The organism is Oribacterium sinus (assembly GCF_014202695.1).
In the GTDB taxonomy this organism is placed as follows: Bacteria; Bacillota; Clostridia; order Lachnospirales; family Lachnospiraceae; genus Oribacterium; species Oribacterium sinus.
The window spans coordinates 1-57,671 of sequence record NZ_JACHHH010000007.1 but is presented as its reverse complement, the minus strand read 5'-3'; the positions used below and the strand labels follow the sequence as shown (position 1 = coordinate 57,671).

At 42.7% G+C, this 57,671-nt stretch carries 47 protein-coding genes, 5 tRNA genes and 2 pseudogenes (1 of these 54 running past the window's edge); 46 read left to right on the top strand and 8 right to left on the bottom strand.

The genetic code is table 11. The features are described from left to right. The 3 genes and pseudogenes from HNQ46_RS07465 to HNQ46_RS07455 form a co-directional block, all read left to right on the top strand. Positions 1-921 carry the 3' portion of a type 1 periplasmic-binding domain-containing protein gene (locus HNQ46_RS07465; RefSeq protein WP_183684128.1) on the top strand. Its footprint begins 456 nt before the window's first position, so the window shows 921 of its 1,377 coding nt (coding positions 457-1,377); the start codon falls outside the window, past its left edge; the stop codon is at positions 919-921. Between the two features lie 50 nt (positions 922-971). Continuing rightward, positions 972-1,799, top strand: a complete 828-nt coding sequence (dapF, locus tag HNQ46_RS07460; protein ID WP_183684127.1) for a diaminopimelate epimerase — start codon at positions 972-974, stop codon at positions 1,797-1,799. Positions 1,800-1,957: 158 nt separating this feature from the next. Further along, positions 1,958-2,215 (top strand): annotated as a pseudogene (locus HNQ46_RS07455) (transposase); the annotation flags it as partial. A 76-nt stretch (positions 2,216-2,291) separates the two neighbouring features. Here HNQ46_RS07455 and HNQ46_RS07450 read toward each other — a convergent pair. After that, positions 2,292-3,293, bottom strand: coding sequence for a LacI family DNA-binding transcriptional regulator (locus tag HNQ46_RS07450; RefSeq protein WP_330604561.1), 1,002 nt, complete (start codon positions 3,291-3,293; stop codon positions 2,292-2,294). Between the two features lie 226 nt (positions 3,294-3,519). Between HNQ46_RS07450 and HNQ46_RS07445 the strand changes: the two genes are divergently transcribed. The 5 genes from HNQ46_RS07445 (at position 3,520) to HNQ46_RS07425 (ending at position 9,459) form a co-directional block, all read left to right on the top strand. After that, a complete protein-coding gene (locus tag HNQ46_RS07445; RefSeq protein WP_183684126.1) occupies positions 3,520-4,968 on the top strand; it encodes a glycoside hydrolase family 32 protein in 1,449 nt (482 codons plus the stop codon). Between the two features lie 12 nt (positions 4,969-4,980). Beyond that, positions 4,981-6,282 (top strand): ABC transporter substrate-binding protein, encoded by a 1,302-nt coding sequence (locus HNQ46_RS07440; protein WP_007156487.1) that lies wholly within the window; start codon positions 4,981-4,983, stop codon positions 6,280-6,282. Between the two features lie 65 nt (positions 6,283-6,347). Further along, entirely contained in the window at positions 6,348-7,217 is an 870-nt protein-coding gene (locus HNQ46_RS07435; RefSeq protein ID WP_007156486.1) for a carbohydrate ABC transporter permease, read from the top strand. Positions 7,218-7,225: 8 nt separating this feature from the next. After that, on the top strand, positions 7,226-8,053 hold the full coding sequence (locus tag HNQ46_RS07430) for a carbohydrate ABC transporter permease (protein WP_007156485.1): 828 nt from the start codon (positions 7,226-7,228) through the stop codon (positions 8,051-8,053). Next, positions 8,050-9,459 carry a glycoside hydrolase family 32 protein gene (locus HNQ46_RS07425; protein ID WP_183684125.1) on the top strand — a complete coding sequence of 470 codons (1,410 nt, stop codon included), beginning with the start codon at positions 8,050-8,052 and terminating at the stop codon, positions 9,457-9,459. The genes HNQ46_RS07430 and HNQ46_RS07425 overlap by 4 nt, the downstream gene beginning before the upstream one ends. Positions 9,460-9,731: 272 nt before the next feature. On the opposite strand, the gene deoC is transcribed toward HNQ46_RS07425, so the two are convergent. Then, positions 9,732-10,367, bottom strand: coding sequence for a deoxyribose-phosphate aldolase (deoC, locus tag HNQ46_RS07420; RefSeq protein WP_183684124.1), 636 nt, complete (start codon positions 10,365-10,367; stop codon positions 9,732-9,734). A 298-nt stretch (positions 10,368-10,665) separates the two neighbouring features. Further along, positions 10,666-15,054: a 2-hydroxyacyl-CoA dehydratase gene (locus HNQ46_RS07415; RefSeq protein WP_183684123.1), complete on the bottom strand. Its 4,389-nt coding sequence runs from the start codon at positions 15,052-15,054 to the stop codon at positions 10,666-10,668. Positions 15,055-15,367: 313 nt separating this feature from the next. Here HNQ46_RS07415 and HNQ46_RS07410 point away from each other — a divergent pair, with 313 nt between their 5' ends. The 33 genes from HNQ46_RS07410 (at position 15,368) to HNQ46_RS07250 (ending at position 45,611) form a co-directional block, all read left to right on the top strand. Beyond that, on the top strand, positions 15,368-16,024 hold the full coding sequence (locus HNQ46_RS07410; protein ID WP_183684122.1) for a rhomboid family protein: 657 nt from the start codon (positions 15,368-15,370) through the stop codon (positions 16,022-16,024). A gap of 86 nt (positions 16,025-16,110) precedes the next feature. Continuing rightward, positions 16,111-17,547, top strand: coding sequence for a pyruvate kinase (gene pyk / locus HNQ46_RS07405; protein WP_183684121.1), 1,437 nt, complete (start codon positions 16,111-16,113; stop codon positions 17,545-17,547). A gap of 128 nt (positions 17,548-17,675) precedes the next feature. Then, the gene (locus HNQ46_RS07400; RefSeq protein WP_183684120.1) at positions 17,676-18,953 is read left to right on the top strand and encodes a diaminopimelate decarboxylase; all 1,278 of its coding nucleotides are present in this window, start codon (positions 17,676-17,678) and stop codon (positions 18,951-18,953) included. A 5-nt stretch (positions 18,954-18,958) separates the two neighbouring features. Beyond that, positions 18,959-20,221 carry a histidine--tRNA ligase gene (gene hisS, locus HNQ46_RS07395; RefSeq protein ID WP_183684119.1) on the top strand — a complete coding sequence of 421 codons (1,263 nt, stop codon included), beginning with the start codon at positions 18,959-18,961 and terminating at the stop codon, positions 20,219-20,221. A gap of 107 nt (positions 20,222-20,328) precedes the next feature. Next, positions 20,329-22,122, top strand: coding sequence for an aspartate--tRNA ligase (gene aspS / locus HNQ46_RS07390; RefSeq protein ID WP_183684118.1), 1,794 nt, complete (start codon positions 20,329-20,331; stop codon positions 22,120-22,122). Positions 22,123-22,242: 120 nt separating this feature from the next. Beyond that, a complete protein-coding gene (locus tag HNQ46_RS07385; protein WP_183684117.1) occupies positions 22,243-22,827 on the top strand; it encodes an HAAS signaling domain-containing protein in 585 nt (194 codons plus the stop codon). 8 nt (positions 22,828-22,835) lie between these two features. Continuing rightward, positions 22,836-23,999, top strand: coding sequence for a THUMP domain-containing class I SAM-dependent RNA methyltransferase (locus tag HNQ46_RS07380; protein WP_183684116.1), 1,164 nt, complete (start codon positions 22,836-22,838; stop codon positions 23,997-23,999). Continuing rightward, a complete protein-coding gene (gene rdgB, locus HNQ46_RS07375) occupies positions 23,999-25,309 on the top strand; it encodes an RdgB/HAM1 family non-canonical purine NTP pyrophosphatase (protein ID WP_183684115.1) in 1,311 nt (436 codons plus the stop codon). Before HNQ46_RS07380 ends, rdgB begins: the two co-directional genes overlap by 1 nt. A 12-nt stretch (positions 25,310-25,321) precedes the next feature. Further along, on the top strand, positions 25,322-25,954 hold the full coding sequence (locus HNQ46_RS07370; RefSeq protein WP_007156471.1) for a bifunctional 4-hydroxy-2-oxoglutarate aldolase/2-dehydro-3-deoxy-phosphogluconate aldolase: 633 nt from the start codon (positions 25,322-25,324) through the stop codon (positions 25,952-25,954). A 155-nt stretch (positions 25,955-26,109) separates the two neighbouring features. Continuing rightward, positions 26,110-26,183: transfer RNA gene (locus HNQ46_RS07365), tRNA-Arg, on the top strand. 28 nt (positions 26,184-26,211) lie between these two features. Then, positions 26,212-26,285: transfer RNA gene (locus HNQ46_RS07360), tRNA-His, on the top strand. Between the two features lie 31 nt (positions 26,286-26,316). Beyond that, a tRNA-Gln gene (locus tag HNQ46_RS07355) sits at positions 26,317-26,388 on the top strand. 5 nt (positions 26,389-26,393) lie between these two features. Then, a tRNA-Lys gene (locus HNQ46_RS07350) sits at positions 26,394-26,466 on the top strand. Positions 26,467-26,484: 18 nt separating this feature from the next. Beyond that, a tRNA-Leu gene (locus tag HNQ46_RS07345) sits at positions 26,485-26,564 on the top strand. 142 nt (positions 26,565-26,706) lie between these two features. Then, positions 26,707-27,165, top strand: a complete 459-nt coding sequence (locus HNQ46_RS07340; protein WP_183684114.1) for a cytidine deaminase — start codon at positions 26,707-26,709, stop codon at positions 27,163-27,165. A 184-nt stretch (positions 27,166-27,349) separates the two neighbouring features. Beyond that, positions 27,350-28,051: a purine-nucleoside phosphorylase gene (deoD, locus tag HNQ46_RS07335; RefSeq protein WP_183684113.1), complete on the top strand. Its 702-nt coding sequence runs from the start codon at positions 27,350-27,352 to the stop codon at positions 28,049-28,051. Positions 28,052-28,135: 84 nt separating this feature from the next. Continuing rightward, the gene (gene udp / locus HNQ46_RS07330; protein WP_183684112.1) at positions 28,136-28,915 is read left to right on the top strand and encodes a uridine phosphorylase; all 780 of its coding nucleotides are present in this window, start codon (positions 28,136-28,138) and stop codon (positions 28,913-28,915) included. A 5-nt stretch (positions 28,916-28,920) separates the two neighbouring features. After that, positions 28,921-30,111 (top strand): phosphopentomutase, encoded by a 1,191-nt coding sequence (locus tag HNQ46_RS07325; protein ID WP_183684111.1) that lies wholly within the window; start codon positions 28,921-28,923, stop codon positions 30,109-30,111. A 6-nt stretch (positions 30,112-30,117) separates the two neighbouring features. Continuing rightward, positions 30,118-30,642, top strand: a complete 525-nt coding sequence (locus HNQ46_RS07320; protein WP_243155880.1) for a nucleoside deaminase — start codon at positions 30,118-30,120, stop codon at positions 30,640-30,642. Between the two features lie 123 nt (positions 30,643-30,765). Next, positions 30,766-31,476 carry a thiamine diphosphokinase gene (locus HNQ46_RS07315; protein WP_183684110.1) on the top strand — a complete coding sequence of 237 codons (711 nt, stop codon included), beginning with the start codon at positions 30,766-30,768 and terminating at the stop codon, positions 31,474-31,476. Positions 31,477-31,913: 437 nt separating this feature from the next. Next, on the top strand, positions 31,914-33,128 hold the full coding sequence (locus tag HNQ46_RS07310) for an AI-2E family transporter (RefSeq protein WP_183684109.1): 1,215 nt from the start codon (positions 31,914-31,916) through the stop codon (positions 33,126-33,128). Positions 33,129-33,511: 383 nt separating this feature from the next. Next, positions 33,512-34,060, top strand: coding sequence for an SEC-C metal-binding domain-containing protein (locus tag HNQ46_RS07305; protein WP_040648399.1), 549 nt, complete (start codon positions 33,512-33,514; stop codon positions 34,058-34,060). Then, positions 34,053-34,928 (top strand): Hsp33 family molecular chaperone HslO, encoded by an 876-nt coding sequence (hslO, locus tag HNQ46_RS07300; protein ID WP_183684108.1) that lies wholly within the window; start codon positions 34,053-34,055, stop codon positions 34,926-34,928. Before HNQ46_RS07305 ends, hslO begins: the two co-directional genes overlap by 8 nt. A 177-nt stretch (positions 34,929-35,105) precedes the next feature. Beyond that, positions 35,106-35,303, top strand: a complete 198-nt coding sequence (locus HNQ46_RS07295) for a cold-shock protein (protein WP_007156460.1) — start codon at positions 35,106-35,108, stop codon at positions 35,301-35,303. 224 nt (positions 35,304-35,527) lie between these two features. Further along, on the top strand, positions 35,528-36,106 hold the full coding sequence (locus tag HNQ46_RS07290; protein ID WP_183684107.1) for a Gx transporter family protein: 579 nt from the start codon (positions 35,528-35,530) through the stop codon (positions 36,104-36,106). 252 nt (positions 36,107-36,358) lie between these two features. Next, positions 36,359-37,189: a basic amino acid ABC transporter substrate-binding protein gene (locus tag HNQ46_RS07285; protein WP_183684106.1), complete on the top strand. Its 831-nt coding sequence runs from the start codon at positions 36,359-36,361 to the stop codon at positions 37,187-37,189. Positions 37,190-37,261: 72 nt separating this feature from the next. Further along, positions 37,262-37,951 (top strand): amino acid ABC transporter permease, encoded by a 690-nt coding sequence (locus HNQ46_RS07280; protein WP_183684105.1) that lies wholly within the window; start codon positions 37,262-37,264, stop codon positions 37,949-37,951. A 1-nt stretch (position 37,952) separates the two neighbouring features. Beyond that, positions 37,953-38,684: an amino acid ABC transporter ATP-binding protein gene (locus HNQ46_RS07275; protein WP_279287715.1), complete on the top strand. Its 732-nt coding sequence runs from the start codon at positions 37,953-37,955 to the stop codon at positions 38,682-38,684. Between the two features lie 210 nt (positions 38,685-38,894). Further along, positions 38,895-41,723, top strand: a complete 2,829-nt coding sequence (gene uvrA / locus HNQ46_RS07270; protein ID WP_183684104.1) for an excinuclease ABC subunit UvrA — start codon at positions 38,895-38,897, stop codon at positions 41,721-41,723. A 123-nt stretch (positions 41,724-41,846) separates the two neighbouring features. Next, on the top strand, positions 41,847-42,266 hold the full coding sequence (locus tag HNQ46_RS07265) for an HIT family protein (RefSeq protein ID WP_183684103.1): 420 nt from the start codon (positions 41,847-41,849) through the stop codon (positions 42,264-42,266). Next, a complete protein-coding gene (locus HNQ46_RS07260; RefSeq protein ID WP_183684102.1) occupies positions 42,259-43,326 on the top strand; it encodes an undecaprenyldiphospho-muramoylpentapeptide beta-N-acetylglucosaminyltransferase in 1,068 nt (355 codons plus the stop codon). Before HNQ46_RS07265 ends, HNQ46_RS07260 begins: the two co-directional genes overlap by 8 nt. A 105-nt stretch (positions 43,327-43,431) precedes the next feature. Then, positions 43,432-44,115: a 5'-methylthioadenosine/adenosylhomocysteine nucleosidase gene (locus HNQ46_RS07255; RefSeq protein WP_183684101.1), complete on the top strand. Its 684-nt coding sequence runs from the start codon at positions 43,432-43,434 to the stop codon at positions 44,113-44,115. A gap of 158 nt (positions 44,116-44,273) precedes the next feature. Then, positions 44,274-45,611 carry a glucose-6-phosphate isomerase gene (locus HNQ46_RS07250; protein WP_183684100.1) on the top strand — a complete coding sequence of 446 codons (1,338 nt, stop codon included), beginning with the start codon at positions 44,274-44,276 and terminating at the stop codon, positions 45,609-45,611. A gap of 212 nt (positions 45,612-45,823) precedes the next feature. Here HNQ46_RS07250 and HNQ46_RS07245 read toward each other — a convergent pair whose 3' ends face one another. After that, entirely contained in the window at positions 45,824-46,087 is a 264-nt protein-coding gene (locus tag HNQ46_RS07245; protein WP_183684099.1) for a hypothetical protein, read from the bottom strand. Positions 46,088-46,405: 318 nt separating this feature from the next. Further along, positions 46,406-46,663 (bottom strand): annotated as a pseudogene (locus HNQ46_RS12390) (IS1634 family transposase); the annotation flags it as partial. 312 nt (positions 46,664-46,975) lie between these two features. Here HNQ46_RS12390 and HNQ46_RS07240 point away from each other — a divergent pair. The 5 genes from HNQ46_RS07240 (at position 46,976) to HNQ46_RS07220 (ending at position 52,582) form a co-directional block, all read left to right on the top strand. Continuing rightward, positions 46,976-47,572, top strand: coding sequence for a TetR/AcrR family transcriptional regulator (locus HNQ46_RS07240; RefSeq protein WP_183684098.1), 597 nt, complete (start codon positions 46,976-46,978; stop codon positions 47,570-47,572). Continuing rightward, positions 47,569-47,706, top strand: a complete 138-nt coding sequence (locus tag HNQ46_RS07235) for a hypothetical protein (protein WP_183684097.1) — start codon at positions 47,569-47,571, stop codon at positions 47,704-47,706. Before HNQ46_RS07240 ends, HNQ46_RS07235 begins: the two co-directional genes overlap by 4 nt. 192 nt (positions 47,707-47,898) lie before the next feature. Beyond that, the gene (locus HNQ46_RS07230; RefSeq protein ID WP_408637136.1) at positions 47,899-48,645 is read left to right on the top strand and encodes an ABC transporter ATP-binding protein; all 747 of its coding nucleotides are present in this window, start codon (positions 47,899-47,901) and stop codon (positions 48,643-48,645) included. 125 nt (positions 48,646-48,770) lie between these two features. Further along, positions 48,771-50,951: an ABC transporter permease gene (locus tag HNQ46_RS07225; protein ID WP_243155879.1), complete on the top strand. Its 2,181-nt coding sequence runs from the start codon at positions 48,771-48,773 to the stop codon at positions 50,949-50,951. A 500-nt stretch (positions 50,952-51,451) separates the two neighbouring features. Continuing rightward, a complete protein-coding gene (locus HNQ46_RS07220) occupies positions 51,452-52,582 on the top strand; it encodes a hypothetical protein (protein ID WP_183684094.1) in 1,131 nt (376 codons plus the stop codon). Between the two features lie 216 nt (positions 52,583-52,798). Here HNQ46_RS07220 and HNQ46_RS07215 read toward each other — a convergent pair whose 3' ends face one another. Genes HNQ46_RS07215 through asnS form a run of 3 tightly spaced genes read right to left on the bottom strand, consistent with a single transcriptional unit; the run spans position 52,799 to position 57,330 of the window. After that, positions 52,799-54,796 carry an ATP-binding protein gene (locus HNQ46_RS07215; protein ID WP_183684093.1) on the bottom strand — a complete coding sequence of 666 codons (1,998 nt, stop codon included), beginning with the start codon at positions 54,794-54,796 and terminating at the stop codon, positions 52,799-52,801. Then, positions 54,793-55,887, bottom strand: a complete 1,095-nt coding sequence (locus tag HNQ46_RS07210; protein WP_183684092.1) for a metallophosphoesterase family protein — start codon at positions 55,885-55,887, stop codon at positions 54,793-54,795. The genes HNQ46_RS07215 and HNQ46_RS07210 overlap by 4 nt, the downstream gene beginning before the upstream one ends. A gap of 54 nt (positions 55,888-55,941) precedes the next feature. Next, positions 55,942-57,330 carry an asparagine--tRNA ligase gene (asnS, locus tag HNQ46_RS07205; protein ID WP_007156445.1) on the bottom strand — a complete coding sequence of 463 codons (1,389 nt, stop codon included), beginning with the start codon at positions 57,328-57,330 and terminating at the stop codon, positions 55,942-55,944. Positions 57,331-57,671 lie beyond the last annotated feature (341 nt).

Genomic DNA, 57,671 nt, shown 5'->3' with positions numbered 1-57,671 from the left:
CTGGAAAATGCCGGAGAGAATAACGCATCCGTAAATCTACATACCTTGATTTATGAAGAAGGAAAAGAAGAAGACTTAAAGCAAGCATTAAAAGAGGCTAAGGCGGAGCTGTTGCTGGGAGAAGGCAGTGAAAAGCTGGAGGCATTTTTGGAAAAATACTCTGTGGAGGAAAAAATACCCTACCTGAGTCAGAGCAGCAAGAAGCTGGAGCCTGGAAATAATCATTTTGTTCTGGAAAAAAGTCTGGAGGATCAGGCGGTGGACCTGGGATTTTTCGCTTATAATGAGGCTTTCCGGAAAATGGGCATTCTCCTACAGGAAGGAGATGAGAAGAGTAAGACCTTAGCGGAACAGCTCTCGGAAAGCTTTCCCGAGTACGGAGGAACGGTAGAAATTAGGGCCTATAAGGGAGAAGAGGATTTTCAGGCGAAATTGTCGGAGCTGGAGGAAGCCGGAATAGATCTTTTGTTCCTTCCAAGTCCCGGAGAGCAGGAGAAGGCGCTTCTGTCCGAGGAGAAATCCTATAATGTGCTTTTGGGAAAAGATTGGGATCAGGAGAACTTCCCCGGGGATTTAGAACTTCCCTATCCGGTATATCTCTACGGAAGAGAGAATAAGGCATTTACACTGGTGGAAAAGGAAGAGGAAAGTTCCGCTTCGTCAGGAGAAGAGGCACAGGAAAGCTCTGATTCGTCAGGAGAAGAGCCGCAGTCGGGAAGCAGATATGACAGGGATTTGCTGGGAATCCTTAGCAAGTTAAGAGCAGAAGTAAAGAAGAAAAGTCTTCTGCAAACACTGGAAAGCATGAGCTATCAGGGAGAATGTGGAGAGTACCACTTCCTTCCCGGACAATACTGTTTAAAAGGGCAGGGACAATTTTATGAATTTCAGGGGCAGGAAAAAAGAGACCTGAATCCATAAAATGAGATAAATTCTAAAAAATCTGCTTTTTTTCGAAGAAGGGAGCAATCATGAAATTTACCAAAATGGAAGGCTTAGGCAATGACTATGTTTATGTCAATGCCTTTAAGGAAAAGGTGGAGAATCCGGTAGAGCTGGCAAGACGTATTGCAGACAGACATTTCGGTGTTGGAGGTGACGGGCTGATTCTGATTGAGCCTAGCGACAAGGCGGATGCCTATATGCACATGTTTAATGCAGACGGTTCAGAGGGCTCCATGTGCGGAAACGGGATTCGCTGTGTGGCAAAATACATTTACGACCACGGCATTGTGGACAAGGAAAGAAGACAGCTTCGCATAGAGACCAAATCCGGTATCAAAGACATTGAAATCTTTGTAAAAGACGGAAAAATGGAAAAGGCTACCGTGGATATGGGAGAAGTCAAGCTGGACGGAGAACTGCCGGAGAATATAGAGGTACGGGGCATGTCCCTTCAATTCGTGGGCATTGATGTAGGAAATCCCCATGCGGTATATTTCCTGGAGGACAATCCTGAGCTGTCCGTTTCTTCCGTTTCGGAATTGGACTTGGAAAAAATCGGAAAAGATTTCGAAGAGCATCCCCGTTTTCCGGATAAGGTAAATGCAGAGTTTATTCAAGTGCTTTCCCCTTCGGAAATTCGCTTTAGAGTATACGAAAGAGGTTCCGGAGAGACCCTGGCCTGCGGAACAGGCGCTACTGCAGCTGTAGTGGCGGGAATTCTGATGGGAAGATTAGAAGATAAGGCTACGGTGCATCTCCTGGGAGGAGATTTGGAAATATCCTATGATAAAAAAACCGGTCACGCCTTTATGACGGGACCGGCCAGAGAAGTCTTTAACGGGGAATGGATATAGAAGTTCATGTGCTTTATGGCGTATAGGCTTAAATGAGGGCACGCTCCCGCTAAGCTCGCTTTGACTGAGCAGTGGTTTATGTTAACCACTGCTCACTTTGCTTTGCAAAGCAACTTCTATGAGAAGTTGGTCTACGTACAGAGTGTACTTTTTTGATGAGAATTGTAAATGCCAACAGACTTCAAATACATGCACTTGCTTATAACATATTTAATTGGTTTAGACGACTGGTATTATCTGCAAATATGAGAAAACAACGCATTGATACTGTCCTGCTAAAACTGCTAAAGATTGCTGCAAAAATAATTCGTTCAGCAAGATATATGACATTCAAGCTTCGTAGCAGTTGCCCAAATAAGGATGAGTTCTATAAGACCCTATTCAATATTAGTAAGCTATGTATACAGCTTGAATAACAACTAATAATGAACCTTGACAGAAAAAGAGTTTATAAAGGCAGGATATGAGGTTTCGCTCATCTATAGCTTATATTTACAGATGCTTTACACTCTGTCTGCGTAAAAGTTGATAGGGCATTTTAAAGGAACTTCCCTTAAAAGATTCCGAGGAAAAATATTCAAGTAAGAGCTGTGCGGCTTTTACTCCGGTGTCAAAAGTGGCGTGTCGGATAGTAGTGAGAGAAGGTCTTATAGCTGTAGCCAAAATACTGTCATCAACTCCTGTTACAGAGATATGCTCAGGTACTTGTATATTATTATCATACATAAAATCAATAGCACCGACTGCAAGATTATCACAGGCACATAGTACAGCTGTCGGAAGGATAGAGGATTTTTCATATATCTGATTCATACCGGCATATCCGTCAGCAATGGTAAAAGATTCTTGAAAGCTGATAAGATCTTGTGATGTATTTAATGAACATTCCCTAAGTCCCTTCATATAGCCGTCATATCTTTTCTTTCCGGCGGATAAATCATGCAGCGGTCCTCCGATAAAAGCGATATTTTTATGCCCCATATTGTAAAGAAAATGCACCATATCACAGATAGCCTGCTGATTATCCATATTTACAGAGCTTATTGGAATCTTTAAGCCAAAATCCGGGATATCCTGACAGACATAGATTACAGGCTTATTATTTCTATGTATCCAAAGCATATGTTCCTCAGGTATGTGGACATTTGCCATGATAATACCTTCTACTTGTTTGTTTTTTAAAACATCCAGAAAATGAATTTCTTTTTCAAGTTCTCCATTTGTTTCACATATAACCGTATTATATCCAAGAGGAGTTACAACACTGTTTACACCCTGCAAAATCCTGCCAAAAACATTATTTGATATATCAGGAAAGAGCACACCGATAAGTTTGTTTGATTTTTTATTATACTTTTTTGCGGAGATATTAGGAGTATATCCCAGTTCCCTTATTGCCTCCATAACCTTGTTTTTTGTAGCAAGTGATACGGAATTGCTTTGGTTTATAACTCTGGAGATGGTGGATATGGATACGCCTGCCGCTTTTGCCACTTCATTTATAGTAACCATATAAGCGCCTTTTATGAAAATAATAATGAAAATAAAAAATAATGCTTTGAAAATCTATGAAAACAATATCATATTTGCATGAAAAATGCAAGAAAATACATACTTGCATAATCATTTATAAAAACTTTGGAGCATTTGCGAATAGGATTTTTTATTAAATAGTATAGTATAAAAACATAATTCGATAGCGGATAGGAGATGAGCTTATATGAAAAATATTTTCTATAAACCCGGGGATGGCTGGGTAGGGGATACCATTCCTTTTGCGCATGACGGTAAGTTTTATATTTTCTACCTTCATGATGAGAGAAAGGGAAATACAGAGGATGAGTATGGATATCGTACAAGCTGGAATCTTTTAATCACAGAGGACGGAGTAAATATAAAGGACTGTAAAGTAGTGCTTCCGGTAGGAGGGTACGATGATGCTGATTATGCTTGCTATACAGGTTCGGTGATAGAGGGAAATGACTCTAAATTCCATATGTTTTATACAGCACAGAATAATTATAATCCTAAATATCACAGAAACGGAAGACCTCTACAATATGTTGCGCATGCAATAAGTGAGGACCTTATACATTGGGAAAAACTGTCGGAACTGACATTCGGAGCGGATGAGTTAATATATGAACCATTTGACTGGCGTGATCCATTTGTTTTTTACAATGAAGAAGAAGAATGCTTTGATATGCTTCTTGCCGCAAGATTACAAGGGGCAAGCGAGAAAAACGGAGGCTGTGTAGGACTTTGCAGATCATATGATTTGATTCATTGGAAGGCAATGCAGCCGTTTTACAATCCTCAATCATATATGACACATGAATGTCCGGATTTATTTAAAATGGGGGATAAATGGTATCTTATCTATTCCACCTTCTCTGAAAAATTTGTGACACATTACAGGATGGCGGATAAAATAAGCGGACCTTGGACAGCTCCTATAGAAGATACCTTTGATGCCAGAGCATTTTATGCGGCTAAAACAGCACAGGCAAAAGATGTAAGGATGGCATTTGCCTGGGTACCTACAAAGCGTGGTGACAGTGATTTCGGTCAATATGAATGGGGCGGAAATCTTATAGCACATGAAATAAAGCAGGACAAAGACGGCAAACTGAAGGTAAAACCTTCAAACGGTTTAATAAATATTTTTGAAAAAGAAATTACTGCAAATAATATTGAAGATGTTGAAATAAAAAATAATGAGGGAGAAAAGGTATATGTAATTGAAGGAATGAAAGAAACTTGTCTTATAGAGGCGACTATAGAGTTTTACGAAGGTAGCAGGGCATTTGGCATAGGCTTAAGGCAGGATAAGGACTTTGCAAACGGATATTATCTTAGATTTGAACCATTTTATAACAGAATAGTAGCTGATATGTGGCCAAGGCGTATAAGCGGAGTCAATCAATGGTATGTGGATGGGGATAAACCTTTTATGGTGGAACTTGAAAGACCTTTTGACTATAAAGCTTTGGAGGAAAATAAAGTAAATATAAAAGTTTTTGTGGAGGGCAGTATAATTTGTCTGTATGTAAATGATACCGTGGCATTGACAATGAGAGCTTATTCCACAGAAAGAAAATATTGGGGATTTTTTGTAAAAGACGGAAGTATCAGGGTTTGTAATATTCATATGTATGAAACAAAATAAAGGAGAGAGATTATGTATAAGAAAATAGTAACAGTATGCCTCATAGCAGGAATGGTATTGACAGGATGTGCAGGTAAATCAGGGAGTACAACAAATTCATCAGAGGCGAAAAGTAAGGATGGTAATGTAAGAGAGATACATTATTTTTCTTCAAGATCGGCATCGGATGATACCATGGTTACATTGCAGGAGATAACAGATAAGTATAATGAACAGGGTGGAAATATAAAGCTTGTTATCGACAGCAATGCCGACAGATCATCTTATGATCAAAAGCTTCGTACAATGATTGCAGGCGGTCAGATGCCGGATATGTTTGATTTGGATGCAACTCCTTATGCGAGTGAGCTTGGGGAGCAGAATATGCTTACAGATATGGATGCTTTTCTTGAGGAGATAGGTGAAAAAGACAGCTATATTCCACTGGCATTAAATTATGGAAGAACTGCCGAAGGAAAATTATATACTTTGCCTCTTGAATTTTCTACCGAGATGATTTGGTACAATGTTGATATGTTTAAGGATGCAGGTATTGAGGCACCAAAGACATTGGATGAACTTTTAGAGGCATGCAAGGTATTAAAGGAAAAAGGTTATACAGCATTTGGAATAGGTGGAGGAGACGGCTGGCCGCTACTTCGTCTGCTCGCAACATATCCCTTCAGACTGTCGGGAAATGAATATTTAAATCAGCTCTCATCAGGAGAGGCAAAGATGTCGGATGATGCGGGTATGAAGGCTGCAACATTTATGTCAGAGATAGGAAAATATTTTCAACCCGGATTTTCCACAACTGATGTAGCTACAGGATTAAATCTTTTCTTAAGCGGAAAGTGTGCAATGTATCCTACAGGTACATGGGAATTAAATTATTTCACAGATAAAAACAGACCTAAGGGCTTGAATGTAGACTATTTTTATATGCCTACAATAAAGGATGCAAAGACGGAGCCAAATGATTACTGGGCATTTGGCGGTATAGGTCTTTCGGTAAATCCTAAGGTTTTTGATGATGAGTATAAGGATTATCTGACATTTATAGTTAAAAACTACAGTCCTGCTTACTTTGCTCATGAGCATCTTGCACCGCAAAAGGTTGAAATGGGAGATAATAACAGCTTTGATCCTTTATTCTTAAAGGTAATGAAGGATACAAATAATATAGGTTCCACTGCCGCAAGACCTTGGGATGTGGTATTAAGTGAGGATGTAATAGCAACAATCAATGATAATCTTCCGGGGCTTTGCATGGGAGAGGAAACTCCTGATGAATTTGTAAAAGCTGTAGATGAATCTCTAAAAGCAAATAAATAAAAGTATATTTTAAGGGGCAAATATATTTTGCCCCAAATCGCATACATTGGAATATCGGTGATTTTATGAAGATTTTAAGAGATAAAAAAGCAATTGCCATATTTTTGCTACCTGCATTTATTGTTTATTCTATTATAGTTATGATACCTATACTGGTTTCGATTTACTATAGCGCTCTTGAATGGAATGGTATAGGCAAAAAAACTTTTGTAGGATTAAGTAATTATGTAAAGCTGCTTGGTGACGAAGTATTCAGGCAGGCATTTTGGAATAATATCATTTACATTATTATTGTAATGGTATTGCAGCTTGGCTTTGGTTTCATTATAGCTGTTTTGCTTACATATTTAAAAAAGGGAAGAGGGTTTATACAGACAGTATATTATATACCCTCCGTTATAACGGTTATTGCCATATCACAATTATTTACAGGATTTTATTCGTATGAGCCTCTTGGACTTTTTAATATATTCAGAAAATTATTGGGGATGGAACCTATTGCCTTTCTAAGCGAATATAAAACCGTTTTGCCTGCGGTTGCATCCGTAGAGGGATGGCAGTATATAGGTATTTATATGATTATTTTTTATTCCGCATTGGTTTCAGTATCTCCTGATATATTGGAGGCTGCAAGAATAGACGGGGCGAGTGAATTGCAGATTCTTGTAAAAATAAGAATACCTGCAATAGCAAATGTAATTATGCTCTCATGTATATTAAGCCTTGTAGGAGCTTTAAGAGGATTTGCTGCACCTATGAATATGACAAAGGGCGGACCGAATCACAGATCTGAAATACTTGCAACATATATGTATAAGAAGGCATTTACAAGCAGGGATTACGGATATGGCAGTGCAATTGCTGTGGTAATTGTAATACTGAGCATATTGGGAGTTTTATTAATCAGCAAATACATGGACAGTGAAAAAGAATAGGAGGATATATGAAAAGAAGTATTAGAAAAGTCATATATTGGTCCGTTATGATTTTATTTTTAATAATTCAGGGATATCCTATTATTTGGCTGATTATAGCGGGATTTAGACCTAATATTGAGCTTTTGACACAGCCTTTCGGTTTTCCAAAAAGCTTTACAATGGAAAACTTTATTAAAATATTTACCGAGAGCAATATTATTACCTATATGAAAAACAGTGCGATAATTTCTGTAATATCACTGGCATTTATAGTTTTAATAAGTTCAATGGCATCATTTGCCATTGCTAAAATGAACTTTATGGGAAGAAAAAATATATACAGATATTTTCTCATAGGTCTTACCATTCCTTATGCGGTTACATTGATTCCACTGTTTACAATGTTTGCAAGAGTGGGGCTTATAAACACAAGAATCAGCGTTATATTGCCACTTTTGGCATTTCAGCTTCCGGTATCAATAATGCTGTTTGTGAATTTTTATTCCTTTATTCCGGATGAGATTATAGAAGCGGCTGTTATAGACGGAGCAAATATTTACGGTATATATACAAAAATAATTATTCCACTGTCTTTAAATACTATAATGACAGTGCTTGCAATGAATTTTATTACAGTATGGAATGATTATACTTTCAGCCTTGTATTTATAAACAGTACGGAACTAAAAACAATATCAATAGGTCTTACAGATTTTATAGGACCGAGAGGTTTAAAAGACTGGGGCGCCACATATGCAGCCATATCAATGTCAGTATTCCCTACACTACTTATTTATTTTGGATTGAATAAAAAAATGACGGCAGGTATGACTTTGGGAGCGGTGAAATCATGAGTATAAAAGAATGTATTTTCAGACCTAAAAATCATTTTGCCCTAAAAAAAGGCTGGATAAACGATCCCAACGGTCTGGTATGGTTTCAGGGAAAATATCATTTATATTTTCAATGCAATCCATACAGTAATAATTGGGATAAAATGCATTGGGGGCATGCTACAAGCAATGATTTGATACATTGGGATGAATGTCCACCTGTTTTGATTCCTGATGAGGTATATGAAGATTATGATAAAGGAGGATGTTTTTCCGGTTCTGTAGTGGTTTCCGACAATAAAATATATGCTTTTTATACGGCTGTGGCATTGGTGGATGGTGTGGTTTTACAAAGGCAGTGCATGGCATATTCAAATGACGGCTATAATTTTACAAAGTATGAAAAAAATCCTGTTATTGAATCAATAGGTATTGATTTTCGTGATCCTAAGGTAATATTTTATGACGGATATTGGCAAATGGTTATGGGAGGTTCGGACGGTGCGGCTTGTGATTTAAAAAGTCATGGAAGAATATATTTGTTTCATTCAAAAGACTTATTTAACTGGACATATAGCGGAATACTGTATGAGGCAAAAGACGGAGAGGGGACAATGTTTGAATGTCCGGATATTTTTGAAATAGACGGTAAATGGGTTATCACAGCTTCTCCTATGAATCGCACGGATTTTTTACCGACAATATATATGGTAGGAGATATAAATTTTAAAAACTGTATCTTTTATCATGATTGCACCAAAACACTGGATTTTGGGCCGCATTATTATGCATCACAGGTCTATAAAGATAAGTTTGACCGAGCAGTTTCAATGGCTTGGATAGGGGGATGGGAATGGATGCCCTGGATAAAGGATCACGGTCCTTCTGCGGAAAACGGATATCGTGGTATTATGTCGTACCCAAGGCTTATCGATATGGACGGTAATAATCTGAAAATGCAGCCATACAGGCAGGATTTAGAAGAGAAAAGCATTGAATACAGCCATAAAAGCAAAGTATCCGACAGAGTTATATGTAATCTTTTGGATGAAATGTGTGATTATATTTATATACAGGGAAATATAAAAAGAGATAAAAACAGCACGGAGCTTAATTTTATAATTTTTGACAGTGAAGAAAATAAAATCATTATAAAGCTTGATTTTTTATTTGGGAATATCATCACTGATTTCAGTGAGGCTGATGAGCATATAAAGAGCGGTATAAGAATATATAAGGCTGATATACAGGAAAATCTTGATATAAATTTTGATATTATTAAAGATGGAAATGTTTTGGAAGTTTATCTTTTTGAAGGGAAATATAATTTTACTTCTATGATATATCCCCGTGATGGAAAAATCGGCATAGGTATAAAAGCCAAGGATGCCCTTGTTACATATAAGTTTAATAATATTTCGGAGTAATAAAATCAGAGTGAACTATACAGTGATGTCCGGATACATAAGAAAATATAATGGTAAAAACGATACTCTGATCCTCTCTCTGATTCTTTTAAGAGAAGAATCAGAGTATCGTTTTTTGATTTTAGAAAATATTTTTTAAGGTTCTTTCTTAATTGTAATAAGTTTAAGCTGCGTTTCACTTGCTTTCACTAAGTACAAACGGGCTCAGATTGCCCTTATTTTAAGCCTACACTAATAAAGCTAAGCTTAAATTACTATGTTCCATTATTCGTTTAAAGAAGAATCATTCCGTTTCCGGCACCAATACGGTCTGCACCAGCTTCCAATAATTCTTCCGCAAAGGCCTTGGTTCGTATTCCGCCGCTGGCTTTAATCTGCATTTTGGGAGAAACGGAGGCCTTCATCAACTGAATATCCTCCAGGGTGGCTCCTCCGGTGGAAAATCCGGTGGAGGTTTTCACAAAAGCTGCTCCTGCCTGCTCCGAAAGCCGGCAGGCTTTTTTTATTTCCTCTTTTGTCAATAAGCAGGTTTCAAGAATGACCTTTACAAGTGCAGGGGCAGAAGCCTCTACAACGGCACGGATATCATTCTCCACGGCTTGAAAATCCCCATCCTTTAAAGCACCGATAGGAAGCACCATATCAATTTCATCAGCTCCGTCTTCTACAGCACATTTGGCTTCAAAGGCTTTAGCTCTTGTGGACATTGCGCCCAAAGGAAATCCGACCACGGAACAAACCTTAACATCACTGCCCTCTAAAGATTTTTTTACCAATGGGACATAAACACTGTTCACACAAACAGAGGCGAAGCCATGCTCCCTAGCCTCTTGACAAAAGCGGACTACCACATCCTTCCCCGCCTCCGGCTTTAACACGGTATGATCAATCTTTTTCGCAATATCCATCGAAACCCTCCTAAAAATCCTCGCTTTATCAGCTCCACATTAAACTATAAGTATGATTATAACAAAAAATCAGATAGTGTGAACAATACAAACTACCTGATTTTTTGGTTCTGCTTATAGGTTGAAATTTCCAACTAAACCTTCTTGAAATAAGGGGTAATCTGAGCCCGTCAGTACTTGCGAAAAACAAGAGAAACGCAGTTTTTCGCTTAGTATCCGTTACGAGGCGAAGTTAGCGAAAGCGTACCCCTGTTTCAAGAAGGTTTAGGCGGAAATCTGATTCCTATTGCAGAACTCCCTACGCCTGCTCTCTGATTTTGTTCTGCGCCACCGTCAGCATCAGCTTGATTCTGTTTAGCTGATTTACCTCGGAAGCTCCCGCATCATAGTCCACCGCAATGATATTGGCACCGGGGTTATGACGCTTTAATTCCTTGATTACACCCTTACCTACGATGTGGTTAGGGAGGCAGCCAAAGGGCTGGGTACAAACAATATTGTCCACACCCTCGTCAATCAGCTCCAGCATTTCTCCGGTTAAAAACCATCCTTCACCGGTCTGATTTCCTAAGGAAACATACTGTCTTGCCTTGGCCGCCAGTTCTCGAATATCTCCGGGAGCAGTAAAGTGCTTGGACTTTTCCAGTTCCTTTCTTGCTGTCTTTCGGAAGGATTCCAAAAGGCTAATCGCAATATTACAGAAGGTCTTTCCTTTCCAGGAAGCGCCCAGATTCTCATACTTAAAGTTCTGGTTATAGAAACAGTAGAGGAGGAAGTCCATAAGATCCGGCATTACCGCCTCAGCCCCTTCCTTTTCCAAAAGCTCTACAATATGGTTATTGGCAAGAGGAGAGAATTTTACCAGAATTTCTCCCACAATACCAACCTTTGGCTTCTTTAAATTTGTGTTCATGGGCAGGGAATCAAAATCTTTAATAATACCCTTTACGTTTTTTCCAAACTCCAGGAAAGGAATATTTTTCTTGGAAAGACTTTCTTGACAGATCTTCTTCCACTTTTGATGTAAAGCCTCTGCGGAACCCTCCTGCAACTCGTAGGGACGGGTGCTGTAAAGAAGACGCATAAAAAGGTCTCCGTAAACAATTCCTTGCATTGCCTTCGTGAGAAGCGGAATGGTCATGGTAAAGCCGGGGGTAGATTCCATTCCGTTGGCATTTAAGGAAATAACCGGAATCTGTCCCATTCCCGCCTTGTCCAAAGCTCTACGGATAAAGCCGATATAGTTGGAGGCACGACAGCCTCCTCCGGTCTGGGACATAATCACCGCTGTCTTTTCCAAATCATATTTTCCGGAAAGCAGAGCCTCCATGACTTGTCCAACCACGATAATGGAAGGATAGCAGGAGTCGTTGTTTACATACTGTAATCCCGTATCGATGGCGGAACGGTTGTCATTGTCCAAAACCACCAGATTATAGCCCTCGGAACGAATAGCCGGCTCAATCAGCTCAAAGTGAAGAGGAGACATCTGGGGACAAAGGATGGTATAGCCTTCCTTCTTCATATCCTTGGTAAATAGAGTTCTCTTATAGCTTTCGGAACGAATGGTTCTCTTATAATTCTTTTCTGCTCGAACACGGATAGCCGCAAGGAGGGAACGGATACGAATTCTTGCCGCTCCTAAATTATTTACCTCGTCAATCTTTAATACGGTGAAAATCTTATCGGAGCCGTTCAAGATGTCCTTCGCCTGGTCTACCGTTACCGCATCCAGTCCGCAACCGAAGGAGTTTAACTGGATAAAGTCCAGATTTTCCTGGGTTTTTACAAAGGCAGCGGCCTTATAGAGACGGGAGTGGTACATCCACTGATCCGTAACAATGATAGGACGCTTTACTTCTGCCAAATGGGAGATGGAGTCCTCTGTTAAAACCGCAAAGTTAAAGGAGGTAATTAGCTCCGGAATACCGTGATGGATTTCCGGGTCTGCATGGTAGGGACGACCTGCCAAGACAATTCCTCGATTGCCGGTCTTTTCCATCCACATCAAGGTTTCTTCCCCTTTTTCCTCAATGTCCTTTCGGGATTGTAAAAGCTCTTCCCAAGCCAGATGAGCTGCTTCTCGGATTTCTTTCTCCGTAAAGTTCCATTCTTTAAACTTTTCTCCGATTTTTTCCAGAGTCCAGTCTCCGGCAGGCTTGATGGAGTCCTGAATATCCTTGGGATGAACAAAGACCTTGCAAAGCTGGTCTGTTAAAATTTTTTCATTGGTGAAGGCAAGGAAGGGCTTCATAAAGAGAATGCTCTTTTCTTCCAGGTTCTCCACGTTGTTCTTGATATTTTCCGCATAGGAGGTGACCATGGGGCAGTTGTAATGATTTCCCGCATCCGGTGTTTCATTTCGCTCATAAGGAATGCAGGGATAGAAAATGAACTTCTGCTCCTTGGCGATTAACCATTCAATATGTCCGTGTACCAGCTTGGCAGGGTAACATTCGGACTCGGAAGGAATGGATTCGATACCCATTTCGTAAAGCTTTTTGTTGGAAGAGGGAGAGAGTACGGTTCTAAATCCCAGTTCCTTAAAGAAAATAGCCCAGAAGGGGTAATTTTCATACATATTCAGGACACGGGGGATGCCCACTTCTCCACGCTTAGCTTCTTCGATACTTAATGGCTCATAACCGAAGATTCTCTTAATCTTGTACTTAAAGAGGTTTGGCACTTCGGACTTTGCCTTGGGCTTTCCCGCACCTCTTTCACAACGGTTTCCGGAGATAAAGCTTCTTCCCCCGCCGAAGTTGCTGATGGTCAGTACGCACTTATTGCTGCAAAGCTGGCAACGGCCCATGGTGGTTTCGTATTCCAGGTTCACAATCTTTTCCAGAGGAAGCATAGTGGTCTTTTTATAACCGCTGGCATCCAGAAACTCCTTATCCGTTTCTCCGGCCAGAATTTCATTTTCCAGCTTATCGGTTTCAATGCTGTATCGCTCTCTGGCAATCAGGGCTGCACCGAAGGCACCCATGATACCGGCAATGTCCGGACGGGTTACATTTTGTCCCAGAATCTGCTCTAAGGCTCTGAGAACGGCATTATTATAGAAGGTTCCACCCTGTACCACGATATGCTTACCAAGCTCCTTGGGATTGGTAACCTTAATAACCTTGTATAAAGCATTCTTTACTACGGAGTAGGCAAGACCTGCGGAAATATCCGCTACGGTAGCGCCCTCCTTCTGAGCCTGCTTTACATTGGAATTCATAAATACGGTACAACGGGAACCTAAATCCGTAGGCGTCTCCGCGAAAAGTGCCTCCTGGGAGAAGTCAATGACGTTATAGCCTAAGGATTTTGCAAAGGTCTCCAGGAAAGAACCGCAACCGGAGGAGCAGGCTTCATTTAACTGCACATTATCCACGGTGCCGTCCTTAATATGAATACACTTCATATCCTGTCCGCCGATATCCAAGATACAATCTACGTCAGGCTCAAAGAAGGATGCGGCATAGTAGTGGGCAATGGTTTCCACTTCTCCCTCATCCAGCTGGAAGGCGGACTTTAAGAGAGCTTCTCCGTAACCGGTAGAGCAAGAGTAGCTGATTTCCGCACCCTCCGGAAGTTTTTCTTTAATTTCCTTCATGGCTCTGATGGCAGTGGCAATGGGAGAGCCTTCATTTCCGGAATAAAAAGTATAAAGCAGTTCACCCTCTTCGGAAATCAAGGCCACCTTGGTTGTAGTGGAACCTGCATCAATTCCCAGGAAGATTTTTCCCTTATAGGAAGATAAGTCTCCGGTAGGCACCTTGGCTTTATTGTGACGAGCAATGAAGCTTTGGTAATCCTCTTCTTTTTCGAAGAGACAGTCCATACGCTTGATTTCACTGTCCATTTCAATGCCGGCACGAAGACTCTTGACCAGGCTTGCCAAGGGAACTTCTTTTGCGTTTTCCTCTATACTTAAAGCAGAACCCATGGCGGCAAAGAGGTGAGAATTATCCGGATTGATAATGGCATCTCCCTCCAGCTTTAGAGTACGAATAAAACTGTTTCTTAATTCCGACATAAAGTGGAGCGGGCCTCCTAAGAAGGCAACATTTCCACGGATAGGCTTCCCCTGAGCTAAACCGGAAATAGTCTGATTACATACGGCCTGGAAAATGGAGGCAGCCAAATCCTCTCTGGCAGCGCCTTCATTGATTAAAGGCTGAATATCCGTCTTCGCAAAAACACCGCAGCGGGCTGCGATGGGATAGATCATCTGGAAATTCTTGGCCAATTCATTCAGACCGGAAGCATCCGTATCCAAAAGAGAAGCCATCTGATCAATAAAGGAACCGGTACCTCCGGCACAGATTCCGTTCATTCTTTGGTCAATACCACCCTTAAAGTAGATGATTTTGGCATCCTCTCCTCCAAGCTCGATGGCTACATCCGTCTTAGGATAGAACTCCTTTAAGGAATTTGCTACAGCTACAACCTCCTGACAGAAGGGCTGCCCCATGTGCTTAGCCAAACTCAATCCGCCGGAACCGGTGACCATGCAGGTCAGACTGCAATCTCCCAGTGCTTCCTTTGCTTCCTCCAGTAAATCCGCCAATGTTTCCTGTATATTGGCAAAGTGTCTTCGATAGTCTGAAAAGAGAAGGTTCTTCTCTTGGTCTAAAATGGCGACTTTCACCGTTGTAGAACCGATATCTATTCCCAGTCTATAAGTTCCTGTCATAAATTCACCCTTTTCTATACTTTCTAAGCAAGCTTGTAAAAATCTGCCTTTCTCCCATAGGAAAAAGTTCAAGGATTTACTCTAACACAAAGGGAGGGGGGCAACAATAAAGCCTTTCTAAAAAAATAATAAAAAGAGCTGTGCTTAATAGAATTTTAATAAAAACCATAAGACAATCCTAATTTCATCTTGAAAAAGCCAGGGGAGACAAGTATACTCATGCGGTGCAAGAAGATAGTAAAAGACAACAGTGGAAGAGCGGGAGAAAAGAAATTTGCTCAGCTTGAAAGCGAATCAAAGAAAGGTAGTGAGAATGAATATCTTGGACCGTTTAAATAGAAAGTTCGGACGCTTCGCCATTCCTAATTTAATGCAGTATATTTGTGTGATTTACGGAATAGGCTTTATGATTCAGGTGGTGGCACCGGAAATTTACTATTATTATATGGATTTGGATCCGGAAGCAATTCTCCATGGACATATCTGGCGGATTTTTACATTTTTGTTTTACTTTCCGGCAGGGGGAGGATTTTCCGGCGTGTTTTGGGCCATTATCGGTATTATGGTGTACTATAATATCGGAAAAACGCTGGAATTTCTCTGGGGGAGCTTCCGTTATACGTTTTTTATTGCCTCCGGTATCATCCTTTATAATGTGGTAGGTATCCTGATTTATCTCTTTACCGGCGTGTCTTTACAGTTAAATCCCACCTACATGAGCTTCAGTATTTTCTTGGCCTATGCTTTAAGTTTGCCGGATACTATGTTTTACATTTACTTCCTTTTTCCGATTAAGGCCAAGTACCTGGCGGGAATAGAAACGGCGCTGTATTTCTTTTTCTTTTTGACCAGTCCAAATATGGGAGAGAGGGTTTCTATTCTCCTGTCTTTTGCCAATGTTTTGTTGTTCTTCCTATTACAGAATCAGGGAAACAATAAAAATATCTTTCACATTAATCGTTATCGATAGGCTTACGTTTTTTGCAAAACTTGTCGATGTGATAGAGTAGAGTCTGAAAATGAGTGGAAAATAGTGAGTGAGTAAAGGAGAAAAAAATGAGAAGAACGAAGATTGTATGTACCATGGGACCCAATGAAAATGATTATGAGCTGTTGCTTAAGCTGGCAAAGACCATGGATGTGGCTCGTTTTAACTTTTCCCATGGAAACCATGAGGAGCATCTAGCTAGATTGGAAATGCTTCGGAAGGCCAGAAAAGAAGTGGGAAGACCCATTGCTGCTCTTTTGGACACCAAGGGACCGGAAATCCGTACCGGTGTTTTGGAGGGAGGCAATAAGATTACTTTTCAAGAGGGAGATGAGATTACCCTTACTACCGAGGAAGTGGTAGGGACAAAGCAGAAAATTTATATCAACTACGAGCACCTTCATGAGGATGTAAAGCCCGGAAATGTGATTTTGATTGATGACGGTTTAATCGGTTTAGAGGTGCTTTCCGTTAATGGACAGGAAATTCACTGTAAGGTAACTAACGGCGGTGAGCTTGGGGAGAGAAAGGGCGTGAATGTACCCAATGTTCCCATCCAGCTTCCCTCTATTACTGAAAAGGATATCGAGGATATTCGCTTTGGTATTTCAGAAGAATTTGACTTTATTGCCGCTTCATTCGTTCGCTCCGCAGATGCCATTCGTCAGATTCGTACCCTCTTGGATGAGGCCGGCTCTCAGATGAAGATTATCGCTAAGATTGAGTCCCAGGAGGGATTGGATAATCTGGATTCCATCATTGACGAAGCAGACGGAATCATGGTGGCAAGAGGAGATTTGGGCGTAGAAGTGGAAGCTCGTCGTCTTCCTCATTTGCAGAGGGAGATTATCGAAAAATGTAACTTCCACGGAAAACTGGTTATTACCGCGACCCAGATGCTGGATTCCATGATTAGAAATCCAAGACCTACCAGAGCGGAGGTTACCGATGTGGCCAATGCAGTAGAAAACGGTACGGATGCAGTGATGCTCTCCGGAGAAACCGCTAACGGTAAGTATCCCGTAGAGGCTGCGGAGACCATGGCTTCCATCGTAGAATATTCCGAGCAGTTTTTGGATTATAAGCAGTTTAAGACAAGACTTGTGGAGAGAACCGTATATGAGAGCATCGGCAATGCGGTTTGTGCGGCTTCCGTAACCACCGCCCACGAGCTTCATGCCAAGGCAATCGTTGCACCGACACTTACCGGAATTACCGCCTCCATGATTGCCAAATATCGTCCCAGAACGAATATCTTCGCTCTTTCTCCCAGTCAGGTAACCACCAGACAGATGATGCTGTACTGGGGAGTAACTCCGGTTTGGGCAAGACGTGCGGAAACCACCGACGAGTTGTTTGAAAGTTCTTTAGAAGAGCTGAAGAGCATGGGCCATGTGGATTCCGGAGACCTTTGCATCATTACTGCAGGAGTACTCAATCGTCTCTTAAAGCAGCAGGTTGCCAACAGCACCAATATTATGCGAGTTATGGTTGTTCCTAAATAAGATTTCACAGGATTCTCACTTGAAAAGTCCCTTCCTTATGTTTAAGATAGGAAGGGACTTTTTTTATTTTTAATGAGTATCTCATTTTTCGAAATTGATAAAGTAGGATGTATGGAGTAGGAGAAAAGATGAAAAATGCGTATGTAAGTAAAGAACAAGTGGAAGCAATCGCCAAGGAATATCCCACACCTTTTTATCTGTATGACGAAAAGGGAATTCGGGATACTGCCCGAAAGCTGTATAAGGCCTTCTCCTGGAATCCGGGCTTTAAAGAGTATTTTGCCATTAAGGCAACCCCCAATACTGCTATTTTACGGATTTTAAAGGAAGAAGGTTGCGGGGTAGACTGCTCCTCTAAAGTGGAATTGACCATGGCCGAGGCTTGCGGTTTCAAAGGACAAGAAATTATGTTTTCCTCTAATGATACTCCGGAAGAGGAATATATCTTTGCCAGGGAGCTGGGAGGAATCATTAACTTGGATGATTTTTCCAATATTGCGGAAGTGGAAGAAACCCTGGGAACCCTGCCCAAAACCATGAGTTTGCGTTTTAATCCCGGAGGCTATTTTAAAATTGCCAATACTATTATGGATAATCCGGAAGAAGCCAAGTTCGGTATGACGGAGGCTCAGATTCTGGAGGGCTATAAAATTTTAAAGGAAAAGGGTGTAGAACATTTCGGAATCCATGCTTTTCTTGCCTCCAATACTGTAAGCAATGAGTATTACCCGGTTTTGGCAAGACAGCTTTTTCAGTTGGTGGTACGGATTAAGAAGGAGCTTGGGATTTCTCTGGACTTTGTCAATCTTTCCGGAGGAATCGGCATTCCTTATCGTCCGGAGCAGGAGCCCAATGACATTCTCCTGATTGGACAGGGCGTTAAGGAGGTTTTTGAAGAAATTTTAGTACCGAACGGTCTTGGACATATCCGCCTTTGCACGGAGCTGGGACGTTTTATGCTGGCACCCTACGGGGCTTTGATTACCAAGGTGATTCATTTTAAGGAGACCTACAGACACTATGCAGGGGTGGATGCCTGTGCGGCAAATCTGATGCGTCCGGCTATTTATGATGCTTATCATCATATTACGGTGCTGGGAAAAGAAGAGGAAAAAGAGACGAAGACCTATGATGTAGTCGGTTCTCTTTGTGAAAATAATGATAAGTTTGCGAAAAACAGAGAGTTGCCGGTACTGGAAAAGGGAGACTACCTTTTCTTCCACGATGCGGGAGCCCACGGTTTTGCTATGGGATACAATTACAACGGAAAGCTTTGGTGTGCAGAGCTTCTCTTAAAAGAAGATGGTACAGTAAAGTGTATCAGAAGAGCTCAGAGGGATACGGATTATTTTGCCACCCTGGATATTGATGAGGATTTTCAGAAGTATTTGCAGAACAGAAAGTAGGAATTATGGCATTGAAGAAAAAAGCTGTAACAGGAATGAAGGATATTTTACCGGAGGAGATGGCCATCCGGCAGAGAATTCTTTCCGCAATCAGACGGGTTTACGGACGCTTCGGCTTTACGGAGATTGAAACCCCCATCGTAGAGCATTTGGAAAATCTTCTCAGTAAGCAGGGAGGAGACAATGAAAAGCTGATTTTTAAGGTGGAGAAGCGAGGGGAGAAGCTGAAGGAAGCCATTGAGAAGGGGGATTTTGAGGCCCTTTCCGATGCAGGGCTTCGGTATGACTTAACCCTGCCTCTTTCCCGTTTTTATGCGGAGAATCAGGCGAAGCTCCCCAGTCCCTTTAAGGCATTGCAGATTGGACCTGTATTCAGGGCTGATCGTCCTCAAAAGGGAAGATTCCGGGAGTTTTGGCAATGCGATATTGATATTTTCGGAGATTCCTCCTTCCTTTCGGAGATAGATTTGCTTTTGGCTATGGGAACCCTGTTACAGGAAATCGGTTTTGGAGAACAGTATCCCTTCTATATCGTGGTAAATGACAGAGAAATTCTGAAAGCAATGCAGCGCTATGCAGGATTTCCGGAGGGGGATTTTGAACAGATTTCCATTATACTGGATAAGGAAGATAAGATTGGAAGAGACGGGGTAAAGGAGGAACTGGCAGGTCTTGGCTATTCCGAGGAGCAGATTTCCCGTTATACCGAGCTTTTGGATCAGGTTTCCGGAAAGAAGGAAGACCTCCTTTCTCTTGGGGAAAAGCTAAAGGATGTTTTAGAGGAAGGTGTTTGCCAAAACCTTTATAAGATTATGGATTTGGTGGAAATCTCCGGAAAGGGAAAGATTCCTCTTCGTTTTGATCCCAGTCTTGTGCGAGGCATGGGCTATTATACCGGGCCGATATTCGAAGTGCGTTCCACATTATTTTCCGGCTCTATCGGCGGAGGCGGTCGTTATGACAAGATGGTAGGAAAGTTTACCGGTATCGATACCCCTGCGGTGGGATTTTCCATCGGCTTTGAGCGAATCATCACCATTCTTATGGAAGGGGAGGCTTCGGAAGTTAGGGCGGAGAAGAAGGCGATTCTTTTGGAGAAGGATTTGCAGGAAGAGGAGCTGAAGAAGGCTCTGCTGGATGCTATGGACAGAAGAGCCAAGGGAGAAGTGGTATTGCTTTCCCAAATGAATAAAAATAAGAAATTCCAGAAGGAGCAGCTGAGCAAGGAAGGCTACAGCGAGTTTATAGAATATTTTTCAAAAGCTTAAAATAGGGAGCCGGAACAAAAAGTCTCCTGGAGATAGGATATTTTCAGAAACATTTTCGGCAGAGAATCCGGTAAGCTGTTGCAAGAAAAGATTGAGAGGGTAAAGTTATGGCTGAGTCAATGAGAGGTTTACACAGAACCGCAAGATGCGGAGAATTGGGAGAGGAGTATATCGGAAAAACGGTCTGCATGATGGGCTGGGTACAGAAGTCCAGAAATAAGGGTGGTCTTATTTTTACAGACCTTAGAGACCGTTCCGGAATCCTACAGATTCTTTTTGAGGAAAATGAATGCGGTGCAGAGGTTTTTGAAAAGGCCTCCAAGCTAAGAGCGGAGTTTGTTATTGCGGTAGAAGGAGAGCTTCGAAGCAGAGGAAAGGATGCCAATGCCAGCCTTGCTACAGGAGCTGTGGAGCTGGTAGCAAAAAGCTTGAGAATCCTGGCAGAGGCGGAGACTCCTCCCTTCCCCATTGAAGAAGATAGCAAGACCAAGGAAGACTTACGCTTAAAGTACCGTTATCTGGATTTGAGAAGACCGGATTTGGCGAAGAGAATTATGACAAGGGCCAGACTTTCCCAGCTGATTCGTGCCTTTTTGTCCAAGGAAGGATTCTTGGAGATTGAAACGCCTACATTGATTAAGTCCACCCCTGAGGGAGCCAGAGACTTCCTGGTGCCATCTCGCCTGCATCAGGGTTCCTTCTATGCCCTGCCCCAGTCTCCTCAGCTTTTAAAGCAGCTCTTAATGGTTTCCGGTATGGATCGTTATTTCCAGCTGGCAAGATGCTATCGTGATGAGGATTTAAGAGCGGACCGTCAGCCTGAGTTTACCCAGGTGGATATGGAGCTGTCTTTCGTGGATATGGAAGACGTTTTGGAAGTGAACGAGAGACTTTTACAGTATATTTTCAAGGAAATCTGTCAGGTGGACATTTCTCTTCCTTTACAGAGAATGACCTGGATTGATGCTATGGAAAATTACGGTTCCGATAAGCCGGATCTTCGTTTTGACCTGCCTTTACTGGAGTGTACCGAGGCGGTACGGGGTTGCGGCTTCTCCGTATTCAGCCAGTGCGTAGAAAATGGCGGTAAGGTCAAGGGTATTCTTTTAAAGGGACAGGCCTCCATGCCCAGAAAGAAGATTGACAGCTATGTGGAGCTGGTAAAGGGCTATCAGGCAAAGGGCTTGGCCTGGTTCGGCTACGGGGAAGACGGCTCCGTAAAGTCTTCCTTTGCCAAGTTTATGTCCGAGGAGGATATAAAGAGATTAACAGAGGCTACAGGCTTAGAGCAGGGAGATCTTCTCTTCTTGGTATCCGATGAGAAGAAGCAGGTGGTATGGAACAGCCTTGGAGCTTTACGTCTTGCTTTAGGAAAGGATTTAGACTTAATTCAGAAGGGACAGTGGAAGTTCCTCTGGGTTACCGAGTTCCCCATGTTTGAATATTCCGAGGAATTGGGAAGATATCAGGCCATGCATCACCCCTTCACCATGCCTATGGAAGAAGACCTTCCCTTGGTGGATGAAGAGGATTTGTCCAAGGTTAGAGCCAAGGCCTACGATATTGTTTTGAACGGAACGGAGCTGGGTGGCGGTTCTGTCAGAATTCACCAGTCTCATGTGCAGGAGAAAATGTTGGAAAAGCTTGGCTTTACGAAGGAAAGAGCCACTGAGCAGTTTGGTTTCTTATTGGAAGCCTTTCAGTACGGTGTACCTCCCCATGCAGGTCTTGCCTACGGCTTAGACCGTTTGGCGATGTGGATGGTGGGCGCGGAGAGCATCCGCGATGTCATTGCTTTTCCGAAGGGAAAGGACGGTTCCGATGCTATGATGGATGCACCGGCTGAGGTCTTTGATCCCCAGCAGCTAAAGGATTTGCACATTGCCATTACAGAAGAGTAAGTGCAGCTTATAGCTTTACAAATATTTCCGTGTCTTTTGGACTTTTAAAGAGAAAATAGAGCTAAGCTAAAGAGGAAGATATGCTCAGCCCAAGCTTTGCTTGAGTTTTAGGAGGAATAGGTGAGGAAAGAGGAATTTATTCGGGAACTGGTTTTAGAATTAAAGCAAAATGTTTCGGAACAAGTTATTCTGGAGCAACAACGTTTTTATGAAGAGTACATCCTGACGGAAGTGCGGGGTGGAAAAACCGAGGAAGAAGTTATTGCTTCCCTTTCTGAGCCAAGGCTTTTGGCAAAAAGCATTATTGATGCTGCAGAGGCGGGAGGAGATCATGTAGCCAGAAGCACTCCTTTCCGTTATGCGGAAAGTGAGATTAACTATGCTTCCGACGAAGAAGATTTACAATACAAGGGAGCGGAAGAAGATAGCAGACAGTCTCAATCCTTTAGGGAAAAGACAGGCTATACCCAATATAAAGAAGAGGACATTCGGCAGGATAGACAGTCGGCCTTTGAAAATGCAGGAGGACCCCGTATCATTCCTGTCAGTCCCTTAGGCTGTGTGATTTCTCTTGTGATTTTCTTCCTGATTATCGGGGGAATTATCGCGGTTTTTGCGGGAATCATTTCCGCTTTGGCACCGATTTTACTCCCTGTACTTGCGGTGGCGGTAATCCTTTGGATTTTGGCATACCTTTTTCGATAGGAGGGAAGATGCAAAGAATGGAACTGGTGGTACCCTGCCACTTTGGACTGGAAGCAGTCTGTAAAAAAGAAATTCAGGATTTGGGTTATGATGTGCATACCGTTAGCGACGGAAAGGTGCATTTTATCGGAGATGCGGAGGCTATCGTCCGTGCCAACATTTTCCTGAGAACAGGGGAAAGAGTTTTATTAAAGCTGGGCTCCTTCCATGCGGAATCCTACGAGGATTTGTTTCAGGGTACCAAGGCCCTTCCGTTGGAAGAGTATCTGCCAAAGGATGCCTCCTTCTGGGTGACCAAGGCCGGCTCCGTGAAATCCAAGCTGTTTTCGCCCAGAGATATTCAGTCCGTAATGAAGAAAGCCATGGTTGACCGGATGGCATCCTACTATCATCAGAGTTTTTTTGAGGAGCACGGAGCCAAGTACCCCTTCCGTGTTTCTCTGTATAAGGATGAGGTTTTACTCTGTTTGGACACCAGTGGAGACTCTCTGCATAAAAGAGGCTATCGTTTAAAAATGGGAAAGGCGCCCATTAAGGAAACCTTGGCTGCCTCCCTGATTCTCCTTAGCAAATGGAGAGAGGATGCCCCCTTTGTGGATCCCATGTGCGGTGCAGGAACCTTTCCCATAGAGGCGGCTATGATTGCGGCAAAGATTGCTCCCGGAATGCATAGACATTTTACGGCGGAAGCCTGGGAAAACCTGATTCCTAAAAAGGAATGGGACTATGCTTTGGAGGAGGCAGGGGATGAAATTGACCGTAGCCTATTAGAAAGCAAGAAGAATTCCTATGGAAAAATGGTGGATATTCAGGGCTATGATATCGATCCTGCCATGATTCCGGTTTGCCGTGAAAATGCGGAGCGGGCAGGAGTTGGAAAGCTCATCCATTTTCAGGAAAGAGAAGTGGGGAAGATGTCCCACAGTAAGCGAGGAGGCTTGATTTTAACCAATCCTCCCTACGGAGAGCGAATCGAGGATAAGAGAAATCTGCCTCTGTTATATACGGAGCTTAGAGAGGCTTATGAAGATCTGGATGATTGGCGACTTTGCTTAATCACCGCTTACGAGCAGGCGGAGAAATACCTTGGGAAGGCGGATAAAAACAGAAAGCTTTACAACGGTATGATGAAAACCTATTTTTACCAGTACAATGGTAAAGGGAGAAAATAATGCGGATTTTATTTGCCACCCATAATCAACACAAGTTAAGAGAAATTCAGGAGATTCTGTCTAATTTCCCCGGAACCATTCTCTGTGCCAAAGATTTAGGCATGGATCAGGAGGTAGAGGAAAACGGGACAAGTTTTCTGGAAAATGCGGAAATCAAGGCCAGAGCCCTATATAACTTTGCCAAAGCGCAGGGACTTTTAGAGGAAGATGACCTGGTTATGGCGGATGATTCCGGCCTGTCCATTGAAGCCCTGTCCTTTGGTCCCGGAATATATTCAGCCCGATTTTTGGGGGTGGATACACCCTATCCCGAAAAGAATCGTCGTATCCTGGCCATGATGGAAGAAAGCAGCAGTAAAAGCAGAATGGCCTACTTTAGCTGCGCCATTGTTGCGATTTTTGCGGATGGAAAGCTTTTGCAAACGGAAGCCAGATGCACGGGAGAAATTGCAAAAGAGCCCGGTGGAGAAGAGGGCTTCGGCTATGACCCCATTTTCTACCTTCCGGAATACAGAAAAACCGCTGCTGAGCTTTCTCGAGAAGAGAAGAATAAGGTTTCCCATAGGGGAAAGGCTCTTCGAAAGATGGAAAGAATGATTCAGGAAGAGCAGGAAAAAAGAGATTCTGCCCGCTTTTCGAAAGCAGGGCAGGAGCAGTCGGGAAAAGGCAAGGAAGCAAAGGCGGAGCACAAGGCGGAGAAAGAATCCGGGAAAAAGCCGGAAAAAGAGGAGAATGCCGAAAAGGGACAGGAACTTGTCGAAAAGGGACAGGAAGCTGCTCGGGAAGCGAAGACTAAGATAGCCGGCAGAATCGATCCTTCTTCGGAGGAAAAGATTTTGGTACTTTCCGATAACCATAGAAGACTGGACTATGTGGAAAAGGTTCTTCGTCTGCATCCGGATATATCCATGTGTATTCATCTGGGGGATTCGGAGGGAGAAGGAGAGGTACAGGCGCTTTTGCCTAAGGGCTGTGAGTCCTATTTTGTACAGGGAAACAATGACTTTTTTTCCTATTTGCCCAAGGACGTGGAAGTTCGTATCGGAAAAGAACGATGCTTTTTGACCCACGGCCATCTCTATGGCGTAAACTTCGGCTTGGAGCGTCTTTCGGAAGAGGCAAGAGACAGAAATTGCAGTATGGCATTCTTCGGACATACCCATAAACCCTGTAACAAAGTGGTGAACGGGGTGCATTGTATCAATCCGGGATCCATCAGCTTTCCCAGACAAGAGGATAGAAGACCATGCTATAGCCTGCTGTTTTTGGACCAAAAAGGAAATCTTAGAGTGGAAATGCATAAAATTTAGGAGGATAAAATAATGTACATGGCAGAATTTGTGGAGAGAATGAAGGGAATTCGGATTTGTCCGGTTTTGGTAATTGAGGATAAAAATGACGCCATTCCTCTGGGGAAGGCTTTATTGGAGGGAAAACTGCCGGTGGCGGAGGTCACCTTCCGTACGGCGGCAGCAAAGGAATCCATCGCGCTAATGGTAAAGGAATATCCGGATTTATATGTGGGTGCGGGAACGGTGATTACCCTGCAGCAGTGTAAAGATGCTGTGGAAGCCGGTGCCAAGTTTATTGTAAGTCCTTCCTTTTCCCATGAAGTGGCAGCTTTTTGCAGAGAGAGAGAAATTCCGTATTGTCCCGGCGTTTTGACTCCTACGGAAATCAGCATGGCCATGTCTTATGATATTCCTGTGGTGAAGTTCTTCCCGGCAGGACAGTTTGGCGGCGTACAGACCATCAAGAGCTATGCGGCAGTGTTCCAGAACCTGTATTTTATGCCCACCGGTGGAGTGAATCTTCAGAACATCGGAGAATATCTTTCCTTCTCCAAGGTGCTTTGTGTGGGAGGAACCTGGCTGTGTAAAAAAGAATTTTTGGAAACCAAGGATTTTGCCTTGATTACCAAGAATTGCCTGGAGGCCTATGAATTAAGTCACTAAAGCTTTGCTGTTTTGTAAAGAAAGGAAAGGGGCTATTTTTACGGCTCCTTTTTTGAAATTCAAGCAGAGAAGAAGCCTTTGTAAACAGCGAAAATTTTTTCTTGACAAAGTATTGGGGATTCGCTAATATATGAGAGTCGCACAAAATGCGAAATGATTCAGTAGCTCAGCTGGATAGAGCAACGGCCTTCTAAGCCGTGGGTCGGGGGTTCGAATCCCTTCTGGATCACTTGCGAGACGGTTCTATCCGTAACATGGTGGCCATAGCGTAGTTGGTTATCGCGCCAGATTGTGGTTCTGGAGGTCCCGGGTTCGACTCCCGGTGGCCACCCTATTTTTCTCGCACGAGGTTCTTATCTCATAGGGCCATCGCCAAGCGGTAAGGCACAGGCCTTTGACGCCTGCAGTCGTTGGTTCGAATCCAACTGGCCCTGCTTATGAGACACTAGCTCAGTCGGTAGAGCACTTGACTTTTAATCAAGTTGTCGCGGGTTCGATTCCCGCGTGTCTCATTCCTGAAAGGGAGATATGCGGATGTGGCGGAATTGGCAGACGCGCCAGATTTAGGTTCTGGTGGGCGACCGTGCAGGTTCAAGTCCTGTCATCCGCAGGCTGAAAACAAGGTTTTCGTGAGGATTGTGATAGAGGAAGTATCCTTTATCACTTTTTTTGTATCCGGAAAGACTGGTCTTTTTTGAAGAAAAGCCTTATGCTATAGAAAATCTATAGACGAAGGAAAGGAAGAGAATCGTTTGAGAACAGAGGATACAAGTACAAAGGACAGTGTAAGTGAAAATAATGCTAAGGCTTTGATTCGGAAGGCGCTTCAGGCCAGAAGAAAAGCCTATAGTCCCTACTCTCATTTTCAGGTAGGCGTAGCTTTGGAAACAGATTCAGGAGAAGTATTTTTAGGCTGTAATGTGGAGAATGCTTCCTATGGAGCCAGCAACTGCGGAGAAAGAACCGCCGTGTTTAAGGCGGTCAGTGAGGGCTATAAGCATTTTCGGAGAATCGCCATAGTAGGAGGCATGAAGGATAGTGAAGAGCTTTCCTACTGTATGCCCTGCGGTATATGTCGTCAGGTGATGGCGGAGTTTGTGGATTTACAAAGTTTTCAGGTCATTTTGGCAAAAAATGAAGAGGAGTATCATATTTATACTCTTGCAGAGCTTCTTCCCCATGCCTTTTTGCCGGAGGCTCTGGAGGACTAAGCAGTTGTTTTAGGGACAGTCCTTTATTTTGGAGATAGTTTTTGCAGTTACAAGATCGAAAAGTTCATAAAGATTGAAAAAAGTAGTATGGGAAGCGGTAAGTATTGCTTCTATCAAAGATACTTCTATCAAAGATACTTCTATCAAAGATAATATTATTTAGTCGACAATCAAGGAGGATAGTATGGGAACAGCACACAATGAAGCAGAGTTAGGGCAGATTGCAAAGACCGTTTTAATGCCGGGGGATCCCCTTCGGGCCAAGTTTATTGCAGAGAACTTTTTGACGGATGTAAAGTGTTTTAATACGGTGAGAAATATGTTGGGCTTTACCGGAAAATACAACGGAAAGGAAGTTTCCGTGATGGGGGCGGGAATGGGGATGCCCTCCATCGGCATCTATTCCTATGAGCTTTTTAACCACTACGATGTGGATGCCATTATTCGTATCGGTTCCGCAGGGGCTTTACAGGAGGATATTGAGCTGAAGGATGTGGTTATGGCCATGGGTGCCTGCACGGATTCTCGCTACAGCTATCAGTATGAACTACCGGGTGACTTTGCTCCTATCGCAGACTACTCCTTACTGGAGAAAGCGGTGGGAACAGCCAGAGAATTAAAGATTCCTGTTAAGGTAGGAAATGTGGTTTCCTCCGATGTTTTCTATAATGGCTATACCAAGGCCAACGAAAAGTGGGCAAGCATGGGTGCCCTTTGCGTGGAAATGGAGGCTGCAGCCCTTTATATGAATGCGGCAAAGGCCGGCAAGAAGGCTTTGGCCATTCTTTCCATTTCCGACCATATCTTAAAGAGGACAGAGCTTTCTCCGGAAGAGAGAAAGGTTGGCTTTAAGGATATGATGGAGATTGCATTACGTTTGGTATAAAGATTTTGTGCTATGTTTGGCATAAATATTTTGTGTTATGTTTGGCATAAAATATTTAGAGTATGTGTTGCATAAGGAGTTTCCATGATTAATTATTCAGAAGATGAACGCTGTTATCATATCGGCGTGAAAAAGGGAGATTTGGGGAAATATGTTCTCCTTCCCGGAGACCCAAAGCGTTGTGAAAAGATTGCGAAATATTTTGACAATCCGGAATTGGTGGCAGACAGAAGAGAATACGTAACTTATACCGGTACTCTTCTGGGAGAAAAGGTCAGTGTCTGTTCCACCGGTATCGGCGGACCCTCCGCTTCTATTGCCCTGGAAGAGCTTAGTACCTGCGGAGGAGAGATTTTTATCCGTGTAGGCACAGCGGGAGGGATGGACCTTTCGGTAGAAGCAGGAGATTTGGTGATTGCCCAATCTGCAATCCGTATGGAGGGAACCTCCAAGGAGTATGCCCCTATCGAGTGGCCGGCCACAGCAGACTTCGAGCTGACTAAAGTGCTGGAAGAGGCGGGAAAAAAGCTTTCCGCAAAAACCCATGTGGGGGTAGTACAGTGTAAGGATGCCTTTTATGGACAGCATAAGCCGGAGGACTTACCGGTCTCCAAGGAATTGCTGGAAAAGTGGGATGCCTGGTGCAAATTGGGCTGTAAGGCATCGGAAATGGAAAGTGCGGCATTGTTTACGGTTGGAGCCTACCTGCGAAAACAGGTGGGAACCGTTCTTTTTGTGGTATCCAACCAGGAGAGAGTAAAGGCCGGGCTTTCCAACGAAATTTTACACGATACGGATTTGGCGATTCAGACCGCCATTGAGGCCGTAAAGCTCCTGATTCAAAGGGAGAAAGAGAGAAAGTAGGAAAGATGAAATTTAAAAGAATATTTTTGATTGTTTTAGATTCTTTAGGCATTGGAAATGGCAAGGATGCAGCAAAGTTTGGAGACGAAGGCACGGATACCTTCCTTCATATTACGGAAAGGATGCCCTCATTTTCCATTCCTAATTTGGAAAAGCTGGGCATGGGAAATTTAAAAAGCTTAAAGGGGGTTTCTCCGGTAGAAAAGCCTTTGGCGAAGTACTATGCCTTAAATGAAGCCAGTAACGGTAAGGACACCATGACCGGACACTGGGAAATGATGGGGATAAAGACGGAAAAGCCCTTTATTACCTTTACCGACACCGGCTTTCCTCCTGCATTAATTCAGGAATTGGAAGAGAAGACCGGAAGAAAAGTGATTGGAAACAAGGCAGCCTCCGGTACGGAAATCATTGAGGAGCTGGGAGAGGAGCAATTAAGGACCGGAAGTATGATTGTCTATACTTCTGCGGACTCCGTATTGCAGATTGCCGCCCCGGAAGATCCCAAGTATTTTGGGCTGGAGGAACTGTATAAGGACTGTGAAATCGCCAGAGAAATCACTATGAAGGACGAATGGAGGGTTGGAAGGGTGATTGCCAGACCCTATGTAGGGGAGAAAAGGGGAGAGTTTAAAAGAACCTCCAACCGTCATGACCTGGCCCTAAAGCCACCTACAAAAACCGTTTTAAATTACCTGGAAGAAGCAGGACTTTCCGTAATTTCCATTGGAAAAATCAACGACATTTTCGTGGGAGAGGGCATCAATAAGGCGATTCACTCCCGTTCCTCTGTGGAAGGAATGGAACAGTGTATTGCCCTGGCAAAGGATGAGGATTTTCAAGGACTTTGCTTTGTAAACCTGGTGGATTTTGATGCTCTTTATGGGCATAGAAGAGATCCCATTGGTTACGGAGAAGAAATTCAGCGCTTTGATGAGAAGCTGGGAGAATTACTTTCTGTTTTGAAAGAGGGTGACCTTCTGATGTTGACTGCAGACCATGGAAACGATCCCACATTTTCCGGATCGGATCATACCAGAGAACAGGTTCCTCTTTTGGTTTATCATAAGGGAATTGCAGGGGGACAAGGAGAAGAACAGGATAGCTTCGGCGTTATCGGTGCCAGTGTTGCGGAAAACTTCTCCGTAGCATTACCTTCAGAGTTAATTGGAAAGTCCCTTTATAAGGAGTTTTAGAAAGAAATGAAAACAGAGAAAGACTATATGAAGATGGCTCTTTCCCTGGCGAAAAAGGCAGCGTCCCGGGGGGATGTACCCATCGGGGCGCTGATTGTTTATGACGGGACAAAGCCGGATTCTCCCATGGGAAGACTTTGCCAAGAAAAGGGTATTCTTCCGGGAACGATATTGGGCAGAGGCTATAACCGGAGAAATCAAAAAAACAATGCCCTCTATCATGGAGAAATTTTAGCCATCGAGAAGGCCTGTAAGAAAATAGGAGACTGGCGCTTGGAAGATTGCACCCTCTATGTGAATTTGGAGCCCTGTCCCATGTGTGCGGGAGCTATTTTACAGGCTAGAATTCCCCGTCTGGTCTTTTCTCTTCGGAATCCTAAAGCCGGCTTCTGCGGTTCTCTATTAAATGTTTTACAAATGAAGGAACTAAACCATAGAGTGGCGATTCGGGAAAATGTGCTGGAGGGGGAGGCGAGAGATTTGCTTTCCCATTTTTTTAGCTCTATGAGAGAGAAGAAAAAGGACAATTGATCAAGAAAGAAGCGGGAATGCATTTTCGGGGAAAGACAGTGCTTTATGCAAATACTTAGGATAGAAAATGCTTAGGATAGAAAATGCAAAAAAGGGAATTTTTCTAATGAGACGGGAGAAAGTATGGAAAGAAGAGGAATATTAATCTGTGCCGGATATTTTTATGGCATTCCTTTTCCTTTAAGGAAGGAGGATCTGATTATTGCAGTGGATGGAGGCTTCCGATACTGTCAAGAGGAAGGCATTACCCCTTCTTTGATTTTGGGAGATTTGGATTCTTTGGCTGCAAGCCTTCCGGAAAATCTTCCTCCTGTAGCGTATAATATCTTTTCGGAAAATCCGAAGGAAAAGGCGGAATTTCTTTCAAAGTCCTCTTTCCAGGGAATTCCCTTAAAGCAACTTCCCGTGGTGAAAAATGATACGGATCTTTTAGCGGCCATTAAGCTTTGCCTGGAAGAGGAAATCCGGGAAATCCATATCTTTGGAGCTTTAGAGGGAAGGCGCTTTGATCATAGCCTTGCCGCATTACAAAGTCTGGCCTTTCTTACGGAACAAAAGGCCAAAGGATATTTATATGGAAAAGAAGAGCTCATTACGGCACTTCAGGATGGAAGTCTGCATTTTCCGAAAGGAATGCAAGGGACTTGCTCCGTATTTTCCTATTCCGAAGAGGCTAGGGGAGTAGAAGAAAAAGGACTTCTATATCAGATCGATAAAGGCTGTTTAAAGAACAGTTTTCCTATAGGGGTGAGTAATGCCTTTACAGGAGAAGAGGCGGAGATTTCTGTGGAAAAGGGAATGCTTTTTGTGAGCTATGGAATAGAAAATCTGTAAGCTATGGAATAGAAATTCTTACTTGCAAGCCTAGGTGCCCTTTGCTATAATTTTTTTACAGACTTGGCTGGGGCGTTCGAGTCCACACAATTTGAACCTACAAATATGACATACGGGATTCCGATATTTGCGATTAGGATAGCAAGCCTTCCGTCCTGCGGTTAAGGATCCTTGAGAAATCCGTGAGGTAACCCACCTGGCTTTATGCTAGGAGTCAAACGTGTGGTACGGCGCTTTGGTGAGTCTGATTTTTTTGTATTCAGGCTAAGGTAGAGTACTTAGCTTTTATTGTTTATACTAAGCCTGGGGCTTATTTTTATAGTATATTAAGCCGGAGTACCCGGCTTTTATATGTAGTAATAAGCGGTAGTGCAGGGAAAAGAGATAGATGTATAGAACGGTGTATTCAGAATCGTTCTTTTTAGGAGAATGGAGCCATGAAAAGGGAAAATTGGACAGAACAAATCAAGTGGGGAATTACTGCCTTTTTGGTATTGGCAGCAACTTCCCTACTTTTTATTATAGTGAGCCATTTAGAGACTATAAACAAAAACTTTAATTTATTTATTCAGATTCTGATGCCCATTATTTATGGAGCGGTTTTAGCCTATTTAATGAGCCCGGTATATAACTTTGTGGTAAAGATATCGGAAGTTCTTTTAGTAAAGCTATTTCGCAAAAAAAGTAAAAAGCAGAGTACCGCAAGCAGTTTTCTTGCCACTATTTGCAGCTTATTGTTTCTGACTCTTATTGGAGGAAGTCTGGTGTCTCTTTTGATTCCGGAGCTGACAAAGTCTATCTATAACTTATATATGACTTTACCGGATGCCATTAATCGCTCCTATGAAAGAATCCAAACCCTGCTGACCAATTATCCCGAAGCCAGAGAGTATGTAGAAGATTTGTATACGGAAATCAGCGCCTTTTTCAGTAGTAAACCGGAAAGTGCCCAGACGATTTTGGGACATATACAAAATATTGCCGCTTTTTTCCGGGATGGTATTTGGAATACCTTTACGGTGGTTAAGAATATCTTAATCGGTTTGATTGTGATGGTTTACCTTTTAAACCTGAAAAAGACCTTGAAGCTACAATTCAGAAAGCTCCTTTTTGCTATCTTTTCCAAGGAAAAAGCGAAAGGAATTATTGAAGAACTGCAGTATGTTCACAAGATGTTCGGCGGTTTTATTTTGGGGAAAATTATTGACAGTGTGATTATTGGAATTCTAACCTTCTTTGTTTTAAGCATTATGAAGATGCCTTACACCCTGTTGGTTTCCGTAATCATTGGCGTGACCAATGTGGTGCCTTTCTTCGGACCCTTTGTGGGGGCCATTCCCTGTATTATCTTGATTATGTTAAGCAGTCCGTTGCAGGCTCTGTATTTTGCTATTGCCATTTTAGCTATCCAGCAGCTGGACGGAAATGTAATCGGACCGAAGATTTTGGGAGACTCCACCGGACTTTCCAGCTTCTGGGTACTGTTCTCCATCATTCTATTCGGCGGACTTTTCGGCTTTGTGGGAATGATTATCGCCGTACCTTTATGGGCGGTTATTCTGAACAGCATCCGGCGCTATGCCAATAAGCGTTTGGAGAAGAAGCAAATTCCGAATCAAGCAGAATACTTTGAGGATTTGGGGAAAATTTAGACAGCTAAGAAGGAGATAAAATGTTTTCCATCGTTTTTCTACATAGAGTGCTGAAGGAGGGGTAATCTGAGCCCGCCGGTACTTGCTGAAAGCAAGCGAAGCGCAACTTGAAGTTAGTACCGCTGCGAAGGCGAGGTTAGCGGGAGCGTGCCCCTGTTCAGCACTATATGCAGAAAAACCGATTTAAGAACCGATGTATTCCTTCTTAGCTGTCAAAATTTACCCGTATATTCTGTGAGGATTTGCTCCCATATCCTTTGGTTGTAAAAGTTGGGATTTTTGATATAATCATAAAGTTATCGGGGAATTGCCCCTAAGAGGAAAGCGCTTTGCGAGATTTGCTCGCTTTGAGTCTAAAGAAAAATGAAGAAATGGAGATAGCTATGGCAACTTTGTTAGAAAATTGGAGAAATACCGCCTACGGAAACGGAATGAATAAGCAGGAGCAGGAAGCTCTTTGGCAGAAGTATTTTGCTTTGGAGAAGGGATTTTACGAGGAAATCCTGAAGGATCCGAAGAAGGTTTATGAGGGAAGTGTAAAGGAGTTGGCAGAGAAGTTCTCCATCGACCCCTTCATTTTCGTAGGAATTCTGGACGGAATCGATGAGTCTTTAGCAGGCTATCATAATCCTATAGATACTATGGAAGAAGATACCGTTGTTAAGATTCAGATTGATCCGGAAAAGCTGTACTACAACATGGTGGAGGCCAAGGCTTCCTGGCTCTATGAGCTTCCGGCTTGGGATTCCATTTTGACAGAGGAGAAGAGAAAAGAGCTCTATAAGGAGCAGAAGAAGTCCGGAACGGTGAAGAGAGAGAGCAAGAAGATTTATCCAAATGATGCTTGTCCCTGCGGCTCCGGAAAGAAATACAAAAAGTGTTGCATGAGAAAAGACGAAGAAAAAGAGAGAGAATTATTACAAAATGGCTAATGCGGACTATTTGGTAAGAGGGACTGCGGCAGAAGGGCAGATTCGCGCCTTTGCCTGCAGCACCAGAAATACGGCAGAGGAGCAAAGACGAATTCATAATACTTCCCCCATTGCCACTGCGGCTATGGGCAGATTGATGAGTGCGGCTCTGATGATGGGAGTGGAGTTAAAGGGAGAGAAAGACCTGATTACCCTATCCATCAAGGGAGACGGCCCGATGAAGAGTCTTGTGGCTACGGCAGACTCCCATGGCAATGTAAAGGGCGTTTGCGGGAATCCCTATGTGATTCTTCCCGCAAGGGAGGATGGTCACTTAAATGTAGGTGGCGCCGTGGGGAACGGTTTCCTTTCCGTGATCCGGGACAATGGCTTAGGAGAGCCATACGTGGGACAGACTGCCTTAATCAGCGGAGAAATTGCCGAGGATATCAATGCTTACTACAGTATCAGTGAGCAGATTCCTTCTTCAGTAGGCCTTGGAGTCCTGATGAATAAGGAAAATACCGTGGCTGAGTCCGGAGGCTTTATTATTCAGCTTCTCCCCTTTGCAGAGGAAAGTCTTCTGGATAAGCTGGAGGAGAAGTTATCCAAGGTTCATTCCGTTACGGATTTACTGGCAAAGCATACACCGGAGGAGCTTCTGGAGTATTTGTTGGGAGATTTCGGACTGGAAATTCATGAGAAGCGGGAGCTTCGCTATCACTGCAACTGCAGCAGAGAAAGGGTGGAGAAAGCTTTGATTTCTTTGGGAAAGAAAGAGATTGAATCTTTACTTTCCGACCATAAATCCCAGGAAGTACGTTGTGATTTCTGCAATAAGAAGTACATCTTTTCAGAGAATGATTTAGAAGAATTGCTCAACAGATAATTTTTTCACAAGGCTTCTATTTTTCGAGTTTTCTAAAAAAGAGGGATAAAACCATTCAGAAAAAAACCAAAATGCTGGGATTCTTCTAAAAATGCGGTTGACGAAGTGCAGGGGATATGGTATTCTTCCATTGTTGTAATCAATTTCGGTTGCAATTGTTTTTTGGAGGATATAGTAATGAAAGGTACAGTAAAGTGGTTTAACAACCAGAAGGGTTATGGATTTATCTCTGATGAGACAGGAAAGGATGTATTCGTACATTATTCCGGATTGTCCGGAGACGGATTCAAGTCTTTGGAAGAAGGTCAGGCCGTTGAGTTCGAAGTAGTTGACGGAGCTAAGGGACCTCAGGCTACTAACGTAGTAAAGCTTTAATTTTTCTCTTCGGGTTTGAATCATTTTGTAATATAGACGACTTCTCGGGACAGACGGTTAAGTAAGACAGCATGAGAAGAAGGACAGCATTGCAGAAGTATCAAGATGAAAGAAAAGCAAAAGCAGGACGGCGCGTGCGCCGTCCTTTTTCATGTCATAAAAGACGGTATAGCATAATAGAAAAGCATAGTTTTTATTAGCATAGAATAGGAGTTAGGAGGATCATGCAGGATAGGGAAAAAAAGAAAAGCTCCCGGGAAAATGAAATTTCCGGGAAAGTTCCCCAAGGAGCAAGGCGTAGAAGCAGCATTCATCTTAGTATTTATGCCATGTTTTTAGCCATTTCCATGATTTTGGGATATGTGGAGGCTCAGCTTCCTACGCCTATCCCCATTCCGGGAGTGAAACTGGGGCTGGCGAATTTAGTGAATATTATAATGCTGTTTTCCGTAGGACCATTTCCTACAGCGGTAATCGGCTTTTTAAGAATCATTCTTTTATCGCTTTTATTTGGAAATGCTTTGACTCTTAGTTATTCCTTAAGTGGATTTTTATGCAGTTTTTTGATGATGCTTCTGTTTAAAAACTTAGTTCATTTTTCCACAGTCAGTGTTAGCTTGATTGGAGGAATCTTTCATAATATCGGTCAGGTTTTTATGGCGGCTTTTTTGCTAAGAAACACGGCCCTTTGGTATTATCTTCCTTATTTACTGATTGCAGGCTCTGTGGCAGGGGTTCTGATAGGGATTTTAGGGGGGATTTTAATGAAGCGCCTGAAGCCTTTTTTCCGACAATATTTTTAGCAGGGAAATATTTGCAAACGTTCAATGAAAACTCCACTTATGCAAATAAAAAAGAAAATATGCAAAAATATTCAAAAAAGTCCTTGACACTCCCGAATATAAAAGTATAATTATGCACATAAAAGCTTTGCTTTATACATTGCCCGCTATTTGACCGGACAGTAAGGCACTTGCTTTAACAGGCTGAACAGTTTATGAACGGAAAGCTTGTTTGAAATCAGGATGATTAGGTGTATTGAAGGAGGAGAGAATATGAAAAAGTACTTATTGATTGCGGCATTGGCAGGATTGTCTTTGGTAGCTTGCGGCGGTTCCAAAGGAAGTACGGAAGGAACAGCAAAGGGTAGTGAAGCGGGAACAGAACAGGGCAGTCAGGCGAGAGGGTCGAAGGAAACGGATTCGGCTAAGGCGGAAGCAAAGGGCGGTACATTGATTATGGCTACCAATGCGGAATTTCCTCCTTATGAATACCACGAGGGAAAAGATATTGTAGGGATTGATGTGGACATTGCGGAAGCTATTGCAGAAGAGATGGGAATGAAGCTGGAGATTTCCGATATTGCCTTTGATGCCATTATTCCCGCAGTGCAGTCCGGAAAGGCAGATTTTGGTGCAGCCGGCATGACGGTTAATGAGGATCGTTTAAAGAATGTAGATTTCTCCGATTCCTATGCCACCTCTGTACAGAGTGTCATTGTGACAGAGGATTCCAGCATCAGCAAGATTGATGATTTAAAGGGAAAGAAGGTGGGCGTACAACAGGGAACCACCGGAGACCTGTATTCCACAGACGATTTAGGGGAAAAAAGCGTAGAGCGTTTTCCCAAGGGAGCAGATGCGGTTCAGGCCTTACAGGCAGGTAAGGTAGATGCGGTGATTATTGATAAGAATCCGGCAGAGGTATTTGTTTCTCAGAATAAGGGCTTAAAGCTTTTGGACAGTGCTTATGCGGAAGAGGATTATGCTATCTGTGTAAAGAAAGGAAACACGGAGCTGGTAGAAAAGATTAATGCGGCTTTAAAGAAGCTGAAGGATAATGGTAAGCTGGAGGAAATCACAGCGAAGTATATTCAGGCAAAATAAGCAGTTGCTTTGTAATCATTTTGGGTGTCCTGCCTAAGTGGCGGGACATCTCGCTGTAGAGGGGAGTAAAATATGTCATTACAGGAACATCTGTATATGAATCTGGTGCAGGATAAACGCTATCTCTATTTCCTGGAGGGACTGAAAAATACTTTGATTATCACGTTTTTTGCCCTTTTAATCGGTGTAGCTTTAGGCTTTGTCATCGGTATGATAAGAAGTACCTATGACAGAACCGGAAAAGGCAAGATAGCCAACGGGATTTGTCAGTTTTATCTGACCATTATGCGAGGTACTCCGGCGGTAATTCAGCTGATGATTTTTTATTACTGTATCTTTACTTCCCGTATTTTCTCCGGAGTGTTTGTGGGAATTATTGCTTTCGGCCTAAACTCCGCAGCCTATGTGGCGGAAATCATTCGTTCCGGAATCATGTCCATCCCCAAGGGACAGATGGAGGCAGGCCGATCTCTTGGCTTTAGCTATGGGGAGACTATGCGCTATATCATTATGCCACAGGCGGTTCGAAATGTGCTTCCGGCTATCTTTAATGAGTTTATCGTTCTTATTAAGGAGACTGCGGTGGCAGGTTATGTTGCGGTACAGGATTTGACCAAGGCGGGAGACATTGTCCGCTCCAGAACCTATGATTCTTGGACACCGCTACTTACGGTAGCTTTGATTTATCTGATTTTAACCATGTTCTTCTCCTTCCTGGAGAAAAAGATGGAAGAGGCATTCCAAAGAAAAGAAAGGGGATAAGATGGCAGAGGTCTTGATTAAGGTAGAACATCTCCATAAGAAATTCAAAAACCAAGAGGTTTTACATGATATCTCCGTGGAAATCCATAAGGGAGATGTGATTAGTATTATCGGCCCCTCCGGTTCCGGAAAGTCCACCTTTCTCCGTTGCTTAAATGCTTTGGAAAGCCCTACAAAGGGAGATATTATCTTTGAAGGACAAAGCGTATTACGTAGTAAGAATGTAGATGTTTTACGGCAGAAGATGGGGATGGTATTTCAGCAATTTAACCTTTTCCCCCACATGAGCATTTTGGATAACCTGACTCTGGGGCCAAGAAAACTCCTAAAAAAGTCCAAGGAGGAGGCGGAGGAGAAGGCTATGGCTCTTTTAAAAAGAGTTGGTCTTGAGGACAAGGCAGGGCAATTTCCCTTACAGTTATCCGGCGGACAGCAGCAAAGAGTTGCCATTGTACGTGCCCTTGCCATGGAGCCGGATGTAATGCTCTTTGACGAACCCACATCGGCCCTGGATCCGGAAATGGTGGGAGAGGTGCTTCAGGTTATGCGGGATTTGGCAGAGGAGAAGATGACCATGGTGGTGGTGACCCATGAAATGGGCTTTGCCAGAGAGGTTTCCAATCGAGTGCTTTTCTTGGAGGATGGCTATTTTATTACGGAAGCTGCTCCGGAAGACTTTTTCTATCATTGTGAAAATGAACGTGTGCAGAGCTTTTTATCCAAGGTGCTTTAAAGCTTGTAAGGCATATTTTCTTGCGGCGATAAGGTCCTAAAAAATCCCCTCATCAGTCCCTAAGAAGAAGCCCTTGAAAAGCCCTTATAGAGGTGTTAAGCTTAGTCGGCAAACAAATGTTTGCCGGCTTTTTTATGCAAGAAAGATTATAAAGAAAACGGTAGAAGACAAATAGTAAATGCAAGACTGTAGAGAGGTTTGGGAAATACATTGGAAAAGAAGTGGATAAAAATTCGTGGTGCGAATGAGCACAATTTAAAGCATGTGGATCTGGATATCCCCAGAGATTCTTTGGTGGTTCTTACAGGATTATCCGGATCGGGAAAGTCCTCCCTGGCCTTTGATACCATTTATGCCGAAGGGCAAAGAAGATATATGGAGTCCCTGTCCTCCTATGCCAGACAATTCTTGGGACAGATGGAAAAACCGGATGTGGAGCTGATTGAAGGGCTTTCTCCGGCTATTTCCATTGACCAAAAATCCACCAACAGAAACCCCCGTTCTACCGTGGGAACGGTAACGGAAATCTATGATTATCTTAGACTTCTCTATGCCAGGGTAGGAATTCCTCATTGCCCGGAATGTGGAAGAGAAATCAAGAAGCAGACCGTGGATGAGATGGTGGACCTTCTGATGAAGCGGGAAGAGGGGACGAAGATGCAACTCTTTGCTCCCGTGGTGAGAGGAAAGAAGGGAAAGCACGAAAAGCTTTTGGAAAGCGTTCGCCGTTCCGGCTTTGTGAGGGTCAGAATTGACGGCAATATGTATGAGCTGGAAGAAGAGATTGATTTAGAGAAAAATAACCGGCATACCATTGAAGTTTTGGTAGACCGTCTTGTGGTACGGAAGGGAATTGAAAAGCGTCTGACCGACTCCATAGAGCAGGTGCTTTCTTTAAGCAACGGCCTTTTGCTTGTGGACTTTTTAAACGGGGAGGAGCTACGGCTTTCCACCAGCTTTTCCTGTCCTGTGGACGGCAGCAGTATAGAGGAAATCGAGCCCAGAAGCTTTTCCTTTAATAACCCCTTTGGGGCTTGTCCTGCCTGCTTTGGAATAGGCTATAAGATGGAATTTGATGCGGAGTTGATGATTCCGGATGAAACTTTGTCTTTAAATCAGGGAGCCATTTCCGTAATGGGTTGGATGAATTCTAAGGATGAAGGAAGCTTTACTCATGCCATGCTGGTGGCTTTAAGCGAAAAGTACGGCTTTTCTTTGGATACTCCATTTTGTGAGCTTCCGGAGAAGATTCGGAAGATTATTTTCCATGGTACCGGCACGGAAAGTATTACGGTACGCTATGCCTCCCAGTTTGGAAAGGGAAATGTGCACCGTGTGGTATTTGAAGGCTTGCTCAATAATGTGGAAAGACGATATAAGGAGTGCTTTTCCGAGAAAATGAAGCAGGAATACGAGCAGTTTATGCGAATTACCCCCTGTCCCAGCTGTCACGGAGCCAGACTGAAGCCCGGCTCTCTTTCTGTAACGGTGGGAGAGAAGAATATTTACGAGTCCTGTACTCTGCCCTTAGATCAGTTCCACGATTGGATTTCTTCTGTGACCCTCACTGCCATGGAAGAGAAAATTGCAGACCAAATCATTAGGGAGATTAAGGCCAGAAGCAAGTTTATGCTGGATGTGGGACTGAATTACCTAAGCCTTGCCCGTTCTGCCGGCACCCTTTCCGGAGGAGAAGCCCAAAGAATCCGTCTGGCTACTCAGATTGGTTCAGGTCTTGTGGGGGTTGCTTATATTTTGGATGAGCCCAGTATCGGCCTTCATCAAAGGGATAACGATAAGCTGATTGCCACCTTAAAGCGCCTTCGAGATTTGGGAAATTCCGTTATTGTGGTGGAGCATGACGAAGACACCATGCGAGAGGCGGATTTGATTGTAGATATCGGTCCGGGAGCCGGAGAACACGGTGGACAGGTAGTGGCTGTAGGTACTGCCAAGGAGATTATGAAAAATAAGGACTCTATAACCGGCCAGTATTTAAGCGGAAAGAAAAAGATTCCTCTGCCAAAGCAAAGAAGGAGTTTTACGAAAACCTTGGATGTTTACGGTGCCCAGGAAAATAATTTAAAAAATGTGGATGTAAAGATTCCTTTATCCGTATTCACCTGTGTCACCGGAGTGTCAGGTTCCGGAAAGTCCTCTCTCGTCAATGAAATCGTCCATAAGCATTGTGCCAAGGTCTTGAACAAGGCCAAAATGATTCCCGGAAAATTCAGAAAGATGGAGGGCTTGGAAGCCTTGGATAAGGTCATTGACATTGACCAAAGCCCTATCGGAAGAACCCCCCGTTCCAACCCCGCAACCTATACCGGCGTCTTTGACCTGATTCGTGACCTCTTTGCCAGTTCCAAGGATGCTAAAGAGAGAGGATATACGAAGGGGCGTTTCTCCTTCAATGTGAAGGGTGGACGTTGTGAGGCCTGCTCCGGAGACGGTATTGTAAAGATCGAGATGCATTTCCTGCCGGATGTCTATGTGCCCTGCGAGGTTTGTAACGGAAAACGCTACAACCGGGAAACCTTGGAGGTTCGCTACAAGGGAAAGAATATCTATGATGTCTTGAATATGACGGTGGAGGAAGCCTATGACTTCTTTGCCCATATCCCCAGTATTCAACGGAAAATGCAGACTCTTATGGATGTGGGACTTTCCTACATTCGCCTGGGTCAGCCCAGTACGGAGCTTTCCGGAGGAGAGGCCCAGCGAATCAAGCTGGCTACAGAGCTAAGCCGAAGAGGAACCGGAAGAACCCTCTATATTTTGGATGAGCCTACTACAGGCCTACATTTTGAAGACGTACGGAAGCTGGTGGAAATGCTGCAAAGACTGGCAGATGGCGGCAATACGGTTCTTGTGATTGAGCATAATCTGGATGTGATCAAGTGTGCCGACTACCTGATTGATATGGGGCCGGAAGGAGGAAGCGGCGGAGGAACGGTGCTTTGTACCGGCACCCCGGAAGAGGTAGCGGAAAATCCGCTATCCTATACCGGAAAATATCTAAAGAGATACTTGAATTAGCGAAATTTGGCCAATGTGGTATTTGAGCCGGCTGAAACTACGGTGGAAAATCCTTTTCTGAACCGATATAATAGATGAAATAGTATTTCAGCAGGAGATGAGCAGAGAAAGAGAGGACAGGAAATGAGCGCAGATTGTATTTTTTGTAAGATTGCCAATGGAGAGATTCCTTCCGGAACGGTGTATGAAGATGGGGATTTTCGTGTGATTTTGGACATATCCCCGGCTGCAAAGGGACACTGTTTGATTCTGCCGAAGAAGCATGGAAAGAATCTTTTGGAGATGGAGGACGGGGTACTGGCCAAGGTTTTCCCATTAGCGAAAAAAATCGGACAGGCTATGGTAAAGGCTACCGGTGCCAAGGGCTTTAATGTGGTACAAAACAACGGAGAAGCGGCAGGCCAGACAGTGGAGCATTTTCATGTGCACATCATTCCCCGCTTTGATGCAAAGGACAGCATGGTTTTATGGACTCCTCTTTCTTATGAGGAGGGAGAACTGGAACAGGTAAAGGAAAGCATTGTAAAGGAGATTCATGGCTAAGATTGTATTAACAGGGGGAGGCACCGCGGGACACGTTACCGCAAATCTTGCCCTGATTCCCGGTTTAAAGGAAAGGAAGCACCGGCTTTTTTATATCGGTTCGGAAAAGGGAATAGAAAAAGAATTGGCGGAAAAGGCAGGACTTCCCTACTACGGGATTGCCACAGGAAAGTTTCGGAGATACTTTTCTTTACAGAACTTTACCGACCCCTTTAAGGTCATCGCAGGATTTTTTCAGGCCAGAAAATTCCTGAAAAAAGAAAAAATCAATCTGGTTTTTTCCAAGGGAGGATTTGTTGCGGTACCGGTGGTCTATGCAGCGGCAAGCCTTGGGATTCCTGTGATTTGCCATGAGTCGGATATGACACCGGGACTTGCCAATAAGCTGACCATTCCCTTTGCTAAAAAAATCTGTTGTAATTTTCCGGAAACCCTAAATTATCTACCCAAGAAAAAGGCGGTTTTTACCGGTGCCCCCATTCGAGAGGAGCTTCTACAGGGAAGTCGGGAGAAGGGGATAGAAAGAGCCGGATTTTCCGGAGAGAAGGAGATTTTACTGATTATAGGTGGCAGCATGGGCTCCCAGGCGGTAAATCAGGTGATTCGAAAGCATCTGGATCAGCTCTTGAAAGATTGGGATATTCTTCATGTTTGCGGAAAGGGAAATGCCGATGAAGGCCTAAAGAATAGGACTGGCTATCAGCAATATGAATATGTCCATGAGGAGCTTGCGGATTATTATCAGGCGGCAGACTGTGTTATATCCAGAGCAGGAGCCAATGTGATTTGTGAGCTATTGGCTTTGGAAAAGCCCAACCTTTTAATTCCCTTACCTAAGGGAGCATCCAGAGGAGACCAGATTTTAAATGCAGAGTCCTTCCAAAAGCAGGGATATTCTTTGGTGCTTTCTCAGGAAGAGGCGGAGGCGAATTTTTCCAAGCTTTATGCATTACTAAAGGAACTGAAGGATAATAAGGCAAAATTCCAAGAAGCCATGAGAAACAGTAAGGAAAAGAACGGAAGAGAAAATGTTTTACATCTGATTGATTCTTTTTTGTAATTCTTTCTTTTGGAAAAAATCGATGCAGTTCAATTTTTCAAATTATTCAAATTTTATTAAAAGCCATAAAAGGGTATATCATAAGCTGTAAAAAGGAGGGGGAAGATGATAGGGATTATCGGAGCCATGGAAGAGGAAGTGGCAAAGCTTAAGGAGCTCTGTGAGGACAGGGAAGAAATCCAAAAGGGTCCATACTTCTTTGTAAAGGGAAAGCTTTCCGGAAAGGAAGTAGTACTATGTAAAGCCGGAATCGGAAAGGTTAATGCAGCAGCTTGTACCCAGGCTTTAATTGATACTTTTTCTCCAAGTCAAATCCTAAATACCGGCGTGGCAGGAGCCATTGCGGAGGAAATCCATGTTTTGGATCTTTTGGTTTCCAAGGATGCAGTGCAATATGATATGGACGCCACGGAATTCGGATACCCTTTAGGACAGATTCCCAGAGAAGAGGATTTGGCCTTTCCGGCAGAGGAAAAAATGATTGAGAAGGCATTAGCAGTGGGGAAGACCATGCAGGACTTCCATACTTTTCTGGGTAGAGTAGCTACCGGCGACTGCTTTGTTTCCTCTCAGGAGAAAAAGGAATTTTTACGGAAGGAGTTCCAGGCATCCTGTTGTGAGATGGAAGGGGCGGCTATTGCCCAGATTGCAAGAAAAAATGGAGTTCCTTTCTTGATTTTGCGCTTTATTTCCGATGAAGCCAACACTAAAGCACCTATGACTTATACAGAATTTGAGAGAAAAGCTATTGCACAAAGTGTAGACTTTGTCTTAGAATTCTTAAAGTAAGTTTTTCTTACAAAATAAGAAATAAAGTTAGAGTTAACGGTGTATTTTTTTAGGATACACTGTAGGGGCTAAGAAGAGACGGTTTCACGATATATTCGTAAACCATCTCGGAAGAACTACCCTCTGAAGGAATAGAGGGAAAAGGAGAAGGAGGCTATATGCTACAATTTGATTTATCCAAGGCAAGAAAATTCGTCAGTGAAGAGGAGATGGAGAACTTTAAGAGCCAGACCCTTGCGGCAAGAGATACTCTTTTGTCCGGTAAAGGTGCGGGAAATGATTTCTTAGGTTGGATTTCCCTGCCGGCGGACTATGATAAGGGAGAGTTTCAGCGAATTCAGAAGGCGGCAAAGAAGATTCAGGAAGATTCCGATGTTCTCTTGGTAATCGGTATCGGAGGTTCCTACTTAGGGGCTCGTGCAGCCAATGAGTTTTTAAACCATAGCTTTTACAATGAATTAAAGAAAGAGGACAGAAAGACTCCGGAAATTTATTATGTGGGAAATAATATTTCTTCCAAGTATATTCTGCATTTACAGGATGTATTGAAGGGAAAGGATTTCTCTATCAATATCATTTCCAAGTCCGGAACCACTACAGAGCCTGCCATTGCCTTTAGAGTATTTAAGGGATTGTTGGAAGAGAAGTATGGAAAGGATGAGGCTGCAAAGCGTATCTATGCCACCACAGACCGGGCTAAGGGCGCTTTAAAGAACCTTGCCGATGAAATGCATTATGAGGAGTTCGTGGTACCTGATGATATCGGCGGACGTTTTTCTGTACTGACTGCAGTAGGCCTACTTCCCATTGCCGTAACAGGGGTGAATATCCAGGAGCTTATGGATGGTGCCAATGCTATGCGGGAAAGACTGCTTTCTGCTGACTACAAGGAGAACCCTGCTTTACAGTATGCGGCTGCCAGAAACATCATGCTTCGTAAGAATAAGAAGATTGAGATTTTGGTAAACTATGAGCCATCCTGCCACTACCTTTCCGAGTGGTGGAAGCAGCTGATGGGAGAATCCGAGGGTAAGGATCATAGAGGCTTGTTCCCCTCTTCCGTAGACTTTACGACAGACTTACACTCCTTAGGACAGTTTATTCAGGAGGGAAGTCCCCTGCACTTTGAAACTGTTTTGGAAATCGAGAAGTCCAAGGAAGAGATTGTGCTGGAGAAGGAAGATATTGACACAGACGGCATGAACTATCTTGCAGGAAAGACCGTGGATTTTGTCAATAAGGCTGCCATGAAGGGAACAATTCTGGCCCACAGTGATGGAGATGTACCGAACTTTATCGTGAAGATTGACGAGCAGAGTGCCAGAACTCTGGGAGAGGTATTCTACTTCTTTGAGTTTGCCTGCGGTGTTTCCGCTTATCTGAACGGGGTAAACCCCTTTAACCAGCCGGGAGTAGAGAGCTACAAGAGAAATATGTTTGCCCTCTTAGGAAAGCCGGGATACGAAGAGCTGGCAAAGGAATTGGCAAATAAGTAATGTTAATTGTTATAGGGCTGTAAAAATCAAAATAGTTTTCAAAGCAATATAGGTCTAAATTTGGGGCACGCTCTCGCTAGCTTCGCCACGTATCGGATACTAAGCGAAAAACTTCGATTCTCTTGTTTTTCGTAAGTACCGACGGGCTCAGACTACCCCTCATTTAGACCTATATTGCCGAAAATCTATTTAATTTTGATTTTTCACAGCCCTTATTCTTCGATTACTTCTATGCTAAAGCTGTCAAAGGGAATATCCTCCATAAAGGAATCCTCCATAAATACGGTCTTACTTCTTTGTTTAAACTCCTCAATTCGGGCAGGCAGCCAGATGGGAACGGCCAAATCCAGATGCTGACAAATTTCTTCCAGGGCTTTAAAAACTTTCTCGGTTCTACTGCCGGGGCCTTCCTGCCGGGAAACGCAGGAAGCCAATATTTTATTATCCTTCCTCAGGGTACCACTCATACGAAACATAAAAACTTCTTTAAACATCCTTTCTCTATACGGAAACAGAAAAATAAACAAGTCTTTTGACTATAGCTTTTCAAATGAGATAAAGCAATCCCCCAATTTATACTTCCATACAGCAAAAAATATAAATTCCTATAAATCGATATTTCTGAAAGAAGAGGGAAGTGATATTTCTGAAAGAAGAGGGAAGACTCTTTACGGAGACTATCTTTTTTGTTATAAAACCCGTCTTTGACAGTTGTGAAAGAGTCAAGAGCCCATAAACGGTGTAATTACGCCATTTATGAGCTCTTGTTTTCTCTTTGAATTCTAGCAATATTTCTACTTTCTCGTTGCTGTTAAAATCTTTTTTATATCTCTTTGAGATACAATCTCGTAATCCGTTCTAAAACCAAATGTGTCGTGGAGTTTGTCTGTAAGGTCGGTTCGTGTATACTCAGGGATATATCCTTCACCGGGAGCTATCAGCATGTTCATTTCTTTCAGTGTTCTTATAATGCTTTCAGTGGTATAACTCTCACCTAACTTCTTCTCCAGAATGCGATAAAGAATCAGGGCAGTGAAGCAGGTAATAGATGGTCTGATTCTTCGATTTTGATACAGATACTTTCATGACGCAGCCCCTCCATGCGCCCGTTATACCACATATAGCTGAATATAGCCGGTGTATATTTGATAAAATCTGACAAAAAAATACAGGCTTTTCAAGGCCTGATGAGATTTTGGAACTATTTAACTGTCAAACTACCGAGCTGAATAATGGGAACGTGTCTACTTATATTGACTGCTACAGGTTGGAAATCCGAGAATCTAGGTTGACAAACAATCATAAAATATTATAATAAAAACTGACTGAAGTCAGTCAATATATATATATGAGGTAGAATTTATATGGCAAAAACTAAAGAAGAAAGACGCAATGAAATCATTGAGACAGCTGGAAAGCTGTTTGAGGAGAAGGGATATGAGCAGACACAAGTACAGGATATTGTCAATGAAATTGGAGTAGCAAAGGGACTTTTCTATTATTACTTCAAGTCAAAAGATGAAGTAATGGAGGAGCTGGCAGATAGATATGCAGACGCGATAATAGATGCTGTCAATAAGTTGATAGATAAGGATATAAGCACCTTTGACAAAATCAATCGTATTTTTCAAATTTTTATTGATTCGGCAGAAAAAAAGTTTGGCATATTTATGGGAATTCTAAATGTGAAAAACGGTATAACACACGAGAGGATTTTTTTCAATGTTGGGAAAAAAATGGTTCCTCTTGTAACAGAACTTATACTTTCTGGAAATGATAATGGAGAATGCAACTGCAGCGATCCAAATTTTATCACTGAGTTTTTGGTTTCAGGATTGTTTAATATCATGAATCAAATTTCTCCAGATGAGAAGATCGATTATTTGAAGGAAAAACTACCAACGATCAAGACAATGATTCTTAAACTATATAATTTTGCTGAACAGAAGGAGAGCAAATGAGTAGAAATTACGTATACACAGAATTAACAAATGCCATTGAACAGGCGATGCTGGTAGGCGGTCTTGAGTCAGAAAGTACGCAAATATCTCATTTCATTGCTGAGCATGGTGAACGTTTCCATTTTGATTCCTAAAGAAGCATATATTAGAAGCGCTTCCTGCTATTCAAGAAAACAAAATATATACGGGAAGTGATGACGGAGCTCTTGTTAATGCAGCAGTACCTTATGCTATTGATAAGGCGATTAGTGAGGGGAAAATTAAAAAGAATTCGAAAGTACTAATCTATGCTGCCGAAAATACACAATGGCAACATGCTCTAATTTATGTTAAGTGGTAGATTGTATTCTTTACATAGCGAGGTGAATATATTGAAAGCAGTTACATTTGAGAATGTATCAAAGACATATAATGTTGGTGACAGCGAAGTAACGGCACTTGATCATGTTAGCTTAAGCATTGAAGACGAAAGTGTCACTGTGATTTTAGGACCGAGCGGATCTGGAAAGAGTACGATGCTCAATCTTATAGGTGGCATGGATAGAGCCTCATCTGGGTGCATACGGGTGTCAGATACCGATATTTCAAAGCTCAATGAATTTGAACTAACCGAATACAGAAGGAAAAAGATAGGATTTGTTTTCCAGTTTTACAATCTGATACCATCACTTAATGCACTAGAGAATGTCAGTATTGTGGCTAAGATGACGTCACATTCGTTTGACGCAAAGGAAATGATCCGTAGTGTCGGGCTGGAGGATAGATGTCAGCATTTTCCTGATGAACTTTCAGGCGGAGAAATGCAGCGCTTGTCTATCGCGCGTGCCATATGTAAAAATCCGGACATTCTTCTCTGTGATGAGCCAACAGGAGCTCTGGACAGCGCTACAGGAAGGAGTGTACTTCAACTTCTTACGGATATGGCCAGGAAATATAACAAAACCGTAATCATAGTGACGCATAATGCTTCTATTGCGCTATGCGCTAATGAAGTGATACACCTAAAGGACGGTAGGATCGAATTTTCTGAGAAAAATGAAAAACCTTTGAAGGTTGACGAGGTAAACTGGTAATGGGTACACTGTTTCGTAAAATGCTTCGTGACATCTGGCGACTGAAATCTCAGTTCCTGTCGATATTTATCATGTGCGCTCTTGGAATGCTGATATACTCAGGTATCGAGGGAGTATGGAACGGTATGGAGCAGGAAGAGACTGCCTATTTTAAGGATTCAAATCTGGCAGATATCTGGATCAGTGGTCTCGGATTTGACAATGATGATATTGGACAGATCAAAGAGCTTGATGGGATAAACGAAACCCAGCTTTCTGCTGTAGAAAGCGCATATCTGGATAGCGATTCCAATGTCAATATCTGTCTTATATCCAACAAAGACAATAAAATATCAAAGCCTTTATGTATTAACGGAAATGAATATAAGCCAACAGAAGACGGCATCTGGCTGGATAAAGATTATGCAGACAATAAGAAAATCCATGTTGGTGACCAGATTCAGATATACTACGGTGAAAAAAGTCAAAAGTTAGAAGTTAAGGGATTGGTCTACAGCCCTGAGTATATCTGCTATACAGGTTCATCTACATTCATGGTGCCAGATCATTCGAAATATACCTATGGATTCATATCAGCAGATACTCATTCTCAGATAGTCCCTAATGCAGCCTATAATCAGATAAAAATTACTACAAATAATATAACTGACGTGGATTCACTGCGCTTAGATCTGAAAACTATTCTCAATGATAAATATATGATGTGTTATGACAGAACGGAATACACACCTGTATCTTCATACATAAATAAGATCGGGCAGATAAAAAAGATGTCTGTCATGTTTTCACTCGTATTTTTTCTTCTGGCACTCCTTACCATTTACACAACTATGACAAGAATTGTCAGGAAGCAGCGTACACAGATCGGAATATTAAAGGCGCTTGGTTTTCATCCTCTTCAGATCCAGCTACATTATGCTGTTTACGGACTTGTCATCAGTATTCCAGCAGCATTACTGGGCTACGAGCTTGCACCACATACAGTAACCCCTGTCCTTCTTTCTTTGCAGAAAAAGTTTTACAGCATGCCTGAATGGCTGGGGCGTAATTCGTATTATTCAGTAATCCTTATTGTACTGCTTATCACTATCTGTACATTATCTGCCTGGATCTCATGCAGATCTATCGTAGTTGAGGCACCGACTGATTTGCTCCGTGATTCTGGCAGGCAGAGTCAGAAAAAGGTCTTTGCTGAACATTTTAAAGTTCTGTGGAACAGACTGAGCTTTGACTGGAGATGGATCATCCGAGATGCAGGACAGAACAAAGTTCGTACAGCAATAGGAATTGTAGGCGTTTTAGGGAGCATGATGCTTCTGATGGCAAGCTTCGGATTAAAAGACACTATCAACATCGTAAACAGTGAGATTTATGGCAGGCAATACACTTATTATGAAAAGTTAAATCTCAGTATGTCTCCAACAGAGGATGAAGTCAAAAAAATAGAATCTCTTCTGTCAGGCGACTGTCAGTGGGTAAGCGAACAGTTATGTGAGGCGAAAAGCTCAATGTCTGTTCATTCTGAAAGTCTGTTTATTATTGGTCAGGGTTATTTTTTCACGACATATGATACTGATGGAAATGTGCTGGGACTACCTGTTGATGGAATAATTCTATCCAGTTCTTCAGCCAGGGATCTGAATGTGAAAGAAAACGGATTTATCAGCGTACTTATAGCGGGAAAGAGAAATTATCTGAAGGTCTCCCAGATTGCAGATATAAACAGCCCTCAGGGAATATTTATGTCGCAGTCATACTGGGAATCGCTTGGCAATACATTTACAGCCAGCGCATTATTGGCAGATGACAACATGAATCTGGACGATGTGAGGCAGATGTCTGTTATCAAAGATTCAGTCAAGTTGAAGAAACAATACAGTGAGTCCGAGGAATTGCTGGACAGCGTTCAGGGAGTAATCATACTTCTGATTGCAGCAGCCATTCTTCTAAGTGTTGTGATCCAATATAATCTCGGATTATTGAACTTTACAGAAAAATACAGAGAATATGCCACACTTCGTGTTCTCGGCAGCTACAATACAGATATAAAGAGTCTTATCTTTAAAAGCAGCCTGATCCCCATGGTGACAGGGTGGATAATTGGCTCGATTGCTGGATGGTATTTTCTTGGACTATATGTCAGAACAGTCTCAACAACCACGATTTCATATTCACCTCATTTACGATTGATATCATATATAATTGTTTCATTAATCGTCGTAGGCTGCTCTCTTTTAATCCAGCTTATGGTATGCAGGTTAACAGCACATATAGATATGGTCGAATCGTTGAAGTCGGTCGAATAAAATGCTGTCTTAAGAAAAAATAACCGCCGTCTGCGGATATTTAAAATCCGGTGCAAGATTACCGCACCGGGTTAACTGCATAAATCTTTTGTCTCCTGGTTCCCTGCGTTTGGGCAGAATAAATTCTTTCCAGTCTCATGTCACTTAGCTCCCGTCTTTGACAGTTGTGAAAGAGTCAAGAGCCCGTAAACGGCGTAATTACGCCATTTATGAGCTCTTGTTTTCTTTTTATAATCCGGAAACATTCTTCAATCTGCCATCGCTTTTGATTAATACTTATAATCGTTGCCACATCATCTTCCAGGTTTGTACATACGGCATAGAAACCGTCATAACGTTCCTCTATAAATTTCTATAAATCGATATTTCTGAAAGAAGAGTGAAGTGATATTTCTGAAAGAAGAGGGAAGAGTCTTTACGGAGACTATCTTTTTTGTTATAAAAGAATGGATAAGTACTGGAAAATTGCAAAATATTTTCTTTTAGACCAGGAGGCCAATATGGGATTAGAGCAGGAAAATCCGGTTTTATTTTTAGAGCAGGCGAAAGAAGCGGTAAAGCAACTGGAGGACTGTAAGCTCCAAGCGGAATCAGCTTTAGAAAGAGAAAAGCAAGGAAAACTTGACTTTGAGCAGGAGACAGAAGCCCTAAAGCAAAAGATTGAAAAAACGATTCAAGAGCGTAAGAAGGAACTGGAAAGCAGCTATGACCAGCAGCTGTCTCAAAGTGACGGAAAAATCAAAAAGGTTCAAGAGGCCAGAGAAAAGGCTAAAAATAAGGGAATCAAGGAGAGGGTAGCGGAAGAATCCGCCCCTTTGAAGCAGGAAAATGTGGAATTAAAGAGACAGTATCACGGAATTTGCACCAGAGAAGGAGCACCCTTATTCTGCACCACCAAGCTTTTTGCCATTCTCTATAAGCCGGTATCCTTTTCAGAAGTCTTGGGGATGATTTTTCTCTTTTTACTTTTCTTTGGGTCGATTCCTATTTCCATCTATTATTTTCTGGTGCCCCATAGAATTCTGTTTTTGGTAGGAATTTATCTTTTGGATATCCTGATCTTTGGCGGTCTCTATGTCTTTATCGGAAACCGAACCGTTGGGAAGTTTAGAGATGTGGTAAATCAGGGGGCAGAGATTCGAAGGAAGATTAATCGAAACAAGAAACAGATGAAGCGTTTAAAGAAGGAGATTAACAAAGACTCCAATGAATCCCATTATCATCTGGAAGAGTTTGATGATGAACTAAGCCGTTTGAATCAGGAGAGAAACGAAGTGATTGCTCAAAAGCAGAATGCTCTCCATAGCTTTGAAACCGTTAATCAGAATATTATTCGGGATGAGATGGAGAACACGGAGAAAGAGCGTCTTACGACTTTGAAAGATCAATGGCAGCAGGCCTCTCAGGAAAGAAATAGTTTGGAAGGAAAGGCCCAGGAAATTCAGATTTCCATTACCCAAAAATTTGAGCAGTTTATCGGCAAAAAACATTTGAACGAAGAAGACCTGCATCGAATGATTCAATTTTTGCAAGAAGGACAGTGTAAGAGTCTTACAGAGGCGGTTTTAAAGCTGGAAGCACCGGAAGTGGAACCGGTACTTGCTCCTGCCGGTGAAAGTGATTCTGAATAAAAAGAATAGCCGGAAGGAATCAGATTTCGTTTTGGAACTCGAAATATAAAACATTAGAATATTTTGAACTTATTATACAACGAGATATCGCACACTACGCGTGCGATACTCGTTAAGAATAATAGGTCTGAAAGTCTAGGGATTATCAGTACTTCATACGCCCCGACTTTCAGACCTGTATTTTTTAAAAAGTAGTTTACCATTTACGCGCTTTGTTTATTTTAGTTCCGCTTGTTCAAAAGGAATTCCCAGTTCCTTTAAGATTTTCTCCTCTCTATGATGGCAGGTGAAAAGAAGAATCTGGGCAGGGTAAGCTTTTTTCAGATAGCCAATACTGGCTGCCAGCCTTTTTTCGTCATACATGGCAAAGCTGTCATCAAAGAGGAGGGGAAGCAAATCCCTATTTTCCCTTTGCAGTAGGAGTGCCATAGAGAGACGAAGAGCCAAATACAATTGATCAATGGTACCGGTAGAGGCTTGTTCCAAGGGGAAGAAACCTTCTTTGGCATTCACATAGATATGCAGCTGTTCATCAATCCAAAGAGAATCGTAGCGACCTCCTGTAATCTCGGATAGAGCCTTCCCGCAGTCCTCGTTTAAGTGGAAGGCAAAACTTTTTCGGATTTCTCCGGCAATTTGTCGAATACGCTCTTTGGCTTCCAGAAGAGCCTCTCGCTTTTCCTGTAATTTCTCATTTTCCTCTAGAGAGGGACGAATTAAATCCGCCTTATTTTGTAGGATGCCGTATTGGCGTAGGAGTTCTTCCCGCTGCTCTTTTTGTTTTTCTTTGTAGCTTGTTTCCAGCCAAAGTAACTTTTCTTTTTGATAACTTTCTTCCAAAAGAGCTAAGCTTTTTTCCAGTTCTTCCTTTTCTCCCCATTTTTCCAAAAGAGTATTGTAATACTGTAATACCTTTGCCTGGGTATAGGATGAACCTTCTTCACGAAGTTCCTCTTTGCTGCTGTTTTGGAACTGTAGGAAGGTGGAAATGTTTCTCTTGGCCAGAATTTCTTCAAATTCCCGCTTCTCTTGTTTTACCCACCTTTGTTGCTGTGTAAAAATCCTTCTTTGCGATAAAGCCAGAAGAAGGAAGAGTAAAAAAGCACAGAAGAAGGGATACAGGTATGCGGAGAAGCCCATGGAAAAGAAGGGAAATCTGGGCAGAGCAACACTGGTATAGGCATATAGAAAGCTTAGTGTGGTCAAAACAGCAAAGCAAAGGGCGAAGAAGCAGAAGAGGGGATAAAGAAAGATCGAGCTTTTGCCCAGTTCCTTTTCTTCCTGCTCATGACTGAGGTATTGCAGCATTTTCTCCTGTTCCAGCAGAAGCTCCTCTTTGTTGTTTAAGCCCTCCTTTTCCAAAAGAGAGGAGAGTCTGTTCCATTCTTCCCGGGTTTCTTCTATTTCCGCCACTTTCCGCTGTAGCTCCAAAGATTCCTCTTTCAAGATACAGTTCTTTGCTACAGAGCCGTTCTTTTCAAAGGATTCTTCTCCATCTGTTTCCTCTCTATTTGTTGCTTCTATCATCGCCTCTTTCGGAGCTAATCCTTTGATAGATTTTTCCTCTGAAGATTGGGCTTCTTCAGCTTCTAAAAGGGAGAGACTCCTATGGGTATTTTTCACTTCTCCTAAGAGACCGGAGTATCGTTTTGTTGCATCCGGAATCATTTTTTCTCTTAGCCTTGCTTCTTCCTGCTCCAGGTAGTCCAAAGCTGCTTGAGGGTTAAGCTCCACATTGCCGCTTTCTTGGAAATTGGAAAGCATAGCTTGTAATTCATAAACCATTTCCCGCTCGGTGGAAGACTTCAGCTGTCGTATGGATACGGTATTTTTAAAGCTCTCTAAGGAAAATGGGGAAAGGACGGACTGTAAAAAGCTCTCTCCTTCAAATAGCTTTTCCCCTTGGGGGAGAATAGTAATATGGGCTTCTCCTCCCTGTAAAAAGTCCCTTTGTACACAATAGCTTTTCCCCTGATGGGAAAAGGTCAAAGAACCTCCAAAGCCCAGTGCCTTGGAAAAGGGGCGGTATTGGAAAAAGACTTCTTTTTTACTGGCTCCCTTGGGGATACCGTAGAGCATGGCTTGAATAAAGGCATGAATGGTGCTTTTTCCCGCCTCATTTTCTCCGTACAAAATCTGAATGGAAGGGGAGAAGTTCAGGGAATAATCGGAAAATTTCCCAAAGCCATCGATATACAATTTTTCCAGTATCATGACTTTCCTCCTTCCAGAAGGGCGGAAACGCCGTAAAAAAGACTTTGCTTTTCCATAGGGCTTAAGTCCTCCAGATCTTTTTTTAAGTAAGAACGAATAAAGAACCCCAAAATATCCTGTTGATGTTCTTTATATAGAGCATAAAAATCATACTGGGGAAGGGTTTCATCCAAGCATTCTACGATGCGCAGCTCTTTTGGGAATAAACTCGGATCCACCTTGGTTTCCGGATCTCTTTTTCCGCTAAAGCGGATTTTATAAATATTCTGTTTTCCCCGTTCTTCGATTTTTTTTAAGAGTCCCTGCTTCAGTGCTTCCTGCCCCACGCTGGGATCCAGCTGCAAATGAAGGGTAACATATTGAAGGGTGGAAATCGGGAAAAAAGAAAGGCTTTCCAATCTCTTTGTGATGGGGTGAATGCTTCCCAAATATACACCGTGCTCACCGGTATTTTCAGCGCTTAGAGGTTCCGGAGAACCGGGGAAAGCAGCTTTCCCATTGGCAAAAACGCTTCTCTTGCTTTCGCCACCTAAGGCGATATAGGAAAAAGGAAGAGAGGCTAGCGGACTTTCTTTAGCAGCTGTTGCATGCTCACTGTTTTGTGCCTTCTCAAGGGATAAAAATTCTTCGGCCCTTCTTTCGTTCCAAAGCAGGATAGGAATGGCATCTCCGTGTTCCAAAGAAAAGGATTCCGCAGAGGAAAAGGAGAAGTCCTTTTCTTGCATGGCTAAAATCTCCATTTCCGGTTCCGGGAGATAGAATCTACTCTGCTCTTCTGTGAAAACATGTACATTTTCCGAAAAAGAGAAGCTTCGGAGAAAGTAATTTTCTTCCGTCTTTTTGCAAAACAAAAAAACATGACAGAAGGGAATCTTCTGAAAAAGTTTATGCAGGTATTCCAAGTCCTTTTGCAAGGGAGGGAGATGAAAAATCTGTCCCATCAGAAATAAGGCATCTACATTTTCCTGTAAAACCAAATCTACGATTTTTTCTGCGGAATGGAAAAGGGCGTTGGCCCGTTCTCTTCCCCAGGGATGCTGAGCATCCGGAATCATTCCTAAATGTAAATCCGCGGCATGGATAAAACGCATAAGGAATCCTTTCTAAGCTAATTTTAGCCTCCCGGATACCCGAGAGGCAAAAATTTATAATTCACAGTTTCCAACGGTTCTTGGGAAGGGGAGTACATCACGAATATTGCTCATACCGGTAATATACATAACAGCTCGCTCAAAGCCGAGACCGAAACCGCCGTGTCTTGTGGAGCCGTAACGTCTTAAATCCAGATAGAATTCATATTCCTCCAGATCCATCTTAAGCTCCTCCATACGCTTCTTTAATTTCTCATAATCATCTTCTCTTTGAGAACCGCCGATGATTTCTCCGATGCCGGGAACCAGACAATCCACTGCGGCAACGGTCTTTCCGTCCTCGTTCAGCTTCATGTAGAAAGCTTTAATATCCTTCGGATAATCCGTTACGAAGACAGGACGCTTGTAAACTTCTTCGGTGAGGTAACGCTCATGCTCGGTTTGCAGGTCACAGCCCCACTCCACCTTATATTCAAAACGGTCGTTTTGTTTTTGTAAAATTTCTACCGCTTCCGTATACGTTACTCTGGCGAATTCGGACTCTACAATATGATTTAATCTATCCAAAAGACCCTTATCCACGAATTGATTTAAGAATTCCAATTCTTCCGGTGCATTGACTAAAACATACTGAATCACATATTTCAGCATATCCTCCGCAATAAACATGACATCGTCCAGATCTGCGAAGGCCATCTCCGGCTCAATCATCCAGAATTCCGCAGCATGCCTTTGGGTGTTGGACTTCTCCGCTCTGAAGGTAGGTCCGAAGGTATAGATATCTCGGAAGGCCTGGGCAAAGGTTTCTCCGTTTAACTGTCCGGAAACGGTAAGGCTGGTTTTTTTACCGAAGAAATCCTCTCCATATTGCACCTCACCCTTTTCCATAGGAACGGATTCCAAGGGCAGGGTGGTTACCTGGAACATTTCTCCTGCGCCCTCTGTATCGGAGGCTGTGATAATGGGTGTATGCACATAAACGAAGCCTCGCTCCTGGAAGAAGGAGTGAAGGGCGAAAGCTACCTGAGAACGAATACGGAACACCGCCTGGAAGGTATTGGTTCTTGGACGAAGATGCGGAATAGTACGAAGATATTCTAAAGTATGTCTTTTCTTTTGTAAGGGATAACTGGCTTCCGTATCTCCTTCTACTGTAATGGAACTGGCCTGCAACTCAAAGGGCTGCTTCGCCTCCGGTGTAGCTACCAGCTTTCCTTCCACAATTACCGCAGCACCGACACCAAGCTTGGCTGCCTGTGCAAAGTTCTCTAAGCTGTCATGGTAAACAACCTGAAGCGGAGTAAAGAAGGTACCGTCGGAAATCACCAAGAATCCGAAATTCTTGGAGTCTCTGTTGCTTCGCACCCAACCGCTGACCATGACCTCTGTATCCAAATATTCTTCCTGTGATAGGAAAATGTCTCTTAATCCTGTAATTTCCATACTTCCCCCTTTATATAAACAATATTTTTCAGTATATAGGAGGGAGAAAAAATTTTCAAGGAAATACGACGGAAACTCCCGCTAAATTGAGGGCGTAACAATCAAATGAATTTTCTAAGCAATATAGTGAACTTGGGGCACGCTCTTGCTGACTTCGCCTGACTGAGCAGTGGTTTCTGTAAACCACTGCCCTATATTGCCGAAAATTTCTTTTTTGCTTTATAACATTCTTCAATAGGATAGGGAGATTCATAAAAGCCTTTTTCCAAAGAATAAATAACTTTTATACAAAAAATAGAATAGGCTTGAAGTTTTTATGGTAAATATTTCGTAAAATTCGG

Excerpts from the sequence above, each read along its gene's own strand:
- dapF (WP_183684127.1), top strand. The coding sequence starts at position 972 with ATGAAATTTACCAAAATGGAAGGCTTAGGCAATGACTATGTTTATGTC.
- HNQ46_RS07320 (WP_243155880.1), top strand. The coding sequence starts at position 30,118 with ATGAAAACAGAGAAAGACTATATGAAGATGGCTCTTTCCCTGGCGAAA.
- hslO (WP_183684108.1), top strand. The coding sequence starts at position 34,053 with ATGGCTAATGCGGACTATTTGGTAAGAGGGACTGCGGCAGAAGGGCAG.
- HNQ46_RS07400 (WP_183684120.1), top strand. The coding sequence starts at position 17,676 with ATGAAAAATGCGTATGTAAGTAAAGAACAAGTGGAAGCAATCGCCAAG.
- HNQ46_RS07215 (WP_183684093.1), bottom strand. The coding sequence starts at position 54,796 with ATGATACTGGAAAAATTGTATATCGATGGCTTTGGGAAATTTTCCGAT.
- HNQ46_RS07305 (WP_040648399.1), top strand. The coding sequence starts at position 33,512 with ATGGCAACTTTGTTAGAAAATTGGAGAAATACCGCCTACGGAAACGGA.
- HNQ46_RS07280 (WP_183684105.1), top strand. The coding sequence starts at position 37,262 with ATGTCATTACAGGAACATCTGTATATGAATCTGGTGCAGGATAAACGC.
- HNQ46_RS07425 (WP_183684125.1), top strand. The coding sequence starts at position 8,050 with ATGAGTATAAAAGAATGTATTTTCAGACCTAAAAATCATTTTGCCCTA.
- HNQ46_RS07275 (WP_279287715.1), top strand. The coding sequence starts at position 37,953 with ATGGCAGAGGTCTTGATTAAGGTAGAACATCTCCATAAGAAATTCAAA.
- udp (WP_183684112.1), top strand. The coding sequence starts at position 28,136 with ATGATTAATTATTCAGAAGATGAACGCTGTTATCATATCGGCGTGAAA.
- HNQ46_RS07235 (WP_183684097.1), top strand. The coding sequence starts at position 47,569 with ATGAGTAGAAATTACGTATACACAGAATTAACAAATGCCATTGAACAG.
- HNQ46_RS07440 (WP_007156487.1), top strand. The coding sequence starts at position 4,981 with ATGTATAAGAAAATAGTAACAGTATGCCTCATAGCAGGAATGGTATTG.
- HNQ46_RS07445 (WP_183684126.1), top strand. The coding sequence starts at position 3,520 with ATGAAAAATATTTTCTATAAACCCGGGGATGGCTGGGTAGGGGATACC.
- HNQ46_RS07315 (WP_183684110.1), top strand. The coding sequence starts at position 30,766 with ATGGAAAGAAGAGGAATATTAATCTGTGCCGGATATTTTTATGGCATT.
- HNQ46_RS07410 (WP_183684122.1), top strand. The coding sequence starts at position 15,368 with ATGAATATCTTGGACCGTTTAAATAGAAAGTTCGGACGCTTCGCCATT.
- HNQ46_RS07310 (WP_183684109.1), top strand. The coding sequence starts at position 31,914 with ATGAAAAGGGAAAATTGGACAGAACAAATCAAGTGGGGAATTACTGCC.
- HNQ46_RS07430 (WP_007156485.1), top strand. The coding sequence starts at position 7,226 with ATGAAAAGAAGTATTAGAAAAGTCATATATTGGTCCGTTATGATTTTA.
- HNQ46_RS07245 (WP_183684099.1), bottom strand. The coding sequence starts at position 46,087 with ATGTTTCGTATGAGTGGTACCCTGAGGAAGGATAATAAAATATTGGCT.
- HNQ46_RS07225 (WP_243155879.1), top strand. The coding sequence starts at position 48,771 with ATGGAGCAGGAAGAGACTGCCTATTTTAAGGATTCAAATCTGGCAGAT.
- HNQ46_RS07230 (WP_408637136.1), top strand. The coding sequence starts at position 47,899 with ATGTTAAGTGGTAGATTGTATTCTTTACATAGCGAGGTGAATATATTG.
- HNQ46_RS07290 (WP_183684107.1), top strand. The coding sequence starts at position 35,528 with ATGCAGGATAGGGAAAAAAAGAAAAGCTCCCGGGAAAATGAAATTTCC.
- HNQ46_RS07325 (WP_183684111.1), top strand. The coding sequence starts at position 28,921 with ATGAAATTTAAAAGAATATTTTTGATTGTTTTAGATTCTTTAGGCATT.
- deoD (WP_183684113.1), top strand. The coding sequence starts at position 27,350 with ATGGGAACAGCACACAATGAAGCAGAGTTAGGGCAGATTGCAAAGACC.
- HNQ46_RS07415 (WP_183684123.1), bottom strand. The coding sequence starts at position 15,054 with ATGACAGGAACTTATAGACTGGGAATAGATATCGGTTCTACAACGGTG.
- asnS (WP_007156445.1), bottom strand. The coding sequence starts at position 57,330 with ATGGAAATTACAGGATTAAGAGACATTTTCCTATCACAGGAAGAATAT.
- HNQ46_RS07370 (WP_007156471.1), top strand. The coding sequence starts at position 25,322 with ATGTACATGGCAGAATTTGTGGAGAGAATGAAGGGAATTCGGATTTGT.
- HNQ46_RS07435 (WP_007156486.1), top strand. The coding sequence starts at position 6,348 with ATGAAGATTTTAAGAGATAAAAAAGCAATTGCCATATTTTTGCTACCT.
- hisS (WP_183684119.1), top strand. The coding sequence starts at position 18,959 with ATGGCATTGAAGAAAAAAGCTGTAACAGGAATGAAGGATATTTTACCG.
- HNQ46_RS07220 (WP_183684094.1), top strand. The coding sequence starts at position 51,452 with ATGGGATTAGAGCAGGAAAATCCGGTTTTATTTTTAGAGCAGGCGAAA.
- HNQ46_RS07285 (WP_183684106.1), top strand. The coding sequence starts at position 36,359 with ATGAAAAAGTACTTATTGATTGCGGCATTGGCAGGATTGTCTTTGGTA.
- rdgB (WP_183684115.1), top strand. The coding sequence starts at position 23,999 with ATGCGGATTTTATTTGCCACCCATAATCAACACAAGTTAAGAGAAATT.
- HNQ46_RS07240 (WP_183684098.1), top strand. The coding sequence starts at position 46,976 with ATGGCAAAAACTAAAGAAGAAAGACGCAATGAAATCATTGAGACAGCT.
- HNQ46_RS07255 (WP_183684101.1), top strand. The coding sequence starts at position 43,432 with ATGATAGGGATTATCGGAGCCATGGAAGAGGAAGTGGCAAAGCTTAAG.
- HNQ46_RS07250 (WP_183684100.1), top strand. The coding sequence starts at position 44,274 with ATGCTACAATTTGATTTATCCAAGGCAAGAAAATTCGTCAGTGAAGAG.
- pyk (WP_183684121.1), top strand. The coding sequence starts at position 16,111 with ATGAGAAGAACGAAGATTGTATGTACCATGGGACCCAATGAAAATGAT.
- HNQ46_RS07260 (WP_183684102.1), top strand. The coding sequence starts at position 42,259 with ATGGCTAAGATTGTATTAACAGGGGGAGGCACCGCGGGACACGTTACC.
- HNQ46_RS07295 (WP_007156460.1), top strand. The coding sequence starts at position 35,106 with ATGAAAGGTACAGTAAAGTGGTTTAACAACCAGAAGGGTTATGGATTT.
- HNQ46_RS07265 (WP_183684103.1), top strand. The coding sequence starts at position 41,847 with ATGAGCGCAGATTGTATTTTTTGTAAGATTGCCAATGGAGAGATTCCT.
- aspS (WP_183684118.1), top strand. The coding sequence starts at position 20,329 with ATGGCTGAGTCAATGAGAGGTTTACACAGAACCGCAAGATGCGGAGAA.
- HNQ46_RS07380 (WP_183684116.1), top strand. The coding sequence starts at position 22,836 with ATGCAAAGAATGGAACTGGTGGTACCCTGCCACTTTGGACTGGAAGCA.
- HNQ46_RS07210 (WP_183684092.1), bottom strand. The coding sequence starts at position 55,887 with ATGCGTTTTATCCATGCCGCGGATTTACATTTAGGAATGATTCCGGAT.
- deoC (WP_183684124.1), bottom strand. The coding sequence starts at position 10,367 with ATGGATATTGCGAAAAAGATTGATCATACCGTGTTAAAGCCGGAGGCG.